Annotated in this window: 49 protein-coding genes and 1 pseudogene (1 of these 50 running past the window's edge); 29 read left to right on the top strand and 21 right to left on the bottom strand. The window is 62.1% G+C overall.

Annotated features, from left to right (window positions below):
- On the bottom strand, positions 1-954 hold the 5' portion of the coding sequence (locus K5E37_RS00245; protein ID WP_221532865.1) for a branched-chain amino acid ABC transporter substrate-binding protein. Its footprint begins 174 nt before the window's first position; the window shows 954 of its 1,128 coding nt (coding positions 1-954); it begins with the start codon at positions 952-954; the stop codon falls past the left edge of the window.
- A gap of 352 nt (positions 955-1,306) precedes the next feature.
- Between K5E37_RS00245 and K5E37_RS00240 the strand changes: the two genes are divergently transcribed.
- Positions 1,307-1,612: a DUF2288 domain-containing protein gene (locus tag K5E37_RS00240; protein ID WP_127797137.1), complete on the top strand. Its 306-nt coding sequence runs from the start codon at positions 1,307-1,309 to the stop codon at positions 1,610-1,612.
- A gap of 293 nt (positions 1,613-1,905) precedes the next feature.
- Here the strand turns inward: K5E37_RS00240 and K5E37_RS00235 are convergent, their stop codons facing one another.
- Positions 1,906-4,107, bottom strand: a complete 2,202-nt coding sequence (locus K5E37_RS00235; RefSeq protein WP_074691419.1) for a hypothetical protein — start codon at positions 4,105-4,107, stop codon at positions 1,906-1,908.
- A gap of 197 nt (positions 4,108-4,304) precedes the next feature.
- Here K5E37_RS00235 and K5E37_RS00230 point away from each other — a divergent pair, with 197 nt between their 5' ends.
- The gene (locus tag K5E37_RS00230; RefSeq protein ID WP_221532864.1) at positions 4,305-5,201 is read left to right on the top strand and encodes an NAD(P)-dependent oxidoreductase; all 897 of its coding nucleotides are present in this window, start codon (positions 4,305-4,307) and stop codon (positions 5,199-5,201) included.
- On the opposite strand, the gene K5E37_RS00225 is transcribed toward K5E37_RS00230, so the two are convergent.
- Positions 5,092-7,374 (bottom strand): bifunctional diguanylate cyclase/phosphodiesterase, encoded by a 2,283-nt coding sequence (locus tag K5E37_RS00225; protein WP_221532863.1) that lies wholly within the window; start codon positions 7,372-7,374, stop codon positions 5,092-5,094. The two genes, K5E37_RS00230 and K5E37_RS00225, sit on opposite strands and share 110 nt — an antisense overlap.
- 163 nt (positions 7,375-7,537) lie before the next feature.
- A complete protein-coding gene (locus tag K5E37_RS00220) occupies positions 7,538-7,891 on the bottom strand; it encodes a YkgJ family cysteine cluster protein (protein WP_007959180.1) in 354 nt (117 codons plus the stop codon).
- Between the two features lie 303 nt (positions 7,892-8,194).
- Here K5E37_RS00220 and K5E37_RS00215 point away from each other — a divergent pair, with 303 nt between their 5' ends.
- Complete coding sequence (locus K5E37_RS00215; RefSeq protein WP_221532862.1) at positions 8,195-9,544, top strand: MFS transporter; 1,350 nt, start codon at positions 8,195-8,197, stop codon at positions 9,542-9,544.
- A gap of 181 nt (positions 9,545-9,725) precedes the next feature.
- On the opposite strand, the gene rapA is transcribed toward K5E37_RS00215, so the two are convergent.
- Positions 9,726-12,572: an RNA polymerase-associated protein RapA gene (gene rapA / locus K5E37_RS00210; protein ID WP_221532861.1), complete on the bottom strand. Its 2,847-nt coding sequence runs from the start codon at positions 12,570-12,572 to the stop codon at positions 9,726-9,728.
- A 243-nt stretch (positions 12,573-12,815) separates the two neighbouring features.
- Here rapA and K5E37_RS00205 point away from each other — a divergent pair, with 243 nt between their 5' ends.
- Entirely contained in the window at positions 12,816-13,157 is a 342-nt protein-coding gene (locus K5E37_RS00205; protein WP_007959194.1) for a hypothetical protein, read from the top strand.
- Here K5E37_RS00205 and K5E37_RS00200 read toward each other — a convergent pair.
- The 3 genes from K5E37_RS00200 to K5E37_RS00190 form a co-directional block, all read right to left on the bottom strand.
- Positions 13,127-14,338, bottom strand: a complete 1,212-nt coding sequence (locus K5E37_RS00200) for an aminotransferase class V-fold PLP-dependent enzyme (RefSeq protein ID WP_221532860.1) — start codon at positions 14,336-14,338, stop codon at positions 13,127-13,129. The two genes, K5E37_RS00205 and K5E37_RS00200, sit on opposite strands and share 31 nt — an antisense overlap.
- A complete protein-coding gene (locus K5E37_RS00195; protein WP_221532859.1) occupies positions 14,335-14,805 on the bottom strand; it encodes a RidA family protein in 471 nt (156 codons plus the stop codon). Before K5E37_RS00195 ends, K5E37_RS00200 begins: the two co-directional genes overlap by 4 nt.
- 88 nt (positions 14,806-14,893) lie before the next feature.
- Complete coding sequence (locus tag K5E37_RS00190) at positions 14,894-15,760, bottom strand: LysR substrate-binding domain-containing protein (protein ID WP_221532858.1); 867 nt, start codon at positions 15,758-15,760, stop codon at positions 14,894-14,896.
- Between the two features lie 185 nt (positions 15,761-15,945).
- Here K5E37_RS00190 and K5E37_RS00185 point away from each other — a divergent pair, with 185 nt between their 5' ends.
- Complete coding sequence (locus tag K5E37_RS00185) at positions 15,946-16,107, top strand: hypothetical protein (RefSeq protein WP_007959203.1); 162 nt, start codon at positions 15,946-15,948, stop codon at positions 16,105-16,107.
- Between the two features lie 145 nt (positions 16,108-16,252).
- Positions 16,253-16,369, top strand: a complete 117-nt coding sequence (gene ccoM / locus K5E37_RS29540) for a cytochrome c oxidase subunit CcoM (protein ID WP_007959205.1) — start codon at positions 16,253-16,255, stop codon at positions 16,367-16,369.
- A 556-nt stretch (positions 16,370-16,925) separates the two neighbouring features.
- On the opposite strand, the gene K5E37_RS00180 is transcribed toward ccoM, so the two are convergent.
- Positions 16,926-18,401, bottom strand: a complete 1,476-nt coding sequence (locus K5E37_RS00180; protein WP_007957824.1) for an inorganic phosphate transporter — start codon at positions 18,399-18,401, stop codon at positions 16,926-16,928.
- Positions 18,402-18,776: 375 nt separating this feature from the next.
- On the bottom strand, positions 18,777-18,977 hold the full coding sequence (locus tag K5E37_RS00175; protein WP_007957826.1) for a hypothetical protein: 201 nt from the start codon (positions 18,975-18,977) through the stop codon (positions 18,777-18,779).
- 642 nt (positions 18,978-19,619) lie between these two features.
- Between K5E37_RS00175 and pcaR the strand changes: the two genes are divergently transcribed.
- The 11 genes from pcaR (at position 19,620) to pcaC (ending at position 30,581) form a co-directional block, all read left to right on the top strand.
- A complete protein-coding gene (gene pcaR / locus K5E37_RS00170; protein ID WP_007917109.1) occupies positions 19,620-20,462 on the top strand; it encodes a pca regulon transcriptional regulator PcaR in 843 nt (280 codons plus the stop codon).
- A 295-nt stretch (positions 20,463-20,757) separates the two neighbouring features.
- Positions 20,758-22,104: an MFS transporter gene (locus tag K5E37_RS00165; protein ID WP_007957828.1), complete on the top strand. Its 1,347-nt coding sequence runs from the start codon at positions 20,758-20,760 to the stop codon at positions 22,102-22,104.
- Positions 22,105-22,298: 194 nt separating this feature from the next.
- Positions 22,299-23,156, top strand: a complete 858-nt coding sequence (locus K5E37_RS00160) for a CoA transferase subunit A (protein WP_003222404.1) — start codon at positions 22,299-22,301, stop codon at positions 23,154-23,156.
- Positions 23,156-23,935, top strand: coding sequence for a CoA-transferase subunit beta (locus K5E37_RS00155; protein WP_221532857.1), 780 nt, complete (start codon positions 23,156-23,158; stop codon positions 23,933-23,935). The genes K5E37_RS00160 and K5E37_RS00155 overlap by 1 nt, the downstream gene beginning before the upstream one ends.
- Positions 23,932-25,137 (top strand): 3-oxoadipyl-CoA thiolase, encoded by a 1,206-nt coding sequence (gene pcaF, locus K5E37_RS00150; RefSeq protein ID WP_221532856.1) that lies wholly within the window; start codon positions 23,932-23,934, stop codon positions 25,135-25,137. The genes K5E37_RS00155 and pcaF overlap by 4 nt, the downstream gene beginning before the upstream one ends.
- A gap of 36 nt (positions 25,138-25,173) precedes the next feature.
- On the top strand, positions 25,174-25,878 hold the full coding sequence (pcaH, locus tag K5E37_RS00145; protein WP_221532855.1) for a protocatechuate 3,4-dioxygenase subunit beta: 705 nt from the start codon (positions 25,174-25,176) through the stop codon (positions 25,876-25,878).
- 1 nt (position 25,879) lies between these two features.
- Positions 25,880-26,446: a protocatechuate 3,4-dioxygenase subunit alpha gene (pcaG, locus tag K5E37_RS00140; protein WP_221532854.1), complete on the top strand. Its 567-nt coding sequence runs from the start codon at positions 25,880-25,882 to the stop codon at positions 26,444-26,446.
- 220 nt (positions 26,447-26,666) lie between these two features.
- Positions 26,667-27,962 (top strand): MFS family transporter, encoded by a 1,296-nt coding sequence (locus K5E37_RS00135; protein ID WP_085605407.1) that lies wholly within the window; start codon positions 26,667-26,669, stop codon positions 27,960-27,962.
- A 47-nt stretch (positions 27,963-28,009) separates the two neighbouring features.
- Entirely contained in the window at positions 28,010-29,374 is a 1,365-nt protein-coding gene (locus K5E37_RS00130; RefSeq protein ID WP_221532853.1) for a 3-carboxy-cis,cis-muconate cycloisomerase, read from the top strand.
- 12 nt (positions 29,375-29,386) lie between these two features.
- Positions 29,387-30,178 carry a 3-oxoadipate enol-lactonase gene (gene pcaD / locus K5E37_RS00125; protein WP_221532852.1) on the top strand — a complete coding sequence of 264 codons (792 nt, stop codon included), beginning with the start codon at positions 29,387-29,389 and terminating at the stop codon, positions 30,176-30,178.
- 10 nt (positions 30,179-30,188) lie between these two features.
- Positions 30,189-30,581: a 4-carboxymuconolactone decarboxylase gene (pcaC, locus tag K5E37_RS00120; protein ID WP_007957838.1), complete on the top strand. Its 393-nt coding sequence runs from the start codon at positions 30,189-30,191 to the stop codon at positions 30,579-30,581.
- Between the two features lie 104 nt (positions 30,582-30,685).
- Here pcaC and K5E37_RS00115 read toward each other — a convergent pair whose 3' ends face one another.
- The 5 genes from K5E37_RS00115 to emhA all read right to left on the bottom strand — a co-directional run bounded on the left by K5E37_RS00115 (position 30,686) and on the right by emhA (position 39,008).
- Positions 30,686-31,501 carry a methyltransferase domain-containing protein gene (locus tag K5E37_RS00115; protein WP_221532851.1) on the bottom strand — a complete coding sequence of 272 codons (816 nt, stop codon included), beginning with the start codon at positions 31,499-31,501 and terminating at the stop codon, positions 30,686-30,688.
- A gap of 175 nt (positions 31,502-31,676) precedes the next feature.
- Entirely contained in the window at positions 31,677-32,936 is a 1,260-nt protein-coding gene (locus K5E37_RS00110; RefSeq protein WP_221532850.1) for an OprD family porin, read from the bottom strand.
- 289 nt (positions 32,937-33,225) lie between these two features.
- Complete coding sequence (gene emhC, locus K5E37_RS00105) at positions 33,226-34,686, bottom strand: efflux RND transporter outer membrane subunit EmhC (protein ID WP_221532849.1); 1,461 nt, start codon at positions 34,684-34,686, stop codon at positions 33,226-33,228.
- Entirely contained in the window at positions 34,683-37,847 is a 3,165-nt protein-coding gene (gene emhB, locus K5E37_RS00100; RefSeq protein ID WP_221532848.1) for an efflux RND transporter permease subunit EmhB, read from the bottom strand. Before emhB ends, emhC begins: the two co-directional genes overlap by 4 nt.
- Before the next feature lie 3 nt (positions 37,848-37,850).
- Positions 37,851-39,008, bottom strand: coding sequence for an efflux RND transporter periplasmic adaptor subunit EmhA (emhA, locus tag K5E37_RS00095; protein WP_007957848.1), 1,158 nt, complete (start codon positions 39,006-39,008; stop codon positions 37,851-37,853).
- A 266-nt stretch (positions 39,009-39,274) separates the two neighbouring features.
- Here emhA and emhR point away from each other — a divergent pair, with 266 nt between their 5' ends.
- Positions 39,275-39,907 carry an efflux system transcriptional repressor EmhR gene (gene emhR / locus K5E37_RS00090; RefSeq protein ID WP_007957850.1) on the top strand — a complete coding sequence of 211 codons (633 nt, stop codon included), beginning with the start codon at positions 39,275-39,277 and terminating at the stop codon, positions 39,905-39,907.
- A gap of 249 nt (positions 39,908-40,156) precedes the next feature.
- On the opposite strand, the gene K5E37_RS00085 is transcribed toward emhR, so the two are convergent.
- From K5E37_RS00085 to K5E37_RS00075, 3 genes are read right to left on the bottom strand one after another with little or no spacing between them, the layout of a single operon-like run.
- A complete protein-coding gene (locus K5E37_RS00085) occupies positions 40,157-41,206 on the bottom strand; it encodes an alkene reductase (protein ID WP_007957862.1) in 1,050 nt (349 codons plus the stop codon).
- Positions 41,207-41,238: 32 nt separating this feature from the next.
- Entirely contained in the window at positions 41,239-42,402 is a 1,164-nt protein-coding gene (locus K5E37_RS00080; protein WP_007957864.1) for an MFS transporter, read from the bottom strand.
- 33 nt (positions 42,403-42,435) lie between these two features.
- On the bottom strand, positions 42,436-42,738 hold the full coding sequence (locus K5E37_RS00075) for a helix-turn-helix transcriptional regulator (RefSeq protein ID WP_007957866.1): 303 nt from the start codon (positions 42,736-42,738) through the stop codon (positions 42,436-42,438).
- 171 nt (positions 42,739-42,909) lie between these two features.
- On the opposite strand from K5E37_RS00075, the gene K5E37_RS00070 reads away from it, so the two are divergent.
- Positions 42,910-43,482, top strand: coding sequence for an ACP phosphodiesterase (locus K5E37_RS00070; RefSeq protein WP_085605423.1), 573 nt, complete (start codon positions 42,910-42,912; stop codon positions 43,480-43,482).
- Positions 43,483-43,496: 14 nt separating this feature from the next.
- Here K5E37_RS00070 and K5E37_RS00065 read toward each other — a convergent pair whose 3' ends face one another.
- Both K5E37_RS00065 and olsB read right to left on the bottom strand, forming a co-directional pair.
- The gene (locus K5E37_RS00065; RefSeq protein WP_221532847.1) at positions 43,497-44,291 is read right to left on the bottom strand and encodes a 1-acyl-sn-glycerol-3-phosphate acyltransferase; all 795 of its coding nucleotides are present in this window, start codon (positions 44,289-44,291) and stop codon (positions 43,497-43,499) included.
- Complete coding sequence (olsB, locus tag K5E37_RS00060) at positions 44,291-45,046, bottom strand: L-ornithine N(alpha)-acyltransferase (RefSeq protein ID WP_007957877.1); 756 nt, start codon at positions 45,044-45,046, stop codon at positions 44,291-44,293. Before olsB ends, K5E37_RS00065 begins: the two co-directional genes overlap by 1 nt.
- A 153-nt stretch (positions 45,047-45,199) precedes the next feature.
- On the opposite strand from olsB, the gene K5E37_RS00055 reads away from it, so the two are divergent.
- The 9 genes and pseudogenes from K5E37_RS00055 to K5E37_RS00015 all read left to right on the top strand — a co-directional run bounded on the left by K5E37_RS00055 (position 45,200) and on the right by K5E37_RS00015 (position 54,338).
- Positions 45,200-46,105, top strand: coding sequence for an acyl-CoA dehydrogenase family protein (locus tag K5E37_RS00055; protein ID WP_221532846.1), 906 nt, complete (start codon positions 45,200-45,202; stop codon positions 46,103-46,105).
- A gap of 31 nt (positions 46,106-46,136) precedes the next feature.
- Positions 46,137-47,216, top strand: a complete 1,080-nt coding sequence (locus K5E37_RS00050; protein WP_221532845.1) for a serine hydrolase — start codon at positions 46,137-46,139, stop codon at positions 47,214-47,216.
- Entirely contained in the window at positions 47,213-47,515 is a 303-nt protein-coding gene (locus K5E37_RS00045) for an amidase (protein WP_221532844.1), read from the top strand. The genes K5E37_RS00050 and K5E37_RS00045 overlap by 4 nt, the downstream gene beginning before the upstream one ends.
- Positions 47,516-47,658: 143 nt before the next feature.
- The gene (locus K5E37_RS00040) at positions 47,659-48,834 is read left to right on the top strand and encodes a M20 aminoacylase family protein (protein WP_221532843.1); all 1,176 of its coding nucleotides are present in this window, start codon (positions 47,659-47,661) and stop codon (positions 48,832-48,834) included.
- Positions 48,835-48,913: 79 nt separating this feature from the next.
- Positions 48,914-50,223, top strand: a pseudogene (locus K5E37_RS00035) (citrate-proton symporter).
- Positions 50,220-51,677 carry an amidase gene (locus K5E37_RS00030; RefSeq protein ID WP_221532842.1) on the top strand — a complete coding sequence of 486 codons (1,458 nt, stop codon included), beginning with the start codon at positions 50,220-50,222 and terminating at the stop codon, positions 51,675-51,677. The pseudogene K5E37_RS00035 and the gene K5E37_RS00030 overlap by 4 nt, the downstream one beginning before the upstream one ends.
- A gap of 59 nt (positions 51,678-51,736) precedes the next feature.
- The gene (locus K5E37_RS00025; protein ID WP_221532841.1) at positions 51,737-52,507 is read left to right on the top strand and encodes an IclR family transcriptional regulator; all 771 of its coding nucleotides are present in this window, start codon (positions 51,737-51,739) and stop codon (positions 52,505-52,507) included.
- Between the two features lie 81 nt (positions 52,508-52,588).
- Entirely contained in the window at positions 52,589-53,179 is a 591-nt protein-coding gene (locus K5E37_RS00020; RefSeq protein WP_007957891.1) for a YceI family protein, read from the top strand.
- A gap of 1 nt (position 53,180) precedes the next feature.
- Positions 53,181-54,338: a phosphatidylserine/phosphatidylglycerophosphate/cardiolipin synthase family protein gene (locus K5E37_RS00015; protein WP_011332844.1), complete on the top strand. Its 1,158-nt coding sequence runs from the start codon at positions 53,181-53,183 to the stop codon at positions 54,336-54,338.
- A gap of 136 nt (positions 54,339-54,474) precedes the next feature.
- On the opposite strand, the gene bglX is transcribed toward K5E37_RS00015, so the two are convergent.
- Positions 54,475-56,766 (bottom strand): beta-glucosidase BglX, encoded by a 2,292-nt coding sequence (gene bglX / locus K5E37_RS00010; protein WP_221532840.1) that lies wholly within the window; start codon positions 56,764-56,766, stop codon positions 54,475-54,477.
- Positions 56,767-57,025: 259 nt separating this feature from the next.
- Here bglX and K5E37_RS00005 point away from each other — a divergent pair, with 259 nt between their 5' ends.
- On the top strand, positions 57,026-57,634 hold the full coding sequence (locus K5E37_RS00005; protein WP_007957897.1) for a LemA family protein: 609 nt from the start codon (positions 57,026-57,028) through the stop codon (positions 57,632-57,634).
- The last annotated feature ends 37 nt before the right edge of the window (positions 57,635-57,671 follow it).

The raw sequence follows: 57,671 nt of genomic DNA, 5'->3' as shown, positions 1-57,671 counted from the left end.
GATACCTTGGGCAATCAGTTCAACCGCCGAGTAGGCCGGGAACACGAACGGACCGCTCGGGTCTTCTTTCTTGGCCTTGAATGCATCGGCCAGGGCCACGTTGGCCGGATCCTGGTCGAAGGATTTCGGCAGGGTCACCAGCAGGCCTTCGGCAGCGCTCTTGGCGATCTGGGTGATCGAGTCGTTACCCACGCCTTCCGGACCCATGAACTTGGCTTTCAGGCCTTTTTCCTGGGCTTGACGCAGGATCAGACCCAGCTCCGGGTGGTAGCCGCCGTAGTAGACGAAGTCGACGTTGGCTTGCTTGAGCTTGGCGATGATCGCGGAGAAGTCCTTGTCGCCGGCGTTGATACCTTCGAAGACGGCAACCTTGGTGCCTTTCTTCTCGAGGGTGGATTTGACGGCGGTGGCGATGCCTTCACCGTACTGCTGCTTGTCGTGCAGCACGCCGACGATTTTCGGCTTCACGTGATCGGCGATGTAGTTACCGGCGGCAGGGCCCTGGGCGCTGTCCAGACCGATAGTACGGAAGATCATTTTGTAACCACGGTTGGTGATGTCCGGGCTGGTGGCAGCCGGGGTGATCATGATCACGCCTTCGTCTTCGTAGATGTCCGAAGCAGGCTGGGTGGAGCTGGAGCACAGGTGACCGACCACGAACTTGACGCCGTCGTTGACGACCTTGTTCGCAACCGCTACCGCTTGTTTAGGATCGCAAGCGTCATCGTATTCAACGGCTTCAAGCTTCTTGCCGTCGACGCCGCCTTTGGCGTTGATCTGCTCGATGGCCATTTTCGCGCCACTGAACTGCATGTCGCCGTACTGGGCTACTGGACCGGTTTTAGGGCCGGCAATACCGATCTTGATGGTGTCAGCTGCGAACGAATGGCTGGCAACCCCGGCCAGAACCATAGCGGCAAACAGTTTGGAAATCTGCTTAGTAGCCTTAGTCATAGTGCTCCACTCTTACTGTTGTATTTTTTTAGAGTCCTGACGCCGTAGCAGCAGAACCGGGACAGATATCTAGGCGATACCCTCCGGAAAAGCCCCCGGCAACTGTACCGGTACAGTGTAGAGCGCCGGTTGTTGGCCTGGGAAGCTGGCGCCAGGGGGCAAAACCTGAGGGTGTCGCTTAAATGAAAGAAAAAGACAGAATTGCGGCGGGACGTTCAGAGGGCTTATACCCCAATCATCAGCATTCCTTGGCGTTCCTGCTCTTTTCGTTCGGTACGGCCTTTTGCAACCGGGTTTTTCTGCCGGACCACCGACGTTATCATTCGCGCCGATTTCTTTTCCGGACAGTCCCATGAATCAAGAACCTAGCACCCTCTATGCCAAGCTGCTTGGTGAAACCGCATCTATTACCTGGAAAGAGCTGGAGCGCTTCTACGCCCAGGGTGCCCTATTGTGGGTCGACGCCAGCCTGGATTTGATCGCGGTCGCCGAGGCCGTGGCGTCGGATCAGGGCGAGAAAGTCGCTGCCTGGCTGGCCGAAGAGAAGGTCGCCAAGCTGTCTGAAACGCGGGCGCTGGATATTTTCGAGCGTGATCCAGAGATGTGGGCGGTGGTGGTCCGGCCATGGATCCTGGTCCAGGAAAGGGCGGCGGCCTGACGGGTTGCACCTTGTTGGTGCGAGTGCCGGCCGGCGAAAAGTGTGTAGCGGAGTAGCGTGATGGCCGATTGCCGTAGAGAAATGCCACAAGCGTGGGTGGCATAACGGTGACGTAAACGTAACGGGCACAGTTTAGTAAGCAGCCTAACGGCTGCTTAATTGTTTCGGGATGTTGGAAAGGCTGAAATCTTCAGTGAATTAGCGGGCCTCTTCGCGAGCAAGCCCGCTCCTACAGGAAATGCATTCCATTGTGGGAGCGAGCCTGCTCGCGATGGGGGCGCCTCGGTCTGGTGTCAGACCGAGTAAGACTTGCCAGTATGGTTATTCAGCGAGATGACTTTGGTCTTGCCGATCCGGTGACGGTAAATCTCGCGCAAGTACTTGATCGACTTCTTCACGCAATCGCGCGACAGGCGAATGTCGTTGATCGAGACAAACTTCTCTTTGTCGTTGATCAGCTCGCGGTACTTCTTCTCGTACATCGGCTTGATCGCGTACCAGTTGGTATCGAGGATCTTCGCCGGGTTCTCGAATTCGTTGAGCAGGTCGTCGATGCGGTCTTCGTCGAACTCTTCCTGAATGATGAAATCGAGGATCGAGTTGTCCAGGGTCTCGTCGAAACGGTACGGGGTCTTGGCGAAGCAACGCTTGATGAACGCCACGATCAGCGTCAGGAAGTCGTCCGACAGGCATGGGCTCTTGGCGATCAGGGTGGTCAGCGACAGGTTGGCCGAGGCGCCGATCACCAGCGCGTAGCGCTTGAGCGTGGTGTTCGGGAACAGGCTGTTGAGGTGGGTCTTCAACCGGTTCAGGTCCATGTACGACAGCTTGTAGTCTTTCGGCAGCGAAACGATCGAGACCACCGACGAGCAGTTCTTGAAGAAGTGCAGGTCATGCAGCGCGGCCGCGTCGTAACCGGAATTTTTGTACTGCTCGAGCGACGCGCGATAGCGCTTGGACTCGATCGGCAGCAGGCTGATGCCCTCGATGGCCTGGGTCACCTTGTTGAAGTGCGGCAGGTCGATCGAACGGAAGAACAGGTCGTCGATGTTCAGGCGCTGCGGCTCTTTGTCGAACACCTTGAACTTGTCGCTGCTCGGCGGCGGCGTTTCCGGTACCACGGATTCGGCGTAGGCAATCGCCACCGGGCCGGCCAGACTCATGAACAGGTCGTTGGCGTCCAGGCGAATGGTCTCGCCGATGTCGATGCCGGCGCGACGGAAATAGTTCTGGTCGTAGTCGGTCGTGACCGCCTGGGCCGTCAGAATGTTGAAGATCTGCTGCGAGATGTACTGGTTGGCGTGCTTCTCCATTGCATTGACATCAATGTTCTGGATGTTGCCGTCGTCGCTCTCTTCGGCGTAACGCATGATGTCGTTGGAGATCAGCATCATCGCGTTCCATGGGCGGATACGGCCCATGACGCTGGCTTCGCTGCTGTCTTCGTTGGCGAAGTTGTACGAGAAATCCCATTCTTCCGAGAGGTATTTGCACAGCAGGCGACCGGCGTTGATGTGCAGCGCCTCGGACATTTCGCTGCGGTGGTCGGAAATGTTCGGCAGCACACAGATGCCGCTGGTGAAGATCGGCTCGAACACGAACGAATGACCGCTCTTGCCGTCATGCTCGTCCATCGGCTTGGTGTCGAACGTCTTGTTCATGTACGAGTGCTGCTGGGCCAGACCGAATTCCGAAGCCATGCCCGAACCGGTACCGCCGCCGGCACTGAAGATCGAGAAATACAGGCGCGACTGGTTGGCCTTGATGCCGCAGCTGTCGATCAGGTACGAGTGGATCATTTTCCAGTCAGGGCTGGAGAAGCGCTGGGTGTCCTTGTTGAGGATGATCTTCGCCAGGTACTGGCCGAGGATCGGCGCGTTACCGGCGCCACCGGCGTGGACTTCGGACAAGTCCATGATCTTCATCTTGCTGTAGTCGCGCAGGAAACCGCTTTTCTCGCCCTTGCGCGAGAAACGGATACGGCCGGCGATGTCCTTGTCGAGGTCGCCGAGCATCACCAGCGGTTCCACCAGAAACACCGGTTTGCTGCCCTTGTTCGGGCCGATCCGCAGGTTGGTCTTGATCCACTGGGCCGGGCTGTAGCCCTTGTCGGCCAAGCGACGATCGCTCGAAGGGCGATCCTCATTGTTGAATTCGTTGAGGTAGAACTTGCGCGCGTTGTACACCAGCTCCGCCACGTCGAGGGCGATGTTGGAGCCGCAGCGACCGAGGCCGATCAGGCACACCGACGGGAATTCCTGGTCGTTGTGCTGTTCGTTGTCGCCTTCCAGGTGCGGCGGGCGCGGGAACACCAGGTCACGCAGGCCATCGAGGTTGTCGAGGATGCGGTCGGTATTGGTTTCGGTGAAGTACAGGTATTGCTGGGTGCCCAGCGGGCGCGAGGGTGGCAATGGCTTCATCGGGGCAGGGCTGTTCGCCGCAGGGCTCAGAGTCAGATCGGATACCGCAGTGGCCGGATTGTTTTTAGAAGTCATTGTGCGCCATATACCTGGACTGGTTGGATCAACGACCGCTGTCGTCGAGCCTCACGGAATGGGAATCTCGCGTCTTTTTTCTGCGCGTGTTTTGCCCGTGCGTCAGGGACTTTGCCTGAGTGCCGCGCGGGGGAATCCTTTCCTGATCGATGATGAATCGGCCATTATTCGGCGATCTTTAATCAAAAGGAGGCTAAATGATGTCAACGCGACCTTCGTTGGGGTTTGCCGGAATCGGCCTGATGGGCCTGCCGATGTGCCGCCGCTTGCTGGCCGCCGGTTATCCGCTGACCGTGTGGAACCGCAACCCGGCCAAGTGTGCGCCGCTGGTCGAGGCCGGCGCCCGGCAGGTGGCGACCCCTGCTGAACTCTGTGAACAGGCTGACGTGGTGATGCTGTGCCTGGCGGACACGGCGGTGGTGCGCGAGGTGGTGTTCGGCCCGGCGGGCGTGGCCGAAGGGGCGAAACCCGGTCAGTTGCTGGTGGATTTTTCCAGCCTCGAACCGACGGCGACCCGTGAGATGGCGGCGCAACTGGCGAGCAAAACTGGCATGGCCTGGCTAGACACGCCCGTCTCTGGCGGTGTTGTCGGGGCCGAGGCCGGCAGCCTGGCGATCATGGTGGGCGGTGATGCAGCGGACCTTGATCGCGTACGCCCGGTGTTGCTCGAGCTCGGGCAGCGCGTCACGCACATGGGCGGCGTCGGCGCCGGTCAGGTGACCAAGGCCTGCAATCAGATGATCGTTGCCTGCAACGCATTGGTGATCGCCGAAGTGGTGGCGCTGGCCGAGCAGGCCGGGGTCGATGCCAGTCTGATCGCCGAAGCGCTGGCCGGTGGTTTTGCCGATTCCAGACCGTTGCAGATCCTCGCCCCGCAAATGGCCGAAAGCCGTTTTGAGCCGGTGAAGTGGCACGTGCGCACGCTGCTCAAGGATCTGGATACCGCGGTGAAGTTTTCCCGGGAAAGCGGTTCGGCCACGCCGATCAGCGGATTGGCCGCACAACTGATGCGCCTGCATGGGGCACAAGGCTTTTTGCAGAAGGATCCAGCGACACTGGTGCAAATGTACCGCGCGCCAGACTCAGCGGATTGAGCGTGTGCGCGTGTTTGCGTTGGTTGATTTCCTCCAGCACCGGGCGCAGTTCGGCCAGTGGCACCGGGCGGCTGAGCAGGTAACCCTGAATGAAGTCGCAGCCCGAGCGCTCAAGAAACTCGTATTGCTCCAGGCTTTCGACGCCTTCGGTGACCACCTGCAAGTGCAGGGTGTGCGCCATGACGATGATCGCCTGGACGATCTCCATGTCGGCGGTGGCCTTGGGAATGTCGAGGATGAACGAGCGGTCGACTTTCAGGGTGTTGAGCGGCAGGCGTTTGAGGTAGGCCAGCGACGAATAGCCGGTGCCGAAGTCGTCGATCGACAGTGACACGCCGAGGGCGCGGATTTGTCGCAACAACACCAGGGTGTTGGCGATGTTGCCCATCAAGGCGTTTTCGGTGACTTCCAGTTCCAGCCGCTCCGGGGCGACCCCGGCGCTGCGCAGGGCATGCTCGATTTCATTGGCCAGTTCTTCCCGGGCCAGATTCAGCGGTGAGCAGTTCCAGGCAATCTTCAGATCATCGCAACCATGGCGCGACAGCTCGCCGAGGTCTTCACAGGCTTTGCGCAGGACCCAGTTGTCGAGCTCTGCAATCAGCCCGTTGTTTTCGGCGATCGCGATGAAACGATCCGGGGTGAGCAGGCCGTGTACCGGGTGCTGCCAGCGGATCAGCGCTTCGAGCTTGGTGACCTTGCCGGTCTTGAGTTCGAAGATCGGCTGGTAATACAGCAGCAGACCGTTCTCCTGACGCAGGGCGTGGCGCAGTTCTTCCTCCAGTTGCAGTTCGAGGCTGGCGCGGTTCTTCAGGTTGGAATCGAAGAAGTGCACGCCGTTGCGCCCGGCACCCTTGGACTGGTACAGCGCCAGATCCGCGTGCTTGAGCAGTTCATCGCAAGTGGAGCCGTCCTCGGGAAACAGGCTGATGCCGATGCTGGTGGTCATCACCATGCGTCGTCCGGCCAGTTCGATCGGCTCCTTCATCTTGAGCATGATGCGCTGGGCCAGATTGCGTGCTTCTTCGCGGTCGCGCAGGCCGATGAGGATGCAGAACTCGTCGCCGCCGAACCGCGCGACCACGTCTTCATGGCTGCGCACCGAGCCCTTGATGTGCTGGGCGATGACCTTGAGCAGTTCGTCGCCGGCGTCATGGCCGAGGCTGTCGTTGATGCGTTTGAAGTGGTCGATGTCGAGAAACATCACCGCCAGCATCCCGCCTTCGCTGGATTTCTGGCTGAGTTTTTCGGCGAAGATCTGATTGAAACCGCGCCGGTTGATCAGGTTGGTCAGGGCGTCGTAGTTGGCCACGTGCTGCAGCGACATGCGCGCCTGATCGAGCTGGCTGAGCAGGGCGTTGACCCGGCGCAGATCGTGTTCCTTGTTCTGCAGTTTCTTGTCGGCCAAGGCGGCGCTGATGGCGCTGCCGAGAATCAGCAGCGTGATCAGCGCGACGGTGAGGCCCAGCTGCAAGTGACTGGTTTGCGACGCCAATGTCGGCAATTGTCCCTCGGGCAGCACCAGTTGCAGCGCTGCCATGCCGGTGAAATGCATGCTGAGGATGCCGGCGCCGAGAATCACCGCGGCCAGGTATTTGAGCATCTGGATGTGCAGGCCGCTGCCTTCGCGCAAGTAACCGGCCACCCACAGCGCGGCGAAGCTGGCGCCGATGGCGATCACGATCGATGACACGAACAGGGTCGGGTCGTAATAAGCCGTGGCGGCGGATTCGATGGCGGCCATGCCGACGTAGTGCATGCCGGCGATGCCCAGGCCGATGACGATGGCGGTCTTGAGGTATTGCAGCAGACTCGGCTGCGGATGGCTGAGGGTGTGCATGGCCAGCCAGGACGCCAGTAACGCGATCACCAGAGAAAACAGGGTCACGGGCAGATCGTACTGAATGTCGATCGGCGCCTGGAACGCCAGCATGCTGATGAAGTGCATGGCCCAGATACCGCCGGCCAGGCAGGTTGCGCCGATCCAGCGCCACAGTCGTTGCGAGCCGGGTTCTTCAGCGTGGACGACCCGTTCGGCCATGTCGAGGGTAGCGAAACTCGCGGCGCAGGCGACCAGATAAGCCACCAGCACCAACAGGGGATTGTGAGTGCAATTGAGGATGACCTGCCCGCTCTCCGGCTGCTCGGCAACAAACTGCAACCCAAGCCACTCCATAGCATGCCCCGTCTCTGAGTACGTCCTTACTGCGTCATCAACGCAGGCGAATGTTTGCAGTATAGAGGCGGTTTTTGGCGTGCAAGCGGTAGTGGCACATTGGCGCTAATGATTTTGGCATGAGCGTCATAGCGTTTGGCGCTAAGCATTGAAACGCCTGAACTCAGGCGACTTCGTTCCAGTGCGGTTGCAGCGGCGGCAGGCCGAAACGTGCCCGCGCCTTGTCGCAGTCGGTGTTCTGTTCGCCGTTTTCCCACGACGCCTCGAACTCGCGGCAGGGGCTGGAACGCTTGTCGTAGATCGTGCAAGCCACCGACTTTCCGACTTCGCCCTCCAACGCAGTGCAGCGCGGCGCCTTGCGGTCGGTGCCGATCATCGCGACACGGCTGGGCGTGATCTGGGTGACCAGTTCATCGGGTACGGTCCCGCCGGAGGATGCGCATTCACCCCAGAAAAAAGAAACACGAAAATGGGAACAGCAGGCACCGCAATTCAGACACGGACTGACTTCGGACATGGGCGGGGGTATCAAAGGGATTGATCGGCAGGATCCGGACGGATCCGGCGGCCATTCTAGGCTTTGCCACGGCATTGGGAAGGGGGGCGAGAAAGTATTTTTTCATTGCCGGATTTTTCCGCAAAACCCCCGGTTTTCGGGGGATTCGAAGCATTTCAAGGGCTTACGTTTCGTTACACGGCCATGGCCCGTCATCAGGCTGACGAATGATCACAGACAGCCCCGACGAGCGTGACTAGATTGCAGGTTCCGGGCTCGGATGCGTTGGCAGTGAAGCCCTAATAACAATAAAGAGACGGACCCATGCAGAACTCGACCCAAGCGGCGAATGCCTGGCGCATTCTGTTCCTGCTGTTCCTTGCCAACCTGTTCAACTTCTTCGACCGCACCATCCCGGCGATCATCATCGAACCGATCCGCATGGAATGGCACCTCAGCGACTTTCAGTTGGGGATCGTCGGCACCGCGTTCACTCTGGTCTATGCGATCGCCGGATTACCACTGGGGCGCATGGCCGACACCGGTTCGCGCAGCAAACTGATGGGCTGGGGCCTGGCGACCTGGAGCGCGCTGACGGCGGTCAACGGTCTGGTCGGCAGTTTCTGGAGTTTCCTGCTGGTGCGCATGGGCATCGGCATTGGTGAAGCCAGTTACGCGCCCGCCGCCAACTCGCTGATCGGCGACCTGTTCCCCGCTCACCGCCGGGCGCGGGCCATGGGCATTTTCATGCTCGGCCTGCCGCTGGGGCTGCTGCTGGCCTTCTTCACCATCGGCTGGATGGTCAAGACGTTCGACAGCTGGCGCGCGCCGTTCTTCATCGCCGCCGTGCCGGGGCTGGTGCTGGCGGTGTTCATGTTCTTCATCAAGGAACCCAAGCGCGGCGCGGCGGAAACCGTGCAGGTGTCCCAGGAGAAAGTCGACAAGCCGATTCGCCGCGTCCTCGCCGTGCCGACCTTCCTGTGGCTGGTGATGGCCGGGCTGTGCTTCAACTTTGCGACCTATGCCTGCAACTCGTTCCTGGTGCCGATGCTGCAGCGTTATTTCCTGATGCCGTTGCAGGAAGCGGCGGTGGCGACCGGGGTGATCGTCGGTGTGACCGGTTTGATCGGCCTGACTCTCGGCGGCTGGATCGCCGACAAGATTCACCAGCGAGTGGCCAACGGGCGACTGCTGTTTGCCGCGTTCAGCCTGATCATCTCGACCCTGTGCACGGCGTGGGCGCTGCATGCCGGGCGCATCGAGATCGGGGTGTTTGTCGCAGTGTTCAGCGTTGGCTGGCTGTTCGCTTATAACTTCTACACCTGCGTGTACACGGCGATTCAGGACGTGGTCGAGCCACGCCTGCGGGCCACGGCGATGGCGCTGTTCTTTGCCGGGTTGTATTTGCTCGGCGGCGGTCTGGGGCCGGTGGTGGTCGGCGGTTTGTCGGATCACTTCGCCAAATCGGCGATGGTCGCGGCGGGCGCCGAGCAGATGACCGAAGCGTTCAAGGCAGTCGGCCTGCATGATGCGATGTACCTGATTCCGGTGGCGTTGTTCCTGACCATGGTGTTCCTGTTCCTTGCGTCGCGCTGTTTTGTGCGGGATGCGAAGCGGATGAAGGAAGGGCTGGTTGCGGTGGTTGAGCCAGAGGGCGCAGCGGTGACTGCGTAATCGCCTTCGCGAGCAAGCCCGCTCCCACATTCGACCGCATTTCCTCCTGAAGGAACCGGCTCAACTGTGGGAGCGGGCTTGCTCGCGAAGAGGCAATCAGCCGCGCAGCATTAATATCAGGCAAACAAAAAGGCCCGCATCGCTGCGGGCCTTTTCGTTTTTGGCGATGGAGCAGGGCGGTTTAGCCCGCCACCAGCACCCGGATCGCTTCCAGTCGCAGCGCGGCCTTGTCGAGCATCGCCAGACCCTGTTCACGCTGCTTGCGCAGGGCGTCCAGTTCGCTGTCGCGCACGGTCGGGTTGACCGCCTGCAACGCGGTCAGGCGTGCCAGTTCTTCGTCGGTGTCGGCTGCCAGACGGCGGCGGGCCTCGGCCACGCGCTCGGCGTGACGCGGGGTGATCTTGTCTTCACCGGCGTTGATCCGTGGCGTCAGCTGATCGCGCTGGGCCTGGATGAACTTGTTGGCGCTGGCGCGCGGCACGCTTTCCAGTTGATCGTTGAGGGTTTCGAACGCCACGCGCGACGACAGGTCGTTGCCGTTGGCATCGAGCAGGCAGCGCAGGGCGGCCGGCGGCAAGTAACGGCCCAGTTGCAGCGAGCGCGGGGCAACCACTTCGCTGACGTAGAGCAGTTCCAGTAAAACAGTGCCTGGCTTGAGCGCCTTGTTCTTGATCAGCGCGACGGCGGTGTTGCCCATCGAACCGGACAGCACCAGATCCATGCCGCCCTGCACCATCGGGTGTTCCCAAGTGATGAACTGCATGTCTTCGCGCGACAGCGCCTGGTTGCGGTCGTAGGTGATGGTCACGCCTTCGTCGTCGCCCAGCGGGAAGCTGGCGTCGAGCATCTTCTCGCTCGGCTTGAGGATCAGGGCGTTTTCCGAATGGTCTTCGCTGTCGATGCCGAACGCGTCGAACAGGGTTTCCATGTAGATCGGCAGGGCGAACTGATCGTCCTGTTCGAGGATGTCCTCGACCAGTGCTTCACCTTCGCCGGCGCCGCCGGAGTTGAGTTCCAGCAGACGGTCGCGACCGGTGTGCAGCTCGGCTTCCAGACGCTCGCGCTCGGTGCGCGCCTCGTCGATCAGCGCTTGCCACTCGCCGTCGTCGGCTTCTTCGAGCAGCGGCAGCAGGCGCGGGCCGAACTGATGCTGCAAGGCGTTGCCGGTCGGGCAGGTATTGAGGAACGCGTTCAGGGCTTCGTGATACCACTGGAACAGGCGCTCTTGCGGGCTGGTTTCCAGGTACGGCACGTGCAGTTCGATGATGTGCTTCTGGCCGATCCGGTCGAGACGACCGATCCGTTGTTCCAGCAGGTCCGGGTGCGACGGCAGATCGAACAGCACCAGGTGGTGGGCGAACTGGAAGTTGCGACCTTCACTGCCGATTTCCGAGCAGATCAGCACCTGCGCGCCGAACTCTTCGTCGGCGAAGTAGGCGGCGGCGCGGTCACGCTCGAGGATGTTCATGCCTTCGTGGAACACCGTGGCCGGGATGCCGGAGCGCACTCGCAGAGCGTCTTCCAGGTCCATCGCGGTTTCGGCATGGGCGCAGATCACCAGCACTTTGGTGCGCTTGAGCATTTTCAGCTGGTCGATCAGCCACTCGACGCGCGGGTCGAATTTCCACCAGCGTTCTTCTTCGCTGGCGTCCGGCTGGGCCTGGAAGCTGACTTCCGGGTACAGCTCGGCGTGTTCGCCCAGCGGCAGTTCGAGGTATTCGTCCGGGCACGGCAGCGGGTACGGGTGCAGTTTGCGCTCCGGGAAACCCTGCACGGCGGCGCGGGTGTTACGGAACAGCACGCGGCCGGTGCCGTGGCGGTCGAGCAGTTCACGCACGAGGCGGGCGCTGGCTTCGGTGTCGCCATCGTTGACGGCGGTGAGCAGGGCTTCACCTTCGTTGCCGAGGAAACCGTGGATGGTCTTGTGCGCGGCCGGCGACAGGCGACCCTTGTCCAGCAGCTCCTGAACGGCTTCGGCCACCGGGCGATAGTTTTCGCTCTCGGCGCGGAAGGCGGCCAGGTCATGGAAACGGTTCGGATCGAGCAGGCGCAGACGGGCGAAGTGGCTGTCCTGGCCGAGTTGTTCCGGGGTGGCAGTGAGCAGCAATACGCCGGGAATGACTTCGGCCAGTTGCTCAACCAGCGAGTATTCCGGGCTGACTTTCTCTTCGTGCCACACCAGGTGGTGGGCTTCGTCGACCACCATCAGGTCCCAGCCGGCAGCGAACAGGGCGTCTTGCGCCTTTTCGTCGTCGACCAGCCACTCCAGCGCCACCAGGGCCAGCTGAGTGTCTTCGAACGGGTTGGTGGCATCGCTTTCGATGAAGCGTTCTTCGTCGAACAGCGCGACCTGCAGGTTGAAACGGCGGCGCATTTCCACCAGCCACTGGTGCTGGAGGTTTTCCGGTACGAGGATCAGCACGCGGTTGGCGCGGCCCGACAGCAACTGGCGATGGATCACCAGGCCGGCTTCGATGGTCTTGCCCAGACCTACTTCGTCCGCCAGCAATACGCGCGGCGCGATGCGGTCGGCGACTTCACGGGCAATGTGCAACTGGTGGGCGATCGGTTGTGTGCGCACGCCACCCAGGCCCCAGAGCGAAGACTGCAACTGGCGGCTGGTGTGTTCCAGGGTGTGATAACGCAGGGAGAACCAGGCCAGCGGGTCGATCTGGCCGGCGAACAGACGGTCGCTGGCCAGACGGAACTGAATGAAGTTCGACAGCTGGGTTTCCGGCAGGGTGACCGCTTCGTTCTGCGCGTTGAGGCCGTGATAGACCATCAGGCCGTCGACGTCGTCGACTTGCTGGACAGTCATCTTCCAGCCTTCGAAGTGCGTGATCGAATCGCCGGGCGAGAACCGCACGCGGGTGAGGGGCGCATTCCGTAGCGCGTACTGGCGAGTCTCGCCAGTGGCCGGGTAAAGCACGGTCAACAAGCGGCCGTCCTGTGCCAGAACGGTGCCTAAACCAAGCTCTGCTTCGCTGTCACTGATCCAGCGTTGCCCCGGTTGATACTGCTGCGCCATGCTGCCTGACTCCCACCTTGAAAAAGCGGGCTATCTTAACGGAATGAGGGCCCGAGGCCAAAGGATAAGGAGCCTCGGCCCGGCTTTTAACCGCAATCGGCCAATTGCAGGGAAGATTAGGTCATGCATCGGTTTTACGGGATGTTGCGGCACCCTTGAGTGCCAAACCGGTCACAAGTTTGCGACCGATGGCTCAAGGCACCCCTGGCGCCGCCGATAACCTGCTGACAGGAGACCCTTCATATGCTGCCACCGATGCTCCCCCTGAGCGCCGTGCCGATCACCTCCCAGCAGGATCCGATCCGCCAGCGACCGGATATTCCCCCTGTGGTGCCGGTGCAGGAAAGCTCCAACGAAAGCACCATCGACCTGCAAAAGCGCGATCCGGAAGAGGACGGTTATCTGCTGCGCGAAGAGCAGCGCCGTCAGCAGGAACGCGATCGCCGTCGCCGTGAAGCCGACGATGACCCGGAAGCACACCTCGCCGTGCCCGGCACCGAACTGAACGCCGACAACACCGTGCCGGTGGCGCCGTTGATGGAAGATCAGCCGCGTCAGGGGCTTTGGGTCGATATCGAAATCTGAGGCCGGGCGGCCAGCTCCGTCAGGTTTTCCAGCAGCACGTCGATCTCTTCTTGCGTGTTCAAGTAGCTCACCGCCACCCGTGCAATATTCGTCAGCCCGCGCGCCTGCATGTCCAGCGGCGTGTAGGCCACGCCATTGGCGCCGATGTTGATTCGTCGTTCGGCCAACGTCTGCTTGAGCGCCACGCTGTCCCAGCCTTCGAGCGTGAAGGCGATCAGCCCGGATTGTTGATTCGCCGTTCCGAGATCCCGCAGCGTCAGGCCGGGAATCGCCTTCAGGCGTTGGCGCAATCCGCTGCTCAGTTGTTCGATGCGCTGGCGGACGGGGATCGCGCCGAGGCGGTTGTACTCTTCCAGCGCATTGGCCAGCCCGGCCAGCAGTGCCAGTGACACTTCACTGGTTTCAAAGCGGCACGCGTCGTCGCGCAAGGTGAAGCGCTTGCCGTCCCATGGCGCCGACAAAACATCGCGTTGCACGGGGAGCAACCGTTGCAAAAATTGCGGCCGGATGTACATCAGCGCCGTGCCGCGCGGCCCGCGCAGGAACTTGCGCCCGGCACCCTTGAGCACGTCGCACTGCAAGTCTTGAACATCGCAAGGCAACTGGCCCAGCGCCTGACCGGCGTCGATGAAATAAGGGATGCCGTGGCGCCGCGCCACACTGCCGATCTGCGCGGCGGGGTTGATCAGGCCGCCGTTGGCCGGCAGCCAGGTCAGGGCGATCAGGCGTACCTGGCTGTCGATCATCTGCGCCAAGGCTTGCGGGTCGACCGCGCCATGGGCGTCACAAGGAATCACTTCGAGCCGCGCGCCGGCCTTCACCGCTTCGGCGATGCACGCCAGATTGCCGGCCCATTCATGGCGCCCCACCAGAATCCGCTCGCCGGGCTGCCACGGCCCCAGCGCGTTGAACGCCTGGCTCCAGGCCGCCGAGCCGCTGCTGGCGAAGGCTATGTCCTCGGGCTGGGCGTTGAACAAGGTGGCGGCCGCGATGCGCGCGCGTTCCTGTACCCGGTTGTTCGCCACTTCCATCGGCCCGCCGAGCGCTTCGCGTTGCAACTGTTCGATCACCGCGTCGAGGGTCGCCTGACTCGGCAACGAGGCGCCGGCGTGGTTGAAGTGGACCACCTGAGCGCAGCCGGGCGTGGCGGCGCGCAGGCGCGAGAGGTCGTCGATGTTCACGGTTTGAGCTCGAAGATCGCGTCGATTTCCACCGCGACGCCGGCCGGCAGGCTCGCCACACCGACCGCGGTGCGCACGTGCCGGCCCTTGTCGCCGAGGGCGTTGACCAGCAGGTTCGAGGCGCCGTTGGCGACGACGCCCTGAGCCTTGAAGTCCGGTGTGGCGGCCACGAAAACCCCGAGGCGCAGGATGCGCACCAGTTTCGACAGGTCATCGCCCAGCGCATGGCTCAACTGGGCGAGCAGGCCCAAGGCAGCCAGTTCGGCGGCGTTGGCCCCTTCTTCGTCGGAGATCGCTTCGCCCAATCGCCCGATGAACGCAGGTTTTCCGTCGAGTAATGGAATCTGCCCGGAGATGAACAACTGATTCTGGCTGACCACATGGTTGACGTAATTGGCGATCGGCTGGCTCGGTTCGGGCAGGCGCAGGCCGAGTTGTTGAACGCGTTGGCTGAGGCAATCGGTCATGGGAAGTCCTCCTGAGTGAGGGCTTCAGCATGTTGATGCGGGCGAAGGGCGACAAACGGATAGATTTAATCCGACGCATCCAAAAAACTCATGCGTTCGCGGTTTCCTCCAGCCACTCGCAGAAACTTTGCGTCGCCGGCGTGGACGGGCGTTGCGGGGTGACCAGCCAATAACCGATCTCGCCGAGCATTGGCGGCGTGTTGAAGGCCGGCACCAGCGCGCCTTCCTTGATCCGCCGTTCGATCATTCGCTGGCGACCCATGGCAATGCCCTGACCGGCGACGGCCGCTTCGACGACGATGTTGTAGTCGTGCAGCATGACGCTGGGCACATGAGCCAGATTGATGCCGCTGTGTTGCTGCCAGTCGATCCATTCGAACGGCTGGTGCGACTTGGCCATCAGCAAGGGGCCGTTGGTCACGCCTTTGGCCTTGAAGGCCGGGCTGCAGACTGGCGTCAGGGTTTCGCCCATGAACCGGCGGGCCTGGACTTTCGGCCAGCCGCCCTTGCCGTAGCGGATCGCCAGATCCACCTCGCCGGCGTCGACATCGGCCAGTTGCACGGCGGGCAGCAGCTCGACATGGATGTTCGGGTATTTCGCGTTGAAATCCGCCAGACGCGGCGCCAGCCATAAAGTGGCGAAAGAGGCGAGCAGACCGATGCGCAGGGTGGTGGGGCGCTCGCCGCGCAGGTCGTGGGTGGCGGCGGCAATCGCGGCAAGGGCCGGTTCGATCTGCCGGTAGTAATGTTCGCCGGCGGGTGTCAGATCGATCGCCCGGGTGCGGCGCACGAACAATCGCTGATCGAGGAATTCTTCGAGTTTGTGCACCTGATGGCTGATCGCGCTTTGGGTCACCGACAGCTCATCGGCAGCCTTGATGAAACTCAAATGGCGGGCCACGGCCTCAAAGGCGCGCAAGGCCATCAGCGGTGGCAGATCCTGATGCAGGGGCACGGCGCAGATCCTTCGGGTTCAGGGCGAGGCGCCGATTGTGCGGGCAAATCCGGTGGGCGGTACATGAATTGTTGTAGCGCGTTTAGGTGAGTGGCTGGTCAGCGCCTGCGTCAGGCCGCATTATTGGCGCAGTCCTGTCGGTGATCCGGCAGTTGTGATTCAGTCCAAGCGATGCACCGAACGCCATGAGCCAAGACGACAAGCTGATCGACCTCAACACCGAACGCGCCAAGCGGGTTCATGACCTCAACGAGAAGCGCCTGAATGAAGTTCGCCAGGCTTTCGAGCAGGCCATGCCTTTGGGTAAACCGAAGAAAAAGCCGAAAAACAAACCGAAAAAGCGTTGATCTCCCCTGCATCCGTTGATGCAGGTCAGTTATTTCCCTTCCTTTCCTCCCCATGGTGACCGGCATTGATCCCGGTCAATTCCTGCGCCTGCCTGATTGGTTAACTTAGCTCCATCGCAGCAGAGCAGGGGCCAGGAGGCCAGTCATGTTTTTCGATAACGTGGTGTTTGCCGGGGTCCTGACTGTGGGGCTGATGGTTCTGTTTTTTGCAGGGTTTGGATTTTTTATCTGGAAGGATGCGAATAAGCGCAAGAAGCCTTGATTCTTCCGGGTTTGATGAGCACGCAAGGCATTTTGGGCAACTTCGGTTGCCCTTTTTTTTGTGTCTTGGCGGCCTTTTGGCCGACCATGCTTTGGGTGTTTTTTGTGAATATCCGTTTTTGTGGGTGTTGCCGCTTATGGTTCCGCCCTTACGGCGGGTCACTTTGGCAAACGCCCCAAAGTAACCAAAAGGCTTGGCCCCTGCGTTCGGCGCCTCGCTTAGGCTCGGTGTTCCTTCGTTCCGGGATTCATCCGGGGGCATCGCCTCCGGTTTGCTTCGCTGCACCTCCTCTCGATGTGTTCGACTTCGTCGAACGGCGCTACGCGCCCACCCCCGGATAAATCCCTCCACTCAGCCTTCCGATGGGGCCGGCACGTCAAGAGCGGTACTCGAGCTAACGCTCATCGTGGTGAGTGGTGGGAAGCGGAAGCTAACAGCTTGATCGTTCCCACGCTCTGCGTGGGAATGCAGCCCGGGACGCTCCGCGTCCCATTTCTGAAGGCAACAAAAAAGGCGTGATCCTTTCGAATCACGCCTTTTTCATTTCAGCGGTCTATCAGCTACCCAGCGCTTTCGATGCCAGCCAGAACAGGCCGGCCGACAGGGCCACGGTGGCTGGCAGGGTCAGGACCCAGGCCAGCAGGATGGTTTTCACCGTGCCGCCTTGCAGGCCGCTTTTGTTGGCGACCATGGTGCCGGCCACGCCCGAGGAGAGGACGTGGGTGGTGGACACCGGCAGGCTGAAGATGTTGGCCATGCCGATCAGGCTGGCGGTGGTGATCTGGGCCGACATGCCTTGCGAGTAGGTCATGCCTTGTTTGCCGATCTTCTCGCCGATGGTCAGTACCACGCGTTTCCAACCAACCATGGTGCCCAGGCCCAGGGCCAGGGCGACCGCCAGAATTACCCAGAACGGGGCGTATTCGGTGGTGGTGGTCAGGTCTTTGCGCAGTTTGTCCAGGTCAGCCTTTTCACGCGGTGCCAGGCCTGGCAGTTTGCTGACTTTCTTCGCGGTGTCGTCCAGGCAGAGCAGGTAGCGACGCACTTCGATTCGGCTTTCCGAGGACAGCGAGTGGTAGTCCGCTACACCTTTGAGGGTGTCGAGCAGGGCGGCGATGGTCGGTTCGGTCTGTTGCGGGTTGCAACGGAATTTCTCCGGCAGGTCGCCTTCCACGCTTTTGCCCAGGGCCAGGAATTCGCCCAGGGTGTCGGCGTTGCGCTTGTAGAACTGGCTCAGATGCAGGGTCGCATCGCGAGTACGTTCGATCTGGTAGGTGGTGCTGTTCAGGTCGAGTACGAACTGCGCAGGCACGATACCGATCAGTACCAGCATGATCAGGCCGATACCTTTCTGGCCGTCATTGGAGCCGTGCACGAAGCTTACGGCCATGGCCGAGATCACCAGTACCAGGCGGTTCCAGAACGGTGGGTGCTTCTTGTCGTCGATCTTGCGGCGCTGTTCCGGCGTCTTGTGCATCTTCGACAGCGGGCGCCACCACTTCAGGCCGATCAGCACCAGCGCGGCGATCAGGAAGCCGGCCATCGGCGAGAACACCAGCGAGGCGCCGATATCGATCGCTTTCTGCCAGTTGACGCCGTCAGCCAGTGGAATTTCGTTGATCAGGGCGTTGGCCAGGCCGACACCGAGGATCGAACCGATCAGCGTGTGCGAACTGGAGGCCGGGATACCGAAGTACCAGGTGCCCAGGTTCCAGGCGATCGCGGCGGCGAGCAGCGAGAACACCATTGCCAGACCATGGCCGGTGTTCACGTTGATCAACAGTTCTACCGGCAGCAGGTGCACGATGGCATACGCCACGCCAACGCCGCCCAGCAATACGCCGAGGAAGTTGAACACGCCCGAGAAGAACACCGCCAGGTGAGGCGGCATCGCTTTGGTGTAGATAACAGTGGCTACCGCGTTAGCGGTGTCATGAAATCCATTGATGAACTCGAAGGCGAGGACAAATGTCAGGGCGAGCAGGAGGCTCACAAGCACCCAGGCATCCAGTCCGCTGAATAAATCGATCATGAAGGTTTTCTGACCCGGTCATAAGGGGGCGCGATTATGCCAGAAAAGACTGGAAATCGATCCCCTACCTGCTCATCGGTAAGCGTCTTCGCCAAATTAATTTGTATCAAGGTGCATTACCCAAGCTTTTTACAGGGTTTTGCAAGGTGTTGATTCAATTGAGAAAAATGTGATGCGCCGGCGGATTGGCCGGTTGTCGGGAGGGGGCTGAAACTTGTATGAAATATCTGAGAAACGCGTCTGACATGCTCCAGACCTGTGCAATACAGGGGAGTTGGCCGCTGCCCGCGGGTAGCGGGCGCGCAAGGCATCGTCAGTCCACCGTGCTTGTAGCCCGGTGAGTACGCTTACCCTCGAAAGTCTCAAAGGAAGGCATCAAGGCTCTTCGGCTTTGAGTTCCTCTTCCATTTTTTTCAGTTCTTGCTGGAAGACCTGATCCTGAACGGTAGGGCGTTTACGCCAGGCTTTGCGTTCTGGTTCGGGCTGGGCGGCGTAGGTGGTGACTTCCCCGCCGTAAACTTCCTTGTAACGTTGTTCCTGGCGCTCAAGTTCCGCGCGCAGTTCGTCTTTCGTCACAGTGCTACCTGTATGAGTTGAGATAAATGTCTGGTGAACGCACTGCAACGAATCATTTAACCGGTTCACCAACAAGCGCTCGCCCGGACAGGCAGCGGTGTTGTCGGGAAGACGGTCAGGACTTCCATGTTGCAGGCGGCTACGGCACCAGATTAAAACTGACGCAGCATCAGTTTCCTGTTTCAGCGAGCGCGCTGGCGGTGCATGAGTAATGAGCATCAGGCGCTGGCCGGGGCCGGCGGCGATGGACATCGCGCCAGCGGGTGGCACCGTCGGCAAATAAAAGCGCGGTGTCACTGAGGTGCATTATAGCGGCCGAATCGGGATTGACTATCTTTGCCAAGTTAAAAACGGTTCCGGATGTGTGATTGTTTTGTGACGTGCAACTTTCATCAATAGTTGCATCGTTGTTGCGCAGTGTTTGGTTTCTGGCGCCATTTAGTCGAACAACTAAGGCGCTTAAACCGCACCGGCGTTCCAAGTTCAAATCCGGCCTGCACAGCCCGGCCGAGGAGGCGAGGGCGATTGCGATTATCGGTCGACGGTTCGATAATCGCCCGGTGTTGGCGGTCTGTCGCTTGTGTATCCGCCGGCGAGCCGCTTGTATAGCCGTTGATCCGAACAAGAAAAAAAGGACCTGACATGAACGATCAAATGCGCAATTCCTTCACCTCGGTAGCGCCGCCGATCGTCGCTTCGCCGGCCAAGCGTATCCAGGCCCTGACCGGTGATCCGGATTTCATGACCTCCCTGGCCCGTGGCCTGGCGGTGGTGCAGGCGTTTCAGGAGCGCAAGCGCCACCTGACCATCGCCCAGATCAGCCATCGCACGGAAATTCCCCGCGCCGCCGTGCGCCGTTGCCTGCACACACTGATCAAGCTCGGCTACGCCACCACCGACGGGCGCACTTATTCGCTTCTGCCCAAAGTGCTGACCCTCGGTCACGCCTATCTGTCTTCGACGCCGCTGGCGGTCTCGGCCCAGCCGTACCTCGACCGCATGAGCGAGCAACTGCACGAGGCCTGCAACATGGCCACGCTGGAGGGCGACGACATTCTTTACATCGCCCGATCGGCCACCACTCAGCGTCTGATTTCGGTGGACCTCTCGGTGGGCGGGCGTTTGCCGGCGTACTGCACGTCCATGGGGCGGATCCTGCTGGCAGCGCTGGACGACACGTCGCTGCGCGAATATCTCGACCACGCCGAACTGGTCGCCAAGACCAGCCGCACCATCCACACCCCCGACGCCTTGCTCGAATGTTTGCAGGAAGTGCGGCAGCAGGGCTGGTGCATCGTCGATCAGGAACTGGAACAAGGGCTGCGTTCGATTGCCGTGCCGGTCTATGATGCTTCCGGCCAGGTGGTGGCCGCGCTCAACGTCAGCACCCACGCCGGTCGCGTCAGCCGCACCGAGCTTGAGCAGCGCTTTCTGCCGGGCCTGTTAAGCGCCAGTCGCGACCTCAGTGCGCAATTGTTTGCCTGATGAAGGTGTTCGATAAACGCACAGAGTTGCGTTTATCGAATTGACGCTAAAACCCCCGGATCATTAATGTCGCGGCAGCGTCATCCGGCGCGAATGTGAATGAGCCCGCCGGATTGTCGACTCCCATAATAATGACAAGAGGCAACTTCCCATGCGCACGTTCCCCGACTGTCGCCGCTCCCGTTCCTGTTGCCGGTATTAGCGCAACGCCTGATTCCTTCCTTATATAGTTGTGACCGTGCCGCTCTCTGGCCGGCCGCCGTTCGACTGCGTTTTCTTGCGTGGAATAAAAATAATGAACCAGCCTCAGTCCGCTGTAGGTCACTGCCTCGACGTGCAGTCCTTCATCAATGCCCAACCGATCTCGCGCTATCAATGGCGAGTGGTGATCCTGTGTTTCCTGATTGTGTTCCTCGATGGCCTCGACACCGCGGCCATGGGTTTTATCGCGCCGGCCCTGTCCCAGGACTGGGGCATCGACCGCGCCAGCCTTGGCCCGGTGATGAGTGCCGCGCTGATCGGCATGGTCTTCGGCGCGCTGGGCTCCGGGCCGTTGGCTGACCGCTTCGGGCGAAAAGTCGTACTGGTCGGCGCGGTTTTTCTGTTCGGTGCTTTCAGCCTGGCTTCGGCCTACGCCACCAACGTCGATCAACTGCTGGTGCTGCGTTTTCTCACCGGCCTGGGGCTGGGCGCCGGCATGCCGAATGCCACCACGCTGCTGTCGGAATACACCCCGGAGCGCAAGAAATCGCTTCTGGTGACCAGCATGTTCTGCGGCTTCAACCTCGGCATGGCCGGCGGTGGATTCATCTCGGCCAAGCTGATCCCTGCATTCGGCTGGCACAGTCTGCTGTTGATCGGCGGGATCCTGCCGCTGATCCTCACCGTGGTGTTGCTGCTCTGGCTGCCGGAATCGGCGCGTTATCTGGTGGTGCGCAATCGCGGCACCGACAAAGTGCGCAAGACCCTCGCGCCCATTGATCCAGCCACCGTCGCCCAAGCCGCGAGTTTCAGCGTGCCGGAACAGAAAACCGTAAAAGCGCGCAACGTGTTCGCGGTGATTTTCTCGGGCACCTACAGCGTCGGCACGTTGCTGCTGTGGCTGACCTACTTCATGGGCCTGGTGATCGTTTACCTGCTGACCAGCTGGCTGCCGACCCTGATGCGCGACAGCGGCGCGAGCATGGAGCAGGCGGCGTTTATCGGCGCGCTGTTCCAGTTCGGCGGGGTGTTGAGCGCGGTCGGCGTAGGCTGGGCGATGGACCGCTTCAATCCGCACAAGGTGATCGGCATTTTCTACCTGCTGGCCGGAGTGTTTGCCTACGCGGTGGGGCAGAGCCTGGGCAACATCACGCTGCTGGCGACGCTGGTGCTGGTGGCGGGCATGTGCGTCAACGGCGCGCAATCGGCGATGCCGTCGCTGGCAGCGCGGTTTTATCCGACGCAGGGCCGGGCGACCGGTGTCTCGTGGATGCTCGGGATCGGCCGGTTCGGCGCGATTCTCGGGGCGTGGATGGGCGCGACCCTGTTGGGCCTGGGGTGGAATTTCGAACAGGTGCTGACAGCGCTGGTGATCCCGGCCGGGCTGGCCACGGCAGCGGTGGTGATCAAGGGCCTGGTCAGTCACGCGGACGCGACCTGATATCCACGTCCATCACTCCCGCACGCGGTGCGGGAGTGATCATTAGGCAGATAACAATCTGTTCGATAAACGAACACTCAGTCGATTATCGGATTGTTTGGCGAAAATCAGCGGCTTAATCTTCAGTGACTCCGGCGCAGAACCTCGCGCCTTTTTATCACTGGCGATTCATTACAAAAACAGGAGCCCGCTCCATGGCTGAGATCCTTTCGCTGCACGACGCGGTGAAGCAATTCGTCAACGACGGCGACACCGTCGCGCTCGAAGGCTTCACTCACCTGATCCCTACGGCGGCGGGTCATGAAATCATTCGTCAGGGCAAGAAAGATCTGACCCTGGTGCGGATGACGCCTGACCTGATCTACGACCAACTGATCGGCGCCGGCTGTGCACGCAAGCTGATCTTCTCCTGGGGCGGCAACCCTGGCGTGGGTTCGCTGCACCGTCTGCGCGACGCGGTCGAGAAGCAATGGCCGCATGCGCTGGAAATCGAAGAACACAGTCACGCCGACCTGGCCAACGCCTACGTCGCCGGTGCCTCCGGCCTACCGTTCGCGGTACTGCGGGCCTACGCCGGTTCCGACCTGCCGAAGGTCAACCCGCTGATCAAATCCGTGACTTGCCCGTTCACCGGTGAAGTGCTGGCGGCGGTGCCGTCGGTGCGTCCGGACGTGACCGTGATCCACGCCCAGAAGGCTGACCGTCAAGGCAACGTGCTGCTGTGGGGCATCCTCGGTGTGCAGAAAGAAGCTGCACTGGCCGCCAAGCGTTGCATCGTCACCGTCGAAGAAATCGTCGACAACCTCAACGCCCCGATGAACGCCTGCGTGCTGCCGACCTGGGCCTTGAGCGCGGTCTGCCACGTACCCGGTGGCGCGCATCCCTCCTACGCCCACGGTTACACCGAGCGTGACAATCGCTTCTATCAGGCGTGGGATCCGATCGCCCGCGACCGTGAGACGTTTACCGCGTGGATCAACGAATACATCCATGGCTGCGCTGACTTCAGCGAGTTCCAGGCCAAGTTGGCCGCTGCTTCGGAGGCCAAGTAATGACTTACACCACCAATGAAATGATGACCGTCGCCGCGGCCCGTCGCCTGAAGAACGGCTCGGTGTGCTTCGTCGGCATCGGCCTGCCGTCGAAAGCCGCCAACCTGGCGCGCCTGACCTCGTCACCGGACGTGGTGCTGATCTACGAATCCGGCCCTATCGGCGCCAAACCCAGCGTGTTGCCACTGTCGATCGGTGATGGCGAACTGGCGGAAACCGCTGACACTGTCGTGCCGACCGGTGAAATTTTTCGCTACTGGTTGCAGGGCGGACGCATCGACGTCGGTTTCCTTGGCGCAGCCCAGGTCGACCGTTTCGGCAACATCAACACCACCGTGGTCGGCGACTATCACCAGCCGAAAGTACGCCTGCCCGGTGCCGGTGGCGCGCCGGAAATTGCCGGCTCCGCTAAAAGCGTGCTGATCATCCTTAAACAGTCGGCACGTTCGTTTGTCGACAAGCTCGATTTCATTACTTCGGTCGGACATGGCGAGGGCGGCGATTCGCGCAAACGTCTGGGCCTGCCGGGCGCCGGGCCGGTCGGGATCATCACCGACCTGTGCATCATGGAGCCGGAAGAGAGCACCCACGAATTCGTGGTCACCGCACTGCACCCGGGCGTGACCCGCGAGCAAGTGGTCGCCGCCACCGGTTGGGCGATCCGTTTTGCCGACAGCGTCGCCACCACTGCCGAACCGACCGAGGTCGAGCTGACCGCCCTGCGCGATCTCGAAGCCCGTACCGCAGCGGCCCACGGCCAGGCACCGGGAGAAGCATGATGCGCGACGTTTATATCTGCGATGCGATTCGTACCCCCATCGGCCGTTTCGGTGGCGGTCTGGCTGCTGTTCGCGCTGACGATCTGGCCGCTGTGCCGATCAAGGCCTTGATGGAGCGCAATCCGTCGGTGGACTGGAGCGCCATCGACGAAGTATTTCTCGGCTGCGCCAACCAGGCCGGCGAAGACAACCGCAACGTCGCGCGCATGGCGCTGTTGCTGGCCGGTCTGCCGGAGAGCGTTCCGGGCGTCACCCTCAATCGCCTCTGCGCGTCGGGCATGGACGCCATCGGCACGGCGTTCCGCGCCATTGCCAGCGGCGAAATGGAGCTGGCGATTGCCGGCGGCGTCGAGTCGATGTCCCGCGCGCCGTTCGTGATGGGCAAGGCGGATGCGGCGTTCTCGCGCAACATGAAGCTGGAAGACACCACCATCGGCTGGCGTTTCATCAACCCGTTGATGAAGGCCCAGTACGGCGTCGACGCGATGCCGCAGACCGCTGACAACGTCGCCGACGACTACGAAGTTTCCCGCGAGGATCAGGACGCTTTCGCCCTGCGCAGTCAGCAACGTACTGCCGCGGCCCAGGCTGCCGGCTACTTCGCCGAGGAAATCGTTGAAGTGCGGATCGCCCACAAGAAGGGCGAAACCGTGGTCAGCCAGGACGAACACCCACGCGCCGACACCACGCTTGAAGCCCTGACTAAACTGAAACCGGTCAACGGCCCGGACAAGACCGTCACCGCCGGCAACGCTTCAGGCGTCAACGATGGTGCCGCCGCGCTGATTCTGGCCTCGGCCGAAGCGGTGAAAAAACACGGCCTGACCGCCCGCGCCAAAGTGCTCGGGATGGCCAGTGCCGGTGTTGCGCCACGGGTGATGGGCATCGGCCCGGTGCCGGCGGTGCGCAAACTCACCGAACGTCTCGGCGTGGCGGTCAGCGATTTCGATGTGATCGAACTCAACGAAGCCTTCGCCAGCCAGGGGCTGGCGGTGCTGCGCGAACTGGGGCTGGCGGACGACGCGGCCCAGGTCAACCCGAACGGTGGCGCGATTGCACTCGGTCATCCGTTGGGCATGAGCGGCGCGCGGCTGGTGCTGACCGCCCTGCATCAGCTGGAAAAGACCGGTGGCAAGAAAGGTCTGGCGACCATGTGCGTCGGTGTTGGCCAGGGTCTGGCCCTGGCCATCGAACGCGTCTGACGCAAGCCGTGACGAACAAGAACAGAGGAAAGCGAAATGACTGACAAGCCTGGTTACCGCCGCCCGCAGGAAGGCACCCAGCCGCCGTACCTGCACCCGAATTATCAATCCACCAATCTGCGCTCGCCGTCCAAGCCGTTGGTGTTTCTGCCGCATTCGCTGTCGGAAATCACCGGCCCGACCATCGGCGCCGAGCGTGTGGCCGACACCGATAACGATCTGACCGCCCAGCATCAGGGTGAACCGCTCGGCGAGCGGATCATCATTCACGGGCGTGTGTTCGACGAAGACGGTCTGCCGGTGCCGGGGATTCTGGTGGAGATCTGGCAGGCCAACGCCGCCGGTCGCTACAACCACGCTCGCGACCTGCATGACGCACCGCTGGACCCGAACTTCACCGGCACCGGCCGCACCGTGACCGACGCCGACGGCTGGTATCAGTTCCAGACCATCAAGCCCGGCGCCTATCCGTGGGGCAACCATCACAACGCCTGGCGCCCGGCCCACGTGCACTTCTCGCTGTTCGGGCCGAGCATCCTGACGCGCCTGGTTACGCAAATGTATTTCCCGGGCGACCCGCTGCTGCCGTACGACCCGATCTACAACTGCGTGCCGGACACCTCGGCCAAGGAACGCCTGATCGCCGCTTTCGATCTGGAAAAAACCATTCCGTCCTACGCCCTCGCTTATCGCTGGGACATCGTGCTGCGCGGCCGCGAAGCCACGCCGATGGAGAAATGAGATGACCCTGACTGCGACCACGTCCCACACCGTCGGGCCGTATTACCACATCGGCCTGACCTGGCTGAACCGTGAAAACCTCGCCAACGAACTGACCCTCGGCCAGCGCGTGGCGATCAGCGGGCAAGTGGTGGATGGCAACGGCGATGTCGTCAACGACGCCATGCTCGAAGTCTGGCAGGCCAACGCCGCCGGCAAATACGATCACCCGGAAGACGAGCAGGCCAAACCGCTCGACCCGAATTTCGAAGGCTTTGGCCGGGTGCCGGTGGACGCCGAAGGGCGCTTCCGTTTCACCACCATCAAGCCGGGCACGGTCGAAGGCCTGAAGGGCTCGACCCAGGCGCCGCATCTGGTGGTGCTGGTGTTCGCGCGCGGTCTGGTGAAGCACTTGCTGACGCGGATCTACTTCGAATGCGATCCGGCGAACGTCAATGACCCGCTGCTCGAATGCGTACCGGCCGAGCGCCGCACCACGTTGCTGGCGAAGCCGGATGCGGCGGGGGTTTATCAGTGGAATGTGATTCTGCAGGGCACTGATGCGGAAACCGTGTTCTTCGATTATTGAAAGAACACCGATCGTTCCCGCGCAGAGTAGTGATCGTTCCCACGCTCCGCGTGGGAATGCATACCGTGACGCTCCGCGTCACAGTGGACGCAGAGCGTCCATGGCGGCATTCCCACGCAGAGCGTGGGAACGATCTGAGGTCCGTGTTGCTGATCCAATGTGGAACGGGACTGTTGCAAAGTGTGTCTAGACTCTCACTGTCCCTATCGAGTGAAAAACAATGACAACCCTCACCTCCCATTACACCGGTGAAGAGCGCAGCAAGCGCATCTTCGCCATTGTCGGCGCGTCGTCCGGCAACCTCGTCGAATGGTTCGACTTCTACGTCTACGCCTTCTGCGCGATCTATTTCGCCCCGGCGTTCTTCCCCTCCGACAACCCCACGGTGCAGCTGGTCAACACGGCAGGCGTTTTCGCCGCCGGGTTCCTGATGCGACCGATCGGCGGCTGGATTTTCGGCCGGGTGGCGGACAAGCACGGGCGCAAGAACTCGATGCTGATCTCGATCCTGATGATGTGCTTCGGCTCGTTGCTGATCGCCTGTCTGCCGACCTACAAGGACATCGGCGTCTGGGCGCCGCTGCTGCTGTTGTTCGCGCGCTTGCTGCAAGGCTTGTCGGTGGGCGGTGAGTATGGCACCACCGCGACCTACATGAGCGAGGTCGCGCTCAAGGGCCAGCGCGGGTTCTTCGCCTCGTTCCAGTACGTGACCCTGATCGGCGGGCAACTGCTGGCGGTGCTGCTGGTGGTGATCCTGCAACAGTTCCTCACCGAAGAAGAGTTGCGTGCCTACGGCTGGCGGATTCCGTTCGTGGTCGGTGCGGCCGCCGCGCTGATTTCGCTGTTCCTGCGCCGTTCGCTGAAAGAAACCACCAGCAAGGAAATGCGCGAGAACAAGGACGCCGGCAGCATCCGCGCACTGTTCCGCGATCACAAGGCTGCGTTCATCACCGTGCTCGGCTATACCGCCGGCGGCTCGCTGATTTTCTACACCTTCACCACGTACATGCAGAAGTACCTGGTGAACACCGCCGGCATGCACGCCAAGACCGCCAGCTACATCATGACCGGCGCGCTGTTCCTGTACATGTGCATGCAGCCGCTGTTCGGCATGCTCGCCGACAAGATCGGCCGGCGTAACTCGATGCTCTGGTTCGGCGGCCTCGGCACGCTGTTCACAGTGCCGATCCTGCTCAGCCTGAAAAGTGTCGGTAGCCCGTTCCTGGCCTTTGTGCTGATCACCGTGGCGCTGGCGATCGTCAGTTTCTACACCTCGATCAGCGGTCTGGTGAAAGCCGAGATGTTCCCGCCGGAAGTCCGCGCCCTCGGCGTTGGTCTGGCGTATGCGGTGGCCAACGCGATCTTCGGTGGTTCGGCAGAATACGTCGCCCTGAGCCTGAAGGCCGGCGGGATGGAAAACGCGTTCTACTGGTATGTCACGATCATGATGGCCGTGGCGTTCCTGTTCAGCCTGCGCCTGCCCAAAGAAGCGAAGTATTTGCACCACGACCTTTAAAACCGATGCGCGCGGGCCACACCGGCCCGCGCCGGCAAGGACTGTTTATGACTCAGCGACCGGGCAATCAATTGTTCGATGCCTACTTTACTGCCCGCGATATGCGCGACGTGTTCTGCGATCAGGGCCGGGTGCAGGCGATGCTCGACTTCGAAGCGGCGCTGGCCCGGGCCGAAGCGCGGGTCGGGTTGATTCCGAAGAGTGCTGTCGCGTCGATCGAAAACGCCTGTCGCGCGGGGCTGTTTGATTTCGCAGCATTGGGCGAGGCGATTGCCACGGCCGGCAATTCGGCGATTCCGCTGGTCAAGGCGTTGGGCAAACAGATCGCCGCGACCGATGCCGAAGCCGAGCGCTACGTGCATCTGGGCGCCACCAGTCAGGACGTAATGGATTCCGGGCTGGTGCTGCAATTGCGTCAGGCGCTGGCGTTGATTGAAGGGGAACTGGCGCAACTGGCCGACGCCTTTGCCATTCAGGCACAGCGCCACGCCGCCACACCGCTGGCGGGAAGAACCTGGCTGCAACATGCGACGCCGGTGACGCTCGGCATGAAGATCGCCGGTTGGCTCGGCGCAATCACTCGCAGCCGTCAGCGTCTGCGCGAGCTCAAGCCGCGACTGCTGGTGCTGCAATTCGGCGGCGCTTCCGGCACCCTCGCGGCACTTGGCGAACATGCATTGCCGATTGCCCGGGCGCTGGCCGAAGAACTGCAACTGACCCTGCCGGAACAACCGTGGCACACCCAGCGTGATCGCATCGTCGAGTTCGGCGCGGCGCTCGGCCTGATCGCCGGCAGCCTCGGCAAATTCGGTCGCGACATCAGCCTGTTGATGCAGACCGAAGCGGCGGAAGTGTTCGAACCGTCGGCGCCGGGCAAGGGCGGTTCCTCGACCATGCCGCACAAGCGCAATCCGGTGGGCGCCGCGGTGTTGATCGGCGCCGCCACCCGCGTGCCGGGGCTGGTCTCGACACTGTTCAGCGCCATGCCCCAGGAACACGAACGCAGCCTCGGTTTGTGGCACGCCGAATGGGAAACCCTGCCGGACATCTGCTGCCTGGTGTCGGGTGCGCTGCAACAGGCGCGGTTGCTGGCCGACGGTCTGGAGGTTGATGCCGCACGTATGGCCCGTAACCTGGAACTGACTCAAGGTCTGGTGCTGGCCGAAGCGGTGAGCATCGTGCTCGCGCAACGGGTCGGCCGCGACACTGCGCATCATTTGCTCGAACAATGCTGCAAACGAGCGGTGGCCGAACAGCGCCACTTGCGGGCGGTACTCGGTGACGAGCCGCAAGTGACCGCCGAACTGAGCGCAACCGAACTGGATCATCTGCTCGATCCCGCCCATTACCTCGGTCAGGCGCAGGTCTGGGTCGAGCGAGCGGTGGCCGAACACAACGCATTGTCTGACTGAAAGGAGAGGGCTGTGGCTTTCGTTCAACTCGCCGATGGCGAACTGCATTACACATTGGAAGGCCCGGCCGATGCGCCGGTGCTGGTGCTGTCGAACTCGCTGGGCACCGACCTGCATATGTGGGACGTGCAGATGCCGGCCTTCACCGAACACTTTCGCGTGCTGCGTTTTGATACGCGCGGGCACGGCCAGTCGCTGGTGACGCCGGGCCCTTACAGCATCGAGCAATTGGGTCGCGACGTGCTGGCGCTGCTGGATGCGCTGCACATCGAGCGCGCGCATTTCTGCGGTCTGTCGATGGGCGGCCTGATCGGCCAGTGGCTGGGGATCAACGCCGGCCAGCGTCTGAACAAACTGATCGTCTGCAATACCGCCGCAAAAATTGGCGACCCGTCAGTCTGGAACCCGCGCATCGAAACCGTGCTGCGCGACGGCCCGGCGGCGATGGTCGCGTTGCGCGATGCCTCGATTGCCCGCTGGTTTACCCCGGACTTTTCTGCCGCCAATCCGGCAGCCGCCAAGCAGATTACCGACATGCTGGCCGCGACCAATCCTGAAGGTTATGCCGCCAACTGCGCGGCGGTGCGCGATGCGGATTTCCGTGAGCAGTTGTCGTCGATCAAGGCGCCGCTGCTGGTGATCGCCGGTACCGAAGATGCGGTGACGCCACCGTCCGGCGGGCATTTCATTCAGGAGCATGTGCGCGGTGCCGAGTACGCCGAGTTTTATGCGGCGCACCTTTCCAACGTTCAGGCCGGCGACGCGTTCAGCGACCGCGTGCTGACCTTTTTGCTGGCCGATTGAGGGGATTTCCGTGGACGAGAAACAACGTTACGACGACGGCATGCAAGTGCGCCGCGCGGTGCTCGGCGATGCGCACGTCGATCGCAGCCTGACCACGCTGACCGAGTTCAATTCGGAATTCCAGGAGATGATCACCCGTCACGCCTGGGGCGACATCTGGACCCGCCCGGGCCTGCCACGCCACACCCGCAGCCTGATCACCATCGCCATGCTGATCGGCATGAACCGCGAAGGCGAACTCAAGTTGCATCTGCGGGCGGCGGCCAACAATGGCGTAAGCCGTGGCGAGATCAAGGAAGTGATCATGCAGAGCGCGATCTACTGCGGGATTCCGGCAGCCAATGCGACCTTTCATCTGGCCGAATCGGTGTGGGATGAGCTGGGTGTCGAATCCCGGGATTGACGGCGACTGAGCGGACGCCATCGCTAGCAGGCTAGCTCCCACAGTGAAATGCGGTCCATTGTGGGAGCTAGCCTGCTAGCGATGGCGGTATTTGCCGCGCCGATTCAAACCTTGGCGACAATGAAAATCCGCTTGAACGCAAACAACGTATGGCCGTTTTTTTCCTGCGGATAATGCGCGTGCACCCGCATCAGGTAGTGATAAATGAAGCGCGCCTGTTCCTCTGACGTCAGTCCCTGCATCACCGGCCGTAGCGCCGACACTTTTACCCAGTCATAAACCGGCGACTTGCCGCCAACGACCTGCAACTGCTCGGTTTCCCAAATATCCAGCGACTGGGTCAGGGGCGCGAGCAACCGGTAGTAATCCTCCAGCGACAACAACGGCCGCGCCGCCATGCGTTGACGCAATTGCGCAGTGCCGATGGGGCGACCGCAGGGTCCGGCATCGTCGAGGGTGTCGAGCATCAGCCGATACCACAGCGCATCGCGCCAGTCCGGCATATGCGCGGCCAGACAACCGCCGGGGTTGAGGTGTCGAAGCAGTCCCGGCAACAGCGTTTGATGGTCATCGATGAAATGCAGCACGGCCGCGGCGAACAGCAGGTCGGCCGGCTTGCGGGGTTTCCAGTGTTGCAGCTCGGCGTGTTGCCAGCGCGCCCTGATCGGCAGACAACGGGCGACCTGAAGCATGTCTTTCGAACTGTCGATGCCTTTGAGAAGCGCCCGGGGCCAGCGATTGGCCAGAACCTTCGTGGCAATCCCGGTGCCGCAACCGAGGTCATAAATGCGTTGAGGATTGTCCAGCTCGACGCGGCCGAGCAGTTCATCGACCGGTTGTTGCCTGAGACGGGAAAACTGCTCGTACGCCCTGGCATCCCAGTCTTTGTCGACGGGAGCGGGGTTGAGTCGGGTGATCATGAGGTCGTCCTCCGGTGATCAGCAGGGTCTTCCGATGACAACCTGGCCAAGTCCTGGGGACCGACATCCACAGATAACGGAAGCGAAGAGGGTGGAGCACCTGAGTCCTTCAGGTGGATCCACTCTACGCGTCGGCTGGCGCCGTGCCATTAATCCTGACGGATGGTGCAGCGCCCTAGAGCAGGCTGATCGGATAGCTGACGATCAGGCGGTTTTCGTCGAACTCGTTGTTGCTGAAGTCACGACGCATGGTCGAGTTGCGCCATCTGACGTTCAGGTCCTTGAGTGCGCCACTTTGCACGGTGTAGCCCAGTTCCGATTCGCGGCCCCATTCCTTGCCGTCGGTGATGGTCCCGGTGTGCACGTTGTCGCCGCTGATGTAGCGGTTCATCAGGGTCAGGCCGGGCACGCCGAGGGCAGCGAAGTTGTAGTCGTGGCGCAGTTGCCAGGAACGTTCCTGCGCGTTGTCGTAGCTTGAGTTGTAGCTGTCGTTGGCGAGCGTTCCGCCGCTGGTGCCGTTGACCCGCATCCAGGCGCTGTCGCCGGTGAGTTTCTGCAGGCCGACGTAGAAGGTGTTGCCGCCGTATCGCGCGGAGAACATCCCCGACCAGGTCTTGTTGTCGAGGTCGCCGGCGCGAGCACTGCCGTCGTCCTTGCCGTAGAAGAAACCGAGGTTGGCGCCGAGGGTCCAGTCGCCGAGCGGCTGGCTGTGGATCAGGTTGACGTACTGCTGGCTGTAGATGTCCTTGAGTTCGGCGTTCCACAGGCCGATCTGGGTGCGCTTGTCGTTGAACACGTATTCGCCGCCCTGGAAGTTGAAGCGGTCCGAGGTGAACGCCGCTATGCCGAACATCGACATGTCGCTCATGCTGCTGTCGTCACGGGGGCTGTTGGCGCGGAACTGGCCGCCGTAGAGGGTCAGGCCGTCGATTTCCTTCGAGGTGATCTGGCCGCCGCGAAAGGTCTGCGGCAGCGAGCGACCGTCGTCCGAACGCAGGATCGGCAGCACCGGCATCCACTCGCCGACCCTCACTTCGGTCTGCGACAGCTTGGCCTTGAACGCTACGTTGGTGCGGCCGAAGGTGTCCGCCGGACGCCCGTCATGATCCAGCGGCAACGCCTGCGTGCCGCCGGTGCCTTTGCCGCCATCGAGCTTCACCGAGTACAACCCCAGCACATCCAGGCCGAACCCGACGGTGCCCTGGGTGAAACCGGACTTGGCGTCGAGGATGAAGTTCTGCGTCCACTCTTCAGCCTTGCCCTGAGCCTTGGTCGGGTTGGTGAAGTTGCGGTTGATGTAGAAGTTGCGCAGGTTCAGGTTGACCTTGGCCCCTTCGATGAAACCGGCTTCTTCAGCCGCAGCGGGCAGCGCGACGCCGGCCAGGGCGAGGGCGATCAGGCCGGGAAGTGCGTAGGGCGCAGGGGACGTTGTCATGGGCTGGGGTCTCTCTTGTTTTTTTGGGCGAACGGGGGCGCTGCGGCCGTTTCTGAGGCGCAGGAATTCAATGGAATCAGGGGGCGAAGCGGCGGCGATCAGCCGGATGGAGCAGGGCGCGGGAGCATGGTGTCGAACCTGTTGTTATTGGTTTTGTGGCTCGAATGGTGCGGGGCGCGGGCGAGGCGATTCAATCGGCGAAAGTGGAATTCGGGCGATTATCGAACGCAAGATTGGCAGGCAACAAAAAGCCCGCCAAATCGGCGGGCTTCTTGTGTTCAGCGGATGATCAGAACAACTTCATCTTCGGCGCTTCTTCCTTGAGCGGTTCGTTCTGCGCGGTCTGCGCATTCCAGCCACCGCCGAGGGCCTTGTACAGGTTGACCGCACTGGTCAGCTGCGCGAGGCGGTCGGTGATCAGCGATTGTTGCGCGCTGAACAGCTGACGCTGGGCATCGAGGAAGGTCAGGTTGCTGTCGACACCGATGCGATAGCGACGCTCGGCCAGGCGGTAGTAATCCTGGTTGGCCTGAACGAAGTCACGCTGGGCCTGCAACTGCTCGGTATAGGTCTGGCGGGCGGCCAGGCCGTCGGCGACTTCCTGGAAGGCCGTTTGAATGGACTTCTCGTAGTTCGCCACGCCAATGTCCTTCTGGATCTTGGCGTAGTCGAGGCTGGCGCGCAGGCTGCCGGCGTTGAAGATCGGCAGGTTGATCTGCGGCTGGAACAGCCACGTGCCCGAACCGCCCTTGAACAGGCCGGACAGGTCCGGGCTCAGGCTGCCCGCGTTGGCGGTCAGGCTGATGCTCGGGAAGAACGCTGCACGGGCCGCGCCGATGTTGGCGTTGGCCGCCTTCAGGTTGTACTCGGCCTGAAGGATGTCCGGACGACGTTGCAGCAGATCCGACGGCAGACCGGCCGGCACGTCGGCCAGCAGATCATCCGACAGCGGCTTGGCCGCTTGCAGGTTGGCCGGCACGCCGGTGCCGAGCAGCAGGGTCAGGCTGTTTTCGTCTTGGGCAACCTGGCGAGTGTAACGCGCCAGTTGTGCGCGGGCGTTTTCAACCGAGGTACGCGACTGCGCCAGGTCCAGTGCCGAAGCCACACCGACTTCGTTGCTGCGGCTGGTCAGCTTGTAGCTTTCCTCGAAAGCACCGAGGGTGTCCTGAGTCAGCTTCAGCAGTTCCTTGTCGGCCTGCCAGGTCAGGTAGGCGTTGGCCACGCTGGCCACCAGGCTGATCTGGGTGCTGCGGCGCGCTTCTTCGGTGGCGAAGTATTGTTGCAGCGCTTGTTCGCTCAGGCTGCGAACCCGACCGAACAGGTCGAGTTCGTAGGCACTGATGCCGACGGTGGCGGAGTAGGAGCTGGTGATGCTCGACTCACCGGTCTGCGACGCACGGGCCGGAACCCGCTGACGGCTGCCGCTGGCATTGGCCGACACGGCCGGGAACAGGTCGGCGCGCTGGATGCGGTATTGAGCCGCGTAGGCGTCGATGTTCAGTGCCGCGACACGCAGGTCGCGGTTGTTTTCCAGGGCGACCTGGATCAGCTGCTGCAGGGCCGGGTCATGGAAAAACTGCTTCCAGCCCTGCTCGGCAGCGGCCTGTGCCGGTGCCTGGGCCGGCGAGTACGCCGGGCCCTGCGGGAATTGCGCGGCCACCGGTGCTTCCGGCTGCTGATAATCCGGTATCAGCGAGCAACCGCTCAGCACGAAGGCGGCGACTGCGATGGAGAGTAGCGACTTGCTCATTGGCCAGCCTCTTTAGGAGTTTCTATGGCGTCATCCTTGCCGGCGTTTTTGCGCTGACCCATGGACGACACAGTGACGAAGAACAGTGGAACCCAGAAAATCGCCAGGATCGTTGCGGTGAGCATACCGCCAATCACGCCGGTACCGATCGCGTGTTGACTGCCCGAGCCTGCGCCGGTGGAGATAGCCAACGGTACAACACCGAGGACGAAGGCCAGCGACGTCATGATGATCGGTCGCAGACGCATGCGGCAGGCTTCAATGGCCGCATCGCGCAGGCTGCGTCCCTGCTCGTGCAATTCCTTGGCGAACTCGACGATCAGAATGGCGTTTTTAGCCGCCAGACCAATGGTCGTCAACAGACCCACCTGGAAGTACACGTCGTTCGACAGGCCGCGCAGGCTGGTGGCCATCAGCGCACCGATGATCCCCAGTGGCACCACGAGCATGACCGCGATCGGAATCGACCAGCTTTCATACAGCGCCGCCAGACACAGGAACACCATCAGCAGCGACAGGGCGTACAGCGCCGGAGCCTGCGAGCCGGACAGGCGTTCTTCGTACGACAGACCGGTCCACGAGATACCTACACCGGCCGGCAGTTTCTTGGCAATCGCCTCGACTTCGGCCATCGCTTCACCGGTGGAATAACCCGGCGCCGGGGCACCGAGGATCTCGACCGCTTCAACGCCGTTGTAACGCGCCAGCTTCGGCGAACCGTAGATCCACTCGCCCTTGGCGAATGCGGAGAACGGGACCATGGTGCCGGTCGCGTTGCGCACGTACCACTTCTTCAGGTCTTCCGGGCTCATGCGCGAGTCTGGCCGGCCCTGCACGTACACCTTCTTCACCCGACCGCGGTCGATGAAGTCGTTGACGTAGCTACTGCCCAGCGCAATCGACAGGGTGTTGTTGATGTCGGCGATGGTAATGCCCAGGGCACTGGCCTTCTCGTCGTCGATTTCCAGCTGGAATTGCGGCTCGTCGTTCAGACCGTTCGGACGCACCTGCGTGAGCACCTTGCTCTGCGCGGCCATGCCGAGGAACTGGTTGCGTGCAGCCATCAACTTCTCGTGACCGATACCGGCGCGGTCCTGCAGGAACACGTCGAAACCGGTGGCGTTACCCAGCTCCAGTACGGCCGGCGGGGCGAAGGCGAACACCATCGCATCGCGGAAGCTGAAGAAGTGCTGCTGGGCGCGGGCGGCGAGTTTGAACACGCTATTGTCGGCGTTACGTTCGTCCCACGGCTTGAGCATGATGAACGCCATACCCGAGCTCTGGCCACGGCCGGCGAAGTTGAAGCCGGTCACGGTGAACACCGAGGCTACTGCGTCCCCTTCACCGCCGTCCTTGGTCGGACGCAGCAGGAATTCACGCATTTCATCCACCACCACCTGAGTGCGCTGGGCACTGGAACCGGCTGGCGTCTGCACCTGGGCGAACAGAACGCCCTGGTCTTCTTCCGGCAGGAACGCGGTCGGAATGCGGGTGAACAGCCAGATCATGCCGACCACGATCAGCAGGTAGGCCAGCAGGTACGGCGCCTTGCGCGACAACATGTTGCCGACACCGCGCTCGTAGCTGTTGACGCCACGGTCGAAATTGCGGTTGAACCAGCCGAAGAAACCTTTTTTCGGCGTGCCGTGCTCACCGTGCGGAATCGCCTTGAGCATGGTGGCGCACAACGCCGGGGTGAAGATCAGCGCGACCAGGACCGACAACGCCATGGCCGACACGATGGTGATCGAAAACTGCTTGTAGATCACACCGGTGGAGCCGCTGAAGAACGCCATCGGCAGCAATACCGCCGACAGAACGAGGGCGATACCGACCAGAGCGCCCTGGATCTGGCCCATGGATTTCTTGGTCGCTTCCTTCGGTGACAAGCCTTCTTCGCTCATCACCCGCTCGACGTTTTCCACCACGACGATGGCGTCGTCCACCAGCAAGCCGATGGCCAGTACCATGCCGAACATGGTCAGGGTGTTGATGCTGAAACCGGCCGCCGCGAGGATGCCGAACGTACCGAGCAGTACCACCGGCACGGTCATCGTGGTGATGACGGTAGCGCGGAAGTTCTGCAGGAACAGGAACATCACCAGGAACACCAGCGCAATCGCTTCGACCAGGGTGTGAACCACGCCTTTGATCGACTCGGTCACCACCGGGGTGGTGTCGTACGGGAACACCACTTCCATGCCTTGCGGGAAGAACGGCTTGAGGTCGTCAATCGTCTTGCGCAGTGCCTTGGCGGTGTCGAGAGCGTTGGCACCGTTGGCCAGTTTCACCGCCAGACCGGAAGCCGGGCTGCCGTTGAACTGGGCGCTGATCGCATAGTTCTCGCCACCCAGACCGACGTCGGCGACGTCTTTCAAGCGAACCTGCGAGCCGTCCTTGTTGACCTTGAGCAGAATCTCTTTGAACTGCTCGGCGGTCTGCAGACGAGTCTTGCCGATGATCGTGGCGTTCAGTTGCTGGCCCTGCACGGCAGGCAAGCCGCCGAGCTGACCGGACGACACCTGGACGTTCTGCGCCGCAATCGCGGTTTTCACGTCGACCGGGGTCAGGTTGAAGTTGTTCAACTTGGCCGGGTCGAGCCAGATGCGCATCGCGTACTGGGCACCGAAGACCTGGAAGTCGCCGACACCGGCGGTCCGCGAGATCGGGTCCTGCATGTTCGACACGATGTAGTTGGACAGGTCGTCCTTGGTCATGCTGCCGTCACGCGACACCACACCGATCACCAGCAGGAAGTTCTTCACTGCCTTGGTCACGCGGATACCCTGTTGCTGCACTTCCTGCGGCAGCAGCGGGGTGGCCAGGTTCAGCTTGTTCTGGACCTGGACCTGCGCGGTGTCGGAGTTTGTGCCTTGCTCGAAGGTCGCGGTGATGGTCATGCTGCCGTCGGAGTTACTTTCCGAGGACACATAACGCAGGTTGTCGATACCGTTGAGCTGCTGCTCGATCACCTGGACCACGGTGTCCTGAACCGTCTGTGCCGAAGCACCCGGGTAGGTCACGGAGATGGCAATGGCCGGTGGCGCAATGCTCGGGTACTGGTTGATCGGCAGTTTCAGGATCGAAAGTGCCCCGACCAGCATGATCACCAGGGCAATTACCCAGGCGAAAATCGGACGGTCGATGAAAAATTTTGACATGGATTACTCCCCTTTGCCGCCGGCGGCTTTGTCAGCTGCCTGAGCGGGGGCCGGGTTCTTGTTGCCGACGTTGGTGGCTTCGGTCGCTTTGACCTCAACACCCGGTTTGACGAATTGCAGCCCTTCGGTGATCAGACGATCACCAGCCTTCAGGCCGTCTTCGATCAGCCACTGGCTGCCGACGGTGCGGCTGGCCTTGAGCTGACGCAGTTCGACCTTGTTGTCCGGGCCCACAACCAGCGCGGTCGGGGTGCCTTTGAGGTCGCGAGTCACGCCTTGTTGCGGTGCGAGGATCGCGGCGCTGTTCACACCGGCCTGCAACTGCGCGTGGACGAACATGCCCGGCAGCAGGGTGTGATCCGGGTTCGGGAACACGGCGCGCAGGGTCACGGAACCGGTGGTCTGATCGACCGACACTTCGGAGAATTCCAGCTTACCGTCGAGCTTGTACTGGCTGCCGTCTTCCAGGGTCAGCTTGACCGCAGCGGCGTTGTCGCCGGCCTTCTGCAGACGACCGCTTTCCAGTTCGCGGCGCAGTTCCAGCAACTCGACCGAGGACTGGGTGACGTCGACGTAGATCGGGTCCAGTTGCTGGATCACGGCCATCGCATCGGTCTGGCCGCTGCTGACCAGCGCGCCTTCGGTTACCGAAGAACGGCCGATACGACCGGAGATCGGTGCGTAGACCTTGGTGTAGCGCACGTTGATCTGTGCGGTCTGCAACGACGCTTCCGATTGCAGGCGGTTGGCCACGGCGGTGTCGTATTCCTGACGGCTGACGGCCTGCTCGTCGACCAGTTGCTTGTAGCGGTCGGAGATCGACTTGGTCGAACGCAGGTTGGCTTCGGCGCTTTTCAGGGTCGCTTCATAGACCGACGGATCGATCTGATACAGCTGCTGGCCGGCTTTGACATCGCCGCCTTCCTTGAACAGACGCTTGAGAATGATGCCGTTGACCTGCGGACGAACTTCGGCGATGCGGAACGCACTGGTGCGGCCCGGCAGTTCGGAAGTCAGGGTAAAGGCTTGTGGTTGCAGGGTGACGACGCCGACCTGAGGAGGTGGTGCGGCGGGAGCCGCCTCTTCCTTTTTACATCCGCTGAGCAGCGATGCCAGGGCGACGGCAGTGACCAGAGCGGTAACAGCTGGCTTGAATTGCATGAAGATCCTCGGGTCAGGCGCGCGAAAAGCGCACAAGAAGTGTGGAAGGGTAAAAAAGGGTTACCGGGTGGATAAGTAGCTTGCTAAGGAATATACTTACGTTCATGGTTGTTTGTAAACACCTTGGCGTCGTATCCACCCTGTTACAAAAGTCGTCGCAAGGTCTGAAATTGTAGGCCGGGGAGCCGATCCGCGAGAGATCAACCCTTTTTTATTCAGCGGATATTCAGCCATCCCTGAAACATCCTGTTTGAGGTTTTACTGCCATGGTCCGTCGTACCAAAGAGGAAGCTCAGGAAACGCGCAGCCAGATTCTCGAAGCGGCCGAGAAAGCCTTCTATGAGCGGGGCGTGGCCCGCACGACCCTGTCGGACATCGCCACCCTGGCCGGGGTGACGCGCGGTGCCATCTACTGGCACTTCAGCAACAAGGCCGATCTGCTGCAAGCGATGCTCGATACCCTGCATGAGCCGCTGGATGAACTGGCCAAGGCCAGCGAAAGCGAGGACGAACCTGATCCGCTGGGCTGCATGCGCAAATTGCTGATTCATTTGTTTCATCAAGTTGCACTGGACCCGAAGACCCGGCGTATCAACGAAATTCTGTTTCATAAGTGCGAGTTCACCGATGAAATGTGCGATCTGCGCCAGCAGCGCCGGACCGCCAGCCTCGATTGCAATGTGCGGATCGCGCTGACATTGAGTAATGCGGTCAATCGTGGGCAGTTGCCGGCAGACCTCGACACTGCCCGGGCAGCCATCAGCATTCACGCCTATATTGATGGCCTCCTTTATGGATGGCTATTGGCGCCGGACAGCTTCGAACTGTACGCCGAGGCCGAGCGCTGGGTCGATACCGGGCTGGACATGCTGCGCCTGAGCCCCAGCCTGCGCAAATGAAACAAAATTCGTTATTGGATCAGTTTGTGTCAATGACGGAGGAGGGTGAAGATCCCTGTTCACTCGCCCCGCTGCAATGGGATGCTTTTATATACCTCTGCGGCACGGGTTGATATGTAGCGAGCTACGTATTTTGTAGGGATTTTGTGTCGAGCCTGTGAACGAATGTGAGCGGCTCGCCCACCCGGCGATCAATAAAAAGCCCCCGACTCTCGCGAGTCGGGGGCTTTTGTGTTTCTGCGGTGTGGCTTACAGCGTCGGGTAGTCGAGGTAGCCGACCGCGCCTTTGCCGTAGAAGGTTTCCGGGTGCGGTTCGTTCAGCGGCGCATCGGCCTTCAAGCGAGCGGGCAGGTCCGGGTTGGCAATGAACGGGATACCGAATGCCACCGCGTCAGCCTTGCCCTCGGCCAGCCAGGCGTTGGCGCTGTCCTTGGTGAAGCGTTCGTTGGCGATGTACGCGCCGCCGAAGGCTTCTTTCAGTTGTGGGCCGAGGCTGTCGGCGCCTTCTTTCTCGCGGGAGCAGATGAAGGCAATGCCACGCTTGCCCAATTCACGGGCGACGTAGGTGAAGGTTTCGGCCAGGTTATCGTCACCCATGTCATGGGAGTCGGCGCGCGGTGCCAGGTGTACGCCGACACGGCCGGCGCCCCAGACTTCGATCGCGGCGTCGGTCACTTCCAGCAGCAGACGGGCACGGTTTTCCAGGGAGCCGCCGTAGATGTCGGTGCGCTGGTTGGTGCTGCTTTGCAGGAATTGGTCGAGCAGGTAGCCGTTGGCGCCATGGATTTCCACGCCGTCGAAACCGGCTGCCTTGGCGTTTTCCGCGCCGACGCGGTAAGCGTCGACGATGTCGGCGATCTCAGCGGTTTCCAGTGCGCGCGGGGTTGGATAGTCGGCCAGCGGGCGAACCAGGCTGACGTGGCCTTTAGGCTGGATGGCGCTCGGTGCAACCGGCGCTTCGCCGTTCAGGTACGACGGGTGGGAAACCCGGCCGACGTGCCACAGTTGCAGGACGATCTTGCCGCCGGCCGCGTGAACGGCCTTGGTCACGTTGGTCCAGCCGCGCACCTGGTCGTTGGACCAGATGCCCGGGGTGTCCGGGTAGCCGACGCCCATCGGGGTCACCGAGGTGGCTTCGCTGAGGATCAGGCCGGCCGAGGCGCGTTGTACGTAGTACTCGGCCATCAGTGCGTTCGGTACGCGGCCTTCGTCGGCGCGGCAGCGGGTCAGCGGCGCCATGATGATGCGGTTGGACAGCTCGAGGTCGCCCAGTTTGATCGGATCGAAAATTGTTGCCATGAGATACAACCCTCGTGAGGTAAGTGAGTGAATCAGTTAGCGGTGGCCAGCTCGGGATTGCCGTTCTGGCGGAATGTGATCAGGGTCACCAGCAGGGCCAGGACCGCGAGTGCTGCGGCGGCGAGAGGCACGCTGGTCAGGCCGTAGCCGTGGGCGATGACGCTGCCGCCGACCCAGGCGCCGAGGGCGTTGCCGACGTTGAAGGCGCCGATGTTCAGGGTCGACACCAGGTTCGGTGCAGCCTGGCCGTATGTCACCACGTTCACTTGCAGGGCCGGTACGGCGGCGAAACAGGCGGTGGCCCAGAGGAACAGGGTGATTTCGGTCGGGATCAGCGCGATGCTGGTCCAGGTCAGGACGGTGGAGGTCACGGCCATGGCGATGAACACGCCGATCAGCGTCGCGGCCAGGCCCTTGTCGGCCAGTTTGCCGCCGATGATGTTGCCGACAGTCAGGCCCAGGCCGATGAGCATCAGGGTCCAGGTCACGCCACGGGGCGAGACACCGGTGACATCGCCCAGCAACGGCGCGACGTAAGTGAACAGAGTGAATACTGAAGCGGCGAACAGCGCGGTCATGCTCAGCGACAGCCAGATGCCGGCGCCCTTGAGCGCGGCCAGTTCGGCGCGCATGTCGAGTTTTTCTTCGTCACGCTTGGCCGGCAGGAAGCGGATCAGGCCGATCAGCGCGATCACCCCGATCACCGTCACTGCCCAGAAGGTCGAGCGCCAGCCGGCTTCCTGACCGAGGGCGGTGCCCAGCGGTACACCCAGCACGTTGGCCAGGGTCAGGCCGGTGAACATCAGGGCCACGGCCGAGGCGCGTTTGTTCGGTGCCACCAGGTTGGCCGCGACCACCGAACCGATGCCGAAGAACGCACCGTGGCAGAGGGCTGTAACGACCCGGGCGAACATCAGCACCTCGTAATCAGTGGCGATGGCGCAGAGCAGGTTGCCGATAATGAAGATGCCCATCAGCGTTACCAGTGCAGCCTTGCGCGGCAGTTTTGCAGTGGCCATTGCCATGAACGGTGCACCAATCGCCACGCCCAGGGCGTAGCCGGTCACCAGCCAGCCGGCGCCTGGGATCGACACACCGAGGTCAGCCGCGACATTGGGCAGCAGGCCCATGATGACGAACTCGGTGGTGCCGATGGCGAAGGCGCTCAAGGCGAGTATGAGTAGCGAGAGGGGCATCGTTGGTTCCTTTTGGCTGGCTGACGTTAAGGGTCAGAGCTCTTTGCTGAGGGTGCTGAGGAACGCCTGGATCACGTCCTCATTGCGTTTGAAAAAGTGCCACTGGCCGGCTTTCTGGCTGCTGATCAGTCCTGCCCGTTGCAGGGTGGCCAGGTGGGCGGAGACGGTCGACTGCGACAGGCCGCAGCGTTGATCGATCTGCCCGGCGCAGATGCCGTACTCGTGGTTGTGGATCTGTTCCGGAAACTGGGCTTTCGGGTCTTTCAGCCAGTTGAGGATGTCTCGCCGTACTGGGTGTGCCAGGGCTTTTATTATTTCGTCGAGGTCAATGTTCATGGCTGGGTGCTCGTGATGTGTGTAGCGCTATATCGCGATGAGGCGAACTTTATATCGGTGCTTCGCGATACACCAATATGAATTTGATCTGATGACCGCATAAATCGGTATATCGGGTTATAACGATATGTGAGGTGTAAACAAACGCGGGCGCGGTGCTAAGCTGCGCCCATGAACTATCTCGCACATTTACACCTCGGTGGCCAGCGCCCCGGTCAACTGCTCGGCAGTCTGTATGGCGATTTCGTCAAAGGGCGGCTGCAAGGGCAGTTCGACCCGGAGATCGAAGCGGCGATTGCCCTGCATCGACAGATCGACGTGTTCACTGATCGCCATCCATTGGTGGACGCTTCACTGGCGCGGTTTTCCACGACTCGCCGCCGTTACGCGGGCATCGTTCTCGACGTGTTTTTCGACCATTGTCTGGCGCGGGACTGGACGCAATACGCCGACCGGCCGCTCGGCCAATTCACCACCGACGTTTACCGCGTGCTGACCAGCGAGCGGCAATTGCCCGAGCGCCTGGCGAAGATCGCCCCGCACATGGTCGCCAATGACTGGTTGGGTTCGTATCAGGAATTCGAAGTGCTGGAGCAGGTGTTGCGCGGGATCTCCCGGCGCCTGACCCGACCTGAAGAACTGGCGGGGGCGATGGAGGAATTGCGCCGGTTGTACGAACCGTTGAGCGAGGACTTTCGTTTGTTCTACCCACAGCTGCAGGACTTTGCCGGCCGGCAGCTGTAGATAGATGTCGCCGATCAGGCCGCGATCAGATCGCGGGCGTGTTGCGCTTCGACCGGTTTGAGCACATCGCCGAACAAGGCTTTCTGCACCGCTTGCTGCGCCTCGTACGCCAGTGCCGCGCGCTCCCGGCCCTGGCAGACAATCGGCTTGAGCAGATGGATCTCGACATCGCCGCAGTCGTTGCTGAACAGGCGCATCAGGTGCGACAGCAGATCATCGTCACCAATGAACGGCGCCAGCGAATCGATCTTGCCATCGCGCAGATAACGGATCGCCACTGGTTGCAGCTTCACCTCGGAATCAATCGCCGCCGACAGCAGGCGACCGTGAAAGGTACGCAGCGAACGACCATCGGTGGTGGTGCCTTCCGGGAACATCAGCAGCGGATGATCGGTTTGCAGGTGACGGGTCATCTGCTTGCGGATCAGCTGGCTGTCGCCCGAACCGCGACGGATGAACAGGCTGCCGGCCTTCGCCGCCAACCAACCGGCCACCGGCCAGGTGCGCACTTCGGCCTTGGACAGAAACGACAGCGGCGTGAGCATGCCGAGCAGCGGAATGTCGGTCCACGACACATGGTTGCTGACCCACAGCATCGGCTGCTTCGGCAGCTCACCATGCACGGTCACGCGAAAGGGCAGGGCATTGCTCAAACGCGCCATGAAAAACCGCGACCAGCGCTGCCGACGCTCCATCGAATGGGCCAGACCCAGACGCTCGAATACTCCAAAGACACTGGCCATGCTCAGGCCCAGCGTCACCACCAGCAGCACTCGCGCGATCCGCGCGTACACCCGCAGCCGGCTCATCACACGGCCGCCTTGAAGTGCTTGGCGTAGCGCGGGCAGAGTTCGTCGCGCTTGAGCAGGATGAACACGTCGGCGACCTGGAAATCTTCGTCCCAGCACGGCTCGCCGCAGATCTTCGCGCCCAGGCGCATGTAGGCCTTGAGCAGCGGTGGCATTTCGGCGATCACGTTCGACGGAATGTCGAGGCTTGGCAGCGGATTCTTCGGCTCGGCGCGCAGGTGTTCGGTGCACAGATAGCGTTCGCGCAGGCGCTGCATGATCGCGTGGGCCTGCACGCCGCCGTCCTGCATCGGGATGCTCGCGCAACCCATCAGGTAGCTGTAGCCGCCCTGATTCAGCACTTCGGCCAGTTCGCCCCAGAGCACGGCGATGGTGCCGCCGTTGCGGTAGGCCGGGTCGACGCAAGTGCGGCCGATTTCCAGGATCGGGCCTTGCAGACCGGCGAGGCCGTGCAGGCTGAATTCTTCTTCGCTGTAGAACTTGCCCAGGCTGCTGGCGGCGGTGTGATCGAGCAAACGGGTGGTCGCCACCAGGCGGCCGGTGTTCAGGTCACGCACGCCGATGTGGCTGCAGTGAACATCATAGTCATCCATGTCCAGACCCAGCTCCGCGCCGTTCAGCTTGGCGTTGAACTCGCCGCTGAACACGTTGAAGCGCAAGGCCTGGGCTTGCTGCAAGGCCTCGGCGCCGATCAGGCGTTCGGCTTGCAGGCGGCGTTCATTGCCGGTGTCGCTGATGCGGGCGATCTGAGTCATGTGAATCTCCGTACGGGCCTTGAACCCGTCATGGGTTGCAGCCGATCGACTTTCTTTATGCAGCCGTGTTGTGCAAAGTCAGGCTATGTAGCCCCGGTGTCATCGCCATGAATGTTTGGTGATGCTTATATGACAGCCCACGAGGAGCCTCTGATGACCTGGTCGACCCTGCTTGAATGCCGCGAACGCCTGCCCGCTGTTGCCGACTTGGCGGAGGGTTTCGCCACGTTGCTGCACCAACTGGGCAGCGTGACGCCGTTCGAACTGGCGGTGGCCGGAGGGCGGCGAATGGCGACGCCGGGGCTGGCGTTTCTGGTGGGGTATCAGGCGGCGTTGCGCATGCTTTGGCCGAGCGCGCCGCCAAGCCTCGGTGCGTTGTGTGCGACCGAGCAGCGCAGCCTGCGCCCGGCGGACATGCAGACCCGGCTCACGGATCTGCGTCTCACTGGACAAAAGGATTTCGTCACCGCCGGCGATGCGGCGGACTGGCTTCTGATCGCCGCGCGCAGTGAACAACCGGGCGAATCGCCGCGCCTGAGTCTGGCGGTGGTGTACCCCGGCGAACCCGGCGTGCGGGTGGAAAAACTGCCGGCGCTGCCGTTGATGCCGGACATCAGCCATGGTCGGCTGCATCTCGACGATGCGTTGTGCGAGTTGCTCGCGGGGGATGGCTGGGATGCCTACGTCAAACCGTTCCGCACCCTTGAGGACGTTTATGTGCTCAGCGCGATGACCGCGTGGTTATACGGCGTCGGTCAGGACAGCGGCTGGCCGCAGCCGCTGCAATTGCGTTTGCTGGCGCTGTTGGCCGGATGTGCGGAAGTTAGTCGCCAGCCACCGAACAATCCGGCGGGGCATGTGTTGCTCGGCGGATTGTTTGCGCAGTTCGACGGGCTCAAAGCGGAAGTCGATCAGGCACTGCGCGACGGCAATCCTGAGTGGGCGGCGATGTGGCAGCGCGATCAATCGGTCATGCAACTGGCGGCTGGCGCGCGGGCCAAACGACTGGCCAAGGCGTTGGCGGCAAGTCAAAACACATCTGTCATGAACGCCGGCTAGTCTTGTCAGGTTCATCCCCAGAGCCCTCACCATGTTCAAAGGCCTGTCTCTGTTTCTGCTGCTGATCAGCTTCACGGTTCAGGCCGAACAATGGCCGGGCGAGCAGTGGCCGACCGGCCCGAAGATTGCCGGCCCAGCCGTCGATGCACTGGAGGCCTACGCCTTCCCGACCCGCGATGACAGCACCCGAAAAGGCATCCGCACCGACGCCTTGCTGGTGATCCGTGACGGCCAGCTCATCTACGAACGCTACGCCGCCGCGACCAATGCCGACACCCCGCACCTGACCTGGTCGATCAGCAAAAGCCTGATGGCCACGGTACTCGGCGTGGCCTACGGCGAAGGCCTGTTCAAGCTCGATGACCCGGCCGCGACGTTCTACCCGGCGCTGGAAAAACACCCGGCCATCACGATCCAGGATCTGCTGCACTGGGCCTCCGGCATCGACTGGCAGGAAGACTACGAATACGCCCCGCTGAAATCCTCGGTGGTGGCGATGCTCTACACCCGTGGTCACCGCGACATGGCCGCCTTCACCGCCGACCACGACAGCTACGCACCAGCGGGGCAGGCGTTCCGCTATTCCAGCGGCGACAGCAATCTGTTGGCCGCCGCATTGAAAACCATCGTCGGCCCGCAACGTTATCCGGACTATCCGTGGACAGCACTTTTCGATCCCTTGGGCATCCGCCATGCCACGTGGGAAACCGATGCCACTGGCACCTTCGTCGCCTCTTCCTACGCTTATATGACGGCCCGGAATCTGGCGCGAATCGGCCTGTTGATGGAACGGGACGGGCGCTGGAACGACCGGCAATTGCTGCCCAAGGACTGGGTCGCCTTCAACCGCCAACCCTTCGCCGGCTACAAGGCCCATCAGGACGAAGCCGTACCCGGCGGCCAGTGGTGGCTCAATCGCCCGGCAGACGGCGCGCCGCCGCCATGGCCCGAAGCACCGCCCGACACCTTCGCCGCCCTCGGTCATTGGGGCCAGGCGTTGTACGTGATCCCGAGCGAAAAACTGGTGATCGTGCGCTACGCCGATGACCGCGACGGCAGCTATCGCCACAACGAATTGCTCAAGCGCGTGCTCGGGGCGGTGCGGCCATGAAACTGCTCAGACGCATCCTGCTGGTGCTATTGATCGTGTTGCTGGGCTGGGGCTGGCACGAGCGCGAAAACCTGTGGGCCTTCCCCGACATCATCAGCGCCTACACCGCCAAGGAATATTGTTCGTGCCGCTACGTGATGAACAACGACGCCGAATATTGCCGGGGCTACGTGAAGCAGTGGCTGCCCAGCGAACTGACCGATGACCGCACGCAAAAAATCGTCACCGCCAGCGGCCTGGGACGCAGCAACAGCGCCCGGTGGCAAGGCGAACGCCAGGGCTGTCGCCTGCAACCCTGATCCGGTTCCACCCTGTGGAACCACATTCGATTGTCCTCTCGCGTGTCTCGCGGTTATCTGGCGGTGAGCACGACCTGCCGTTCACGTGTCGTGAAACAACACCGAACAACAAGACCGGGAACACCCGCGCGAGGAGAACCGTCATGCCCCGACATCAGCACATTCTGGCCTGGCTCAACGACGTGGCCAGCGACCTGCACGCCACCCGCCAGGACATTCACGCCCACCCTGAACTCGGTTTCGAAGAAAGCCGCACCTCGACGCTGGTCGCCCGGTCGCTCGAAGAGTGGGGCTATGAAGTCCACACCGGCGTCGGCAAGACCGGCGTGGTCGGCGTGCTGCGCAACGGCAGCAGCACACGCAAACTCGGGCTGCGGGCCGACATGGATGCGCTGCCGATCATCGAGAACACCGGCGTCGCCTACAGCAGCCGTCATCAAGGCTGCATGCACGCCTGCGGCCACGACGGGCATACCGCGATGCTGCTCGGCGCGGCGCGTTATCTGGCCGCGACCCGTCAGTTCGACGGCACCCTGACGCTGATTTTCCAGCCCGCCGAAGAGGGCCAGGGCGGGGCTGAAGCGATGCTCGCCGATGGCCTGCTCGAACGCTTTCCGTGCGATGCGCTGTTCGGCATGCACAACATGCCGGGCCTGCCGGCGGGGCATCTGGGCTTTCGCGAAGGGCCGATGATGGCTTCGCAGGATCTGCTCACGGTGACGATTGAAGGCGTCGGCGGCCACGGCTCGATGCCGCATCTGGCGGTGGATCCGCTGGTCGCTGCGGCCAGTGTGGTGATGGCTTTGCAAACCGTGGTCGCGCGCAACATCGACGCGCAGCAGGCAGCGGTGGTAACGGTCGGCGCGTTGCAGGCCGGCGAAGCGGCGAACGTGATTCCGCAACAGGCGATCCTGCGCCTGAGCCTGCGTGCGCTGAATGCCGAGGTTCGCGAACAGACCCTCAATCGCGTGCGCTCGATCATCGAAGCCCAGGCCGAAAGCTTCGGCTGCACCTCGACCATCGAACACCGCCCGGCCTACCCGGTGCTGGTCAACCACGCCGCTGAAACCGAGTTCGCCCGTCAGGTCGGCGTCGAACTGGTCGGCACCGACGCCGTCGATGGCAACACACCCAAGCTGATGGGCAGCGAAGACTTCGCCTGGATGCTCCAGCGCTGCCCCGGCGCCTACCTGTTCATCGGCAACGGCGTGGCGCGGCCGATGGTGCATAACCCGGCGTACGACTTCAACGATGACATCCTGCTGACCGGCGCGGCGTATTGGGGCGCGCTCACCGAGAGCTGGCTCAAGCCGGCCTGATTTCTTCACTTTTTGCTGCCGCTGGAACGCAGGTGCGCACGCGCCTGCGTGGTCAACCAACAGCTTCTGGAGAATCCCCATGCAGACTTCGAACGCAGGCGTTTCGCGCACCCGGCAAGTGGTCGCCGCCGTCATCGGCAATGCCCTGGAATGGTACGACTTCATCGTTTACGGCTTTCTGGCGAGCATCATCGCCCGGCAATTTTTCCCGTCCGACGACGACTACGCCTCGCTGCTGATGGCGCTGGCGACTTTCGGCGTCGGCTTTTTCATGCGCCCGGTGGGCGGCATCCTGCTCGGCATCTACTCCGACCGCAAAGGGCGCAAAGCGGCGATGCAGATGATCATCCGCCTGATGACTGTGTCCATCGCCCTGATTGCGTTCGCGCCGAACTACGCCGCCATCGGCATGGGCGCGCCGCTGCTGATCGTGGTGGCGCGGATGCTTCAGGGTTTTGCCACGGGCGGTGAATACGCCAGCGCCACGGCGTTTCTGGTGGAGAGCGCGCCAGCCCATCGCAAGGGCTTGTACGGTTCGTGGCAACTGGTCGGGCAATGCCTGGCGGTGTTCAGCGGCGCAGCGATGGTAGCGCTGGTCACGCACCTGTTTTCCCCCGAGGCGCTGACAGTTGGGGCTGGCGGATTCCGTTCGTGCTCGGCCTGTTGATCGGCCCGGTGGGCCTGTGGATTCGTAAACACATGGAAGAACCGGAGGAATTTCTCGAAGCGCGCAAGAAAGCCAAAGGCGCAGCCCCCGGCCTGTGGCAGGTGTTGCGTGAACATCGCCGCAGCCTGCTGGTGTCGATGGGGTTGGCGTGCGGGGCGACGGTGTCGTTCTACGTGGTGCTGGTGAACATGCCGACCTTCGCCCACAAGAACCTCGGCCTGCCGCTGGATCAGGTGTTGCTGGTGCAGATGCTCGCGGTGGGGCTGATGACTGTGGTGATTCCGTTCTCCGGCGCACTGTCGGATCGCCTCGGTCGGCGGCCGGTGCTGATGGCCTTCACCCTGGCGTTTTTCGTCATGGTCTATCCGCTGTATGTGTGGGTCGCGGCGGCGCCGTCGATCGAGCGCCTGCTGGTGATGCAACTGCTGCTATGCACGGCGATTGGCGGGTTCTTCGGCCCGGCCCCGACAGCGCTGGCCGAGCAGTTCCCGATTGAAGTGCGCTCGACCGGGGTGTCGGTGGCCTACAACGTGGCGGTGATGGTGTTCGGTGGTTTCGCGCCGCTGATCGTCACCTGGCTGAGTAAAGTTCTGAACACCCCGGTGGCGCCGTCGTTCTATGTCTTGTTCGCTTGCCTGCTGACCCTGCTCGGTACTTACTGTTTGCAAGAGGCACCACGCGCAAAGAAATCCGTTGCGCTCAACCTGGGAGTGAAACCGTGAGTCCGTTAGCCATTGATCCGATTGTCGCCCTCGACGCCGATGCGCTGTCCCGGGCGATCCATGCTCGCAAGGTGTCGTGCCGCGAGGTGATGCAGGCGTATCTGACACACATCGACCGCTTCAATCCGGCGGTCAACGCGCTGGTCTCGCTGCGCCCGCAAGACGTGCTGCTGAGCGAGGCCGAAGAATGCGACCGGCAACTGGATCGCGGCGAATCCCGGGGCTGGATGCACGGTATGCCCCAGGCGATCAAAGACCTGGCGGCCACCGCCGGATTGCGCACGACCCTCGGCTCGCCGCTGTTCGCCGAGCAAGTGCCGCAGCACGATGCGATCAGCGTGGCGCGGGTTCGCGACTGCGGCGCGATCATCATCGGCAAGAGCAACGTCCCGGAATTCGGCCTTGGCTCGCAGACCTACAACAGCGTGTTCGGCACCACCACCAACGCCTACGATCCGGGCCTGATCGCCGGCGGCAGCAGCGGCGGGGCGGCGGTGGCGCTGGCCCTGCGCCTGCTGCCGGTGGCCGACGGCAGCGACATGATGGGCTCGCTGCGCAACCCGGCGGCATTCAACAACGTATTCGGCTTTCGTCCGTCCCAGGGCCGCGTGCCCCATGGCCCGATGCCGGAAGTGTTCGTCCAGCAACTGGCCACCGAAGGGCCGATGGGGCGCACGGTCACCGACGTTGCGCGATTGCTTTCGACCCAGGCCGGCTACGATCCGCGCGTGCCGCTGTCGCTGGCCGATGAACCACGGGATTTCGGGCTGGATCTGCAACAGGACTGCAGCGGTCTGCGCCTCGGCTGGCTCGGCGACTACAACGGCTATCTGCCGATGGACGACGGCGTGTTGAGCCTGTGCGAATCGGCGCTGGCGGATTTCAGTGCGCTGGGCTGTCAGGTCGAGGCCTGTCAGCCGGACTTTTCCATGGGGCGCCTGTGGCAGACCTGGCTCACCCACCGGCATTTTCTGGTGCAGGGCAGCCTCGGCGCGGCCTATGCCGATCCGCAAAAACGGGCGCTGCTCAAACCCGAAGCGCAATGGGAAATCGAGGGCGGTTTGCGTCTGACCGCTGCCGAGGTGTATCAGGCTTCGGTGGCGCGCAGCGAGTGGTATCGCGCGTTGAGCGAGTTGTTCGAGCGTTACGATTTCCTGCTGTTGCCCACCGCCCAAGTGTTCCCTTTTGATGCACAGCAACCGTGGCCGCGAGTCGTCGGCGGGCAAACGATGGACACCTATCACCGCTGGATGGAAGTGGTGATCGGCCCGACCCTGGCGGGGCTGCCGAGCATCAGCGTGCCGGTCGGTTTCAACCCGGCCGGGCTGCCGATGGGCCTGCAAATCATCGGCCCGGCCCAGGCGGATCGGGCGGTGCTGCAACTGGCCTATGCCCATGAACAGCTGACCCGCTGGGTCGAACGGCGACCGCCGGCATGCCTGCAATCGGCTTGAGCGGCCCGCATCTTGCTGCACGAAGTGATCTTTCATCCACATCCATGGAGGTCGAACACATGGGCAGCAAGGCAGACACCAGCAGCGTGCGCTCGGTCGAACGGGCGCTGGCCATCGTCGAGTTGCTCGGCGAGCATCAGGCGCTGGGGCTGGAGGAATTGCACTACCTGACGACCCTGCCCAAGGCCACGGTGTCGCGGATGCTCGCGACCTTGCAGGAGCAGGGCTGGATCTATCGCGGCCTCAGCGACCGCCGCTACCGGTTGTGCGCCAAGCGCCTGTTCGGTGATCGCCAGCAACGCTTCAAGCGCCATCTGGTGGAAAGCGCCGCGCCGATGCTGCTCGAACTCAGCGAGCGCACCGGGCTGGTGGCGGACTTGTCCTGCTTCGACGGCGAACGGGTCGAAGTGATGGAAAGCGCGATCCCGCAGGTGTTGCGCAAGCGCTATCCAACTAACTGCCAGATCGTCGGCCATCACGCGAGCCTGTTCCATTCGGCGATGGGCCGCGCGTGCCTCGGCGAACTCGACAGCCTGGACGTGAAACGTCTGGCCGAACGCGAACAGTTGGCGGATGACGGTGTATTGCAAGCCACCGAGCAAGCCTTGCATCAGGGCTTCGGCCAGCGCACCGAAGGTTACTGGGAATACCCCGTGCGCCTGCCGTTCCTGATTCGCGCGGTGGCGTTGCCGATACGTGCCCAAGGGCGGTTGGTCGGCAGCATGGCGCTGCACTGGCCGATGGATCAGGCGCCGGTGGAGCGGGTGCTGAGCCTGCACCTCAACAGCCTCGCGTCGACCATTGGCGAGGTGCAGCAGGCACTGGCCTGAGCGTTTGCAGATACTGACAGTTTGCAATAACGCCACGGCCAGTTAAGGTTCGTGCAGGTTTATCGGCCCCACGAGTCTTCAATGTTCAACCGTTCTCTGTGCAACGCCTTCGCCGGCCTGCTGCTGGGCGCCGCTGCGCTGCCGGCCCAGGCCAACTGGTATCTGGACGGCGAGTCGTCGCGGCTGTCGTTCGTCAGCACGAAAAACGCCAACGTGTCCGAAGTGCAGCGCTTTCTGGTGCTGCACGGCAAGGTCGATCCCGATGGCCGCGCCGAAGTCGAAGTCGAGCTGGACTCGATCAACAGCGGCATCCCGCTGCGCGACGAGCGCATGCGCAAGGAGTTGTTCCAGATCGAGCAATTCCCCGAAGCGACCATCACTACGCAAATCGACCTGCGCCCGATCAACGATCTGGCCCCCGGCGCGCAGCTTGAATTGCGCCTGCCGCTGACCGTCAATCTGCACGGCAAACAGCATGAATACCCCGCCGAACTGCTCGCCACGCGCCTCGATGACCGACGCTTTCAAGTGGTGACCCTGGAGCCGCTGGTGATCAGCGCCGAGGATTTCGATCTGCTGCCGGGTCTGGAAAGCCTGCGCAACATGGCCGGCCTGTCGGCCATCAGTCTGTCGGTGCCGGTGGGTGCGGTGCTGATTTTCACGGCGCGCTGACATGCGCGGCGCGGTGTTTCCGTGGCGTGATGGCAACCGCTTCGAGCTGTTGATCGACGGCCCGCAATTCTTCCCGCGCATGCTCGACGAGATTGCCCGCGCCCGTGAGCAGATCGAACTGGAGCTGTATCTGGTGGAAGCCGGCGCCTGTGCCGAAACCATCGTGCAGGCGCTGGTGCTGGCGGCGGAGCGGGGCGTGCGGGTGCGTTGCCTGTTCGACGATTACGGCAGCCTCGCCTTCACCCTCACGCTGCGCCGGCGGCTGACCGGTGCCGGGGTCGAGCTGCGTTTTTACAACCGGCTGAACTGGCGGCGCTGGGTCGGCAATTTCTATCGCGATCACCGCAAGCTGTTGCTGGTCGACCAGCGTCTGGCGGTGGTCGGCGGCACCGGGGTCACCGACGAATTCTGGACGCCGGGCCACGACACCAGCGAATGGCACGAGGTCATGGTGGAAATCACCGGCCCGCTGGTGCTCGACTGGCAATTGCTGTTCGACCGCCAATGGATCGCCAACCGCCATCGCCGGGCCTGGCGGCCCAACGCGCATTTCGGCCTGCCACGGCTGCCGCGCGTGCCGGACACGGGCGAGGGCATGGGCCGCGTGGCCTACGCCGACGCCCGCCAGCACCGCGACATTCTGCAATCGTTGTTCCGCGCGCTGAACAGCGGCCAGAAACGGATCTGGCTGGCCACGCCGTACTTTCTGCCGACCTGGAAAATCCGCCGCTCCCTGCGCAAGGCTGCCGCCCGAGGTCTCGACGTGCGCCTGCTGCTGACCGGGCCGCGCACCGATCATCCGTCGGTGCGCTATGCGGGGCATCGCTACTACCCGCGCCTGCTCAAGGCCGGGGTGAAAATCTACGAATACCAGCCGTGTTTCCTGCACCTGAAAATGGTGCTGGTGGACGATTGGGTCAGCATCGGTTCATGCAATTTCGATCACTGGAATCTGCGCTTCAATCTTGAGGCGAATCTGGAAGCGCTGGACCCGTCACTGACGGCAGCAGTGGCGGCGAGTTTCGAGAAGGACTTCGGCCTGAGTCAGCAGGTGAGTCTGGAAGAATGGCGGAAACGGCCACTGTGGCGGCGGGTGAAGCAGCGGATCTGGGGCTGGGTGGATCGGGTGGTGGTCAACTTGCTCGATAGACGCGGATAACTCTGATTCCGAGCATTCCATAAGTCGAATGTGGGAGCGGGCTTGCTCGCGAAGGCGGAGTGTCATTCAGCACAGATGTCGCTGATACACCGCCTTCGCGAGCAAGCCCGCTCCCACATTGGTTTCGCAGTGTTACTTACAGCAACTCAAAGCTCTGCTGCGTCACGTCCTGGGAATCCAGGCCGATCTGCACGTTGAACTTGCCAGGCTCGGCCGCGTACTTGAGCTGGGCGTTGTAGAACTTCAGGTCATCTTCGGTGATGGTGAAGTGCACGACTTTCTGCTCGCCAGCCTTGAGCATGATCTTCTGGAAGTTCTTCAGTTCCTTGACCGGACGGATCATCGAACCGGTGACGTCCTGGATGTACAGCTGCACCACGGTTTCGCCGTCACGCTTGCCGGTGTTCTTGACCATGACACTGGCGTCGAGCTTGCCGGTGGCGTTCAGGGTGGTCGAGGACAGCGCCATGTCAGTCAGACTGAAGTTGGTGTAACTCAGGCCGTAACCGAACGGGAACAGCGGCCCGGTGGTGTCATCGAAATACTGCGAGGTGTAGTTGCCCGGTTTGCCCGGCGTGAACGGCCGGCCAATGCTCAGGTGGTTGTAGTAGGTCGGGATCTGGCCCACGGAACGCGGGAAGGTCACCGGCAGTTTGCCCGACGGGTTGTAGTCGCCGAACAGCACGTCGGCGATGGCGTTGCCGCCCTCGGTGCCGCTGAACCAGGTTTCCAGAATCGCGTCAGCCTGTTCTTTCTCTTCGAGGATCGTCAGCGGACGGCCGTTCATCAACACCAGCACCAGCGGCTTGCCGGTGGCTTTCAGGGCACGGATCAGCTCGCGCTGGTTTTCCGGGATGTTCAGGTCGGTGCGGCTCGACGATTCGTGGGACATGCCACGGGATTCACCCACGGCTGCAACCACAATGTCGGCGTCCTTGGCGGCTTTCACCGCTTCGTCGATCAGCACGTTGGCCGGGCGCGGGTCATCGACCACTTCCGGGGCGTCGAAGTTGAGGAAGTTCAGGTAGTCGAGAACCTTCTTGTCGCTGGTGATGTTGGCGCCACGGGCGTAGATCAGGTTCGCCTTGTCGCCGATCACATTGCTCATGCCGTCGAACAGGGTCACCGATTGCGCCGGACGACCGGCGGCGGCCCAACTGCCCATCATGTCGATAGGAGCCTTGGCCAGCGGACCGACCAATGCGACTTTGGCGGTTTTCTTCAGCGGTAGGGTTTCATTCTGGTTCTTCAGCAGCACCAGACTGCGACGCGCCACTTCACGGGCGTCGGCGCGGTGCAGTCGGCTGTCGGCGTAGGTGTCGGCCGGATCGTCTTCAGCCTTGCCGATGCGCAGGTACGGGTCCTTGAACAGGCCCATGTCGTACTTGGCGGCGAGGACTTCACGCACCGCGTTGTCGATGTCTTTCTGTTCGATCTCGCCGGACTTGAGCAGCCCCGGCAGCTCTTTGCCGTACAGGGTGTCGTTCATGCTCATGTCGATGCCGGCCTTGATCGCCAGCTTCGCCGCTTCACGACCGTCGCGGGCCACGCCGTGCTTGATCAGTTCGAAGATCGCGCCGTGGTCGCTGACCGCCAGGCCCTTGAAGCCCCAGTCCTTGCGCAGCAGGGCGTTCATCAGCCAGGTGTTGGCGGTGGCCGGGATGCCGTTGATCGAGTTCAACGCCACCATCACGCCGCCGGCGCCTGCATCGATTGCCGCGCGGTACGGTGGCAGGTAGTCCTGGTACATCTTCACCGGGCTCATGTCGACGGTGTTGTAGTCGCGACCGCCTTCGACCGCGCCGTACAGGGCGAAGTGCTTGACGCTGGCCATGATGCTGTCGGCCGCGCTCGGGGTTTCACCTTGGTAAGCCTTGACCATGACTTTGGCGATGCGCGAGGTCAGGTAGGTGTCTTCACCGAAACCTTCGGAGCTACGGCCCCAGCGCGGGTCGCGGGAGATGTCGACCATCGGCGCGAAGGTGATGTCGAGGCTGTCGGCGGCAGCTTCTTTAGCAGCGACGCGACCGGACTGGCCGATGGCGTCCATGTCCCAGCTCGAGGCCAGGGCCAGCGGAATCGGGAAAATCGTACGGTGACCGTGGATCACGTCGTACGCGAAAAACATCGGGATCTTCAGGCGGCTGCGCATCGCAGCGTCCTGCATCGGACGGTTTTCCGGGCGGGTGATCGAGTTGAACGTGCCGCCGATGTTGCCGGCGGCGATCTCTTTGCGGATCAGCTCGCGGGGCATTTCCGGGCCGATGCTGATCAGGCGCAACTGGCCGATCTTCTCGTCGAGGGTCATTTGTTTCATCAGGTTACTGATGAACGCATCCTTGTTTTCCAGGGGTACCGGGGTCGTGGCGGCCAGTACTTGATGACTGGCCAGGCTGACGAACAGGCCCAGCAAACACAGCTTCTTCATGAATAGTTTTCTCAAGGGCGCAAACGGCAATGCAATGCCGGCCAGCCAAAATTTAGGGAGCGACTATTGTTGTTCGGGTGTTGACGCAAAAAACGACGCCGAATAAACGCTGCCGGATCGAGCAGCGTGATCGCGCAGGGCCTCTTTTTAGCCCATCGGCCCGCCGCAATCCAGTGGCGCGGGCGATTATGCCCCAAGAGCCGACCGAGAAGGTTTCGCGCTCGAATTTTCATGAAATGTGCAAGGGAGCACCCGTCCGATGAATGTCAGTCCTGTCTACCGCTCGCGTTTGCAGGTCGCCACCTTGCTGGTGCTGGCCACGTTGTTGACCGCTTGCGGCATCAACAACATCCCGACCCTCGACGAACAGGCCAAGGCCGCCTGGGGCCAGGTGCAGAACCAGTACCAGCGGCGCGCCGACCTGATCCCCAATCTGGTGGAAACCGTGAAGGGCTATGCCAAGCATGAAGAGGAAACTCTGACGGCGGTTATCGAGGCCCGGGCCAAGGCGACGTCGATCCAGGTCGATGCCAGCACCCTCGACAACCCGGAAAAACTCAAGCAATTCCAGCAGGCCCAGGATCAACTGACCGGCGCCTTGAGCCGCTTGATGGTGGTCTCCGAACGTTATCCGGACCTGAAGGCCAACCAGAACTTCCTCGCCCTGCAATCGCAACTCGAGGGCACGGAAAACCGCATCGCCGTGGCCCGACGGGATTTCATTCTGGCAGTGCAGAAGTACAACACCGAGATCCGCACCTTTCCCGGTCGCCTGTGGCACAGCGTGATGTACAGCGACCTGCCGATCCGCGAGACCTTCGAAGCCACCAGCCCCGGCGCGGACAAGGCCCCGGAAGTGAAGTTCTGAGCCGGGGATGCCCATGCGTGTGTTGAAGATGGGCCTG

The sequence above is a fragment of the Pseudomonas sp. RIT778 genome (assembly GCF_019718735.1).
In the GTDB taxonomy this organism is placed as follows: domain Bacteria; phylum Pseudomonadota; class Gammaproteobacteria; order Pseudomonadales; family Pseudomonadaceae; genus Aquipseudomonas; species Aquipseudomonas aphyarum.
The sequence above is the reverse complement of the archived record's forward strand: the minus strand, read 5'-3'. Positions and strand labels throughout refer to the sequence as shown.

Bases quoted from the DNA above. Each gene is read 5' to 3' on its own strand.
- K5E37_RS00240 (WP_127797137.1), top strand. From the start codon at position 1,307: ATGAATCAAGAACCTAGCACCCTCTATGCCAAGCTGCTTGGTGAAACC.
- K5E37_RS00235 (WP_074691419.1), bottom strand. From the start codon at position 4,107: ATGACTTCTAAAAACAATCCGGCCACTGCGGTATCCGATCTGACTCTG.
- K5E37_RS00230 (WP_221532864.1), top strand. From the start codon at position 4,305: ATGATGTCAACGCGACCTTCGTTGGGGTTTGCCGGAATCGGCCTGATG.
- K5E37_RS00225 (WP_221532863.1), bottom strand. From the start codon at position 7,374: ATGGAGTGGCTTGGGTTGCAGTTTGTTGCCGAGCAGCCGGAGAGCGGG.
- K5E37_RS00220 (WP_007959180.1), bottom strand. From the start codon at position 7,891: ATGTCCGAAGTCAGTCCGTGTCTGAATTGCGGTGCCTGCTGTTCCCAT.
- K5E37_RS00215 (WP_221532862.1), top strand. From the start codon at position 8,195: ATGCAGAACTCGACCCAAGCGGCGAATGCCTGGCGCATTCTGTTCCTG.
- rapA (WP_221532861.1), bottom strand. From the start codon at position 12,572: ATGGCGCAGCAGTATCAACCGGGGCAACGCTGGATCAGTGACAGCGAA.
- K5E37_RS00205 (WP_007959194.1), top strand. From the start codon at position 12,816: ATGCTGCCACCGATGCTCCCCCTGAGCGCCGTGCCGATCACCTCCCAG.
- K5E37_RS00195 (WP_221532859.1), bottom strand. From the start codon at position 14,805: ATGACCGATTGCCTCAGCCAACGCGTTCAACAACTCGGCCTGCGCCTG.
- K5E37_RS00185 (WP_007959203.1), top strand. From the start codon at position 15,946: ATGAGCCAAGACGACAAGCTGATCGACCTCAACACCGAACGCGCCAAG.
- ccoM (WP_007959205.1), top strand. From the start codon at position 16,253: ATGTTTTTCGATAACGTGGTGTTTGCCGGGGTCCTGACTGTGGGGCTG.
- K5E37_RS00180 (WP_007957824.1), bottom strand. From the start codon at position 18,401: ATGATCGATTTATTCAGCGGACTGGATGCCTGGGTGCTTGTGAGCCTC.
- pcaR (WP_007917109.1), top strand. From the start codon at position 19,620: ATGAACGATCAAATGCGCAATTCCTTCACCTCGGTAGCGCCGCCGATC.
- K5E37_RS00165 (WP_007957828.1), top strand. From the start codon at position 20,758: ATGAACCAGCCTCAGTCCGCTGTAGGTCACTGCCTCGACGTGCAGTCC.
- K5E37_RS00160 (WP_003222404.1), top strand. From the start codon at position 22,299: ATGGCTGAGATCCTTTCGCTGCACGACGCGGTGAAGCAATTCGTCAAC.
- K5E37_RS00155 (WP_221532857.1), top strand. From the start codon at position 23,156: ATGACTTACACCACCAATGAAATGATGACCGTCGCCGCGGCCCGTCGC.
- pcaF (WP_221532856.1), top strand. From the start codon at position 23,932: ATGATGCGCGACGTTTATATCTGCGATGCGATTCGTACCCCCATCGGC.
- pcaH (WP_221532855.1), top strand. From the start codon at position 25,174: ATGACTGACAAGCCTGGTTACCGCCGCCCGCAGGAAGGCACCCAGCCG.
- pcaG (WP_221532854.1), top strand. From the start codon at position 25,880: ATGACCCTGACTGCGACCACGTCCCACACCGTCGGGCCGTATTACCAC.
- K5E37_RS00135 (WP_085605407.1), top strand. From the start codon at position 26,667: ATGACAACCCTCACCTCCCATTACACCGGTGAAGAGCGCAGCAAGCGC.
- K5E37_RS00130 (WP_221532853.1), top strand. From the start codon at position 28,010: ATGACTCAGCGACCGGGCAATCAATTGTTCGATGCCTACTTTACTGCC.
- K5E37_RS00115 (WP_221532851.1), bottom strand. From the start codon at position 31,501: ATGATCACCCGACTCAACCCCGCTCCCGTCGACAAAGACTGGGATGCC.
- K5E37_RS00110 (WP_221532850.1), bottom strand. From the start codon at position 32,936: ATGACAACGTCCCCTGCGCCCTACGCACTTCCCGGCCTGATCGCCCTC.
- emhC (WP_221532849.1), bottom strand. From the start codon at position 34,686: ATGAGCAAGTCGCTACTCTCCATCGCAGTCGCCGCCTTCGTGCTGAGC.
- emhB (WP_221532848.1), bottom strand. From the start codon at position 37,847: ATGTCAAAATTTTTCATCGACCGTCCGATTTTCGCCTGGGTAATTGCC.
- emhA (WP_007957848.1), bottom strand. From the start codon at position 39,008: ATGCAATTCAAGCCAGCTGTTACCGCTCTGGTCACTGCCGTCGCCCTG.
- emhR (WP_007957850.1), top strand. From the start codon at position 39,275: ATGGTCCGTCGTACCAAAGAGGAAGCTCAGGAAACGCGCAGCCAGATT.
- K5E37_RS00085 (WP_007957862.1), bottom strand. From the start codon at position 41,206: ATGGCAACAATTTTCGATCCGATCAAACTGGGCGACCTCGAGCTGTCC.
- K5E37_RS00080 (WP_007957864.1), bottom strand. From the start codon at position 42,402: ATGCCCCTCTCGCTACTCATACTCGCCTTGAGCGCCTTCGCCATCGGC.
- K5E37_RS00075 (WP_007957866.1), bottom strand. From the start codon at position 42,738: ATGAACATTGACCTCGACGAAATAATAAAAGCCCTGGCACACCCAGTA.
- K5E37_RS00070 (WP_085605423.1), top strand. From the start codon at position 42,910: ATGAACTATCTCGCACATTTACACCTCGGTGGCCAGCGCCCCGGTCAA.
- K5E37_RS00065 (WP_221532847.1), bottom strand. From the start codon at position 44,291: ATGAGCCGGCTGCGGGTGTACGCGCGGATCGCGCGAGTGCTGCTGGTG.
- olsB (WP_007957877.1), bottom strand. From the start codon at position 45,046: ATGACTCAGATCGCCCGCATCAGCGACACCGGCAATGAACGCCGCCTG.
- K5E37_RS00055 (WP_221532846.1), top strand. From the start codon at position 45,200: ATGACCTGGTCGACCCTGCTTGAATGCCGCGAACGCCTGCCCGCTGTT.
- K5E37_RS00050 (WP_221532845.1), top strand. From the start codon at position 46,137: ATGTTCAAAGGCCTGTCTCTGTTTCTGCTGCTGATCAGCTTCACGGTT.
- K5E37_RS00045 (WP_221532844.1), top strand. From the start codon at position 47,213: ATGAAACTGCTCAGACGCATCCTGCTGGTGCTATTGATCGTGTTGCTG.
- K5E37_RS00040 (WP_221532843.1), top strand. From the start codon at position 47,659: ATGCCCCGACATCAGCACATTCTGGCCTGGCTCAACGACGTGGCCAGC.
- K5E37_RS00025 (WP_221532841.1), top strand. From the start codon at position 51,737: ATGGGCAGCAAGGCAGACACCAGCAGCGTGCGCTCGGTCGAACGGGCG.
- K5E37_RS00020 (WP_007957891.1), top strand. From the start codon at position 52,589: ATGTTCAACCGTTCTCTGTGCAACGCCTTCGCCGGCCTGCTGCTGGGC.
- K5E37_RS00015 (WP_011332844.1), top strand. From the start codon at position 53,181: ATGCGCGGCGCGGTGTTTCCGTGGCGTGATGGCAACCGCTTCGAGCTG.
- bglX (WP_221532840.1), bottom strand. From the start codon at position 56,766: ATGAAGAAGCTGTGTTTGCTGGGCCTGTTCGTCAGCCTGGCCAGTCAT.
- K5E37_RS00005 (WP_007957897.1), top strand. From the start codon at position 57,026: ATGAATGTCAGTCCTGTCTACCGCTCGCGTTTGCAGGTCGCCACCTTG.